The organism is Amycolatopsis alba DSM 44262, from assembly GCF_000384215.1.
GTDB classification, from domain to species: domain Bacteria; phylum Actinomycetota; class Actinomycetes; order Mycobacteriales; family Pseudonocardiaceae; genus Amycolatopsis; species Amycolatopsis alba.
In genome coordinates this window covers 6945314-6999966 of sequence record NZ_KB913032.1, presented here as the reverse complement: position 1 = coordinate 6999966, position 54653 = coordinate 6945314, and the positions used below count along the sequence as shown (strand labels likewise).

Annotated in this window: 55 protein-coding genes (2 of these 55 running past the window's edge); 21 read left to right on the top strand and 34 right to left on the bottom strand. The window is 68.1% G+C overall.

Annotation, left to right across the window (positions count from 1 at the left end):
* A protein-coding gene (locus tag AMYAL_RS46660) for an ArsR/SmtB family transcription factor (RefSeq protein ID WP_051137581.1) crosses the window boundary here: on the top strand, positions 1-346 show its 3' portion. Its footprint begins 20 nt before the window's first position; the window shows 346 of its 366 coding nt (coding positions 21-366); its start codon lies beyond the left edge, outside the window; the stop codon is at positions 344-346.
* A 413-nt stretch (positions 347-759) separates the two neighbouring features.
* Here AMYAL_RS46660 and AMYAL_RS0132990 read toward each other — a convergent pair whose 3' ends face one another.
* Positions 760-1719, bottom strand: a complete 960-nt coding sequence (locus AMYAL_RS0132990; protein ID WP_020635564.1) for a GlxA family transcriptional regulator — start codon at positions 1717-1719, stop codon at positions 760-762.
* Positions 1720-1839: 120 nt separating this feature from the next.
* On the opposite strand from AMYAL_RS0132990, the gene AMYAL_RS0132985 reads away from it, so the two are divergent.
* Together AMYAL_RS0132985 and AMYAL_RS46655 are read left to right on the top strand one after the other, a co-directional pair.
* Positions 1840-2430, top strand: a complete 591-nt coding sequence (locus AMYAL_RS0132985) for an isochorismatase family protein (protein WP_020635563.1) — start codon at positions 1840-1842, stop codon at positions 2428-2430.
* Between the two features lie 84 nt (positions 2431-2514).
* Positions 2515-4662: a DUF6461 domain-containing protein gene (locus AMYAL_RS46655; RefSeq protein WP_020635562.1), complete on the top strand. Its 2148-nt coding sequence runs from the start codon at positions 2515-2517 to the stop codon at positions 4660-4662.
* Here the strand turns inward: AMYAL_RS46655 and AMYAL_RS0132975 are convergent, their stop codons facing one another.
* A complete protein-coding gene (locus tag AMYAL_RS0132975; protein WP_020635561.1) occupies positions 4663-5241 on the bottom strand; it encodes a TetR/AcrR family transcriptional regulator in 579 nt (192 codons plus the stop codon).
* A gap of 96 nt (positions 5242-5337) precedes the next feature.
* Here AMYAL_RS0132975 and AMYAL_RS0132970 point away from each other — a divergent pair, with 96 nt between their 5' ends.
* Positions 5338-6585 carry an NADH:flavin oxidoreductase/NADH oxidase family protein gene (locus tag AMYAL_RS0132970; RefSeq protein ID WP_020635560.1) on the top strand — a complete coding sequence of 416 codons (1248 nt, stop codon included), beginning with the start codon at positions 5338-5340 and terminating at the stop codon, positions 6583-6585.
* Positions 6586-6592: 7 nt separating this feature from the next.
* On the opposite strand, the gene AMYAL_RS0132965 is transcribed toward AMYAL_RS0132970, so the two are convergent.
* Positions 6593-7810, bottom strand: coding sequence for an epoxide hydrolase family protein (locus AMYAL_RS0132965; RefSeq protein ID WP_084702339.1), 1218 nt, complete (start codon positions 7808-7810; stop codon positions 6593-6595).
* Between the two features lie 18 nt (positions 7811-7828).
* On the bottom strand, positions 7829-8275 hold the full coding sequence (locus AMYAL_RS0132960) for a nuclear transport factor 2 family protein (RefSeq protein WP_020635558.1): 447 nt from the start codon (positions 8273-8275) through the stop codon (positions 7829-7831).
* A 237-nt stretch (positions 8276-8512) separates the two neighbouring features.
* Here AMYAL_RS0132960 and AMYAL_RS0132955 point away from each other — a divergent pair, with 237 nt between their 5' ends.
* The gene (locus AMYAL_RS0132955; RefSeq protein ID WP_020635557.1) at positions 8513-9112 is read left to right on the top strand and encodes a TetR/AcrR family transcriptional regulator; all 600 of its coding nucleotides are present in this window, start codon (positions 8513-8515) and stop codon (positions 9110-9112) included.
* Here AMYAL_RS0132955 and AMYAL_RS0132950 read toward each other — a convergent pair.
* Positions 9079-9678, bottom strand: coding sequence for a TetR/AcrR family transcriptional regulator (locus AMYAL_RS0132950; protein WP_020635556.1), 600 nt, complete (start codon positions 9676-9678; stop codon positions 9079-9081). The two genes, AMYAL_RS0132955 and AMYAL_RS0132950, sit on opposite strands and share 34 nt — an antisense overlap.
* Before the next feature lie 223 nt (positions 9679-9901).
* Here AMYAL_RS0132950 and AMYAL_RS0132945 point away from each other — a divergent pair, with 223 nt between their 5' ends.
* The 4 genes from AMYAL_RS0132945 to AMYAL_RS0132930 all read left to right on the top strand — a co-directional run bounded on the left by AMYAL_RS0132945 (position 9902) and on the right by AMYAL_RS0132930 (position 14100).
* Positions 9902-10354 (top strand): (2Fe-2S)-binding protein, encoded by a 453-nt coding sequence (locus tag AMYAL_RS0132945; RefSeq protein WP_020635555.1) that lies wholly within the window; start codon positions 9902-9904, stop codon positions 10352-10354.
* Positions 10341-11300, top strand: a complete 960-nt coding sequence (locus tag AMYAL_RS0132940; RefSeq protein WP_020635554.1) for an FAD binding domain-containing protein — start codon at positions 10341-10343, stop codon at positions 11298-11300. Before AMYAL_RS0132945 ends, AMYAL_RS0132940 begins: the two co-directional genes overlap by 14 nt.
* A complete protein-coding gene (locus AMYAL_RS0132935; RefSeq protein ID WP_020635553.1) occupies positions 11300-13474 on the top strand; it encodes a xanthine dehydrogenase family protein molybdopterin-binding subunit in 2175 nt (724 codons plus the stop codon). The genes AMYAL_RS0132940 and AMYAL_RS0132935 overlap by 1 nt, the downstream gene beginning before the upstream one ends.
* Positions 13475-13800: 326 nt before the next feature.
* A complete protein-coding gene (locus AMYAL_RS0132930; RefSeq protein WP_020635552.1) occupies positions 13801-14100 on the top strand; it encodes a hypothetical protein in 300 nt (99 codons plus the stop codon).
* A gap of 256 nt (positions 14101-14356) precedes the next feature.
* Here the strand turns inward: AMYAL_RS0132930 and AMYAL_RS0132920 are convergent, their stop codons facing one another.
* The gene (locus tag AMYAL_RS0132920) at positions 14357-15367 is read right to left on the bottom strand and encodes a hypothetical protein (RefSeq protein WP_245193200.1); all 1011 of its coding nucleotides are present in this window, start codon (positions 15365-15367) and stop codon (positions 14357-14359) included.
* Positions 15368-15500: 133 nt separating this feature from the next.
* Here AMYAL_RS0132920 and AMYAL_RS0132915 point away from each other — a divergent pair, with 133 nt between their 5' ends.
* Positions 15501-16421 carry an SAM-dependent methyltransferase gene (locus tag AMYAL_RS0132915; protein ID WP_020635549.1) on the top strand — a complete coding sequence of 307 codons (921 nt, stop codon included), beginning with the start codon at positions 15501-15503 and terminating at the stop codon, positions 16419-16421.
* Here AMYAL_RS0132915 and AMYAL_RS0132910 read toward each other — a convergent pair.
* Genes AMYAL_RS0132910 through AMYAL_RS0132900 form a run of 3 tightly spaced genes read right to left on the bottom strand, consistent with a single transcriptional unit; the run spans position 16405 to position 21713 of the window.
* Complete coding sequence (locus AMYAL_RS0132910; protein WP_026467643.1) at positions 16405-19740, bottom strand: molybdopterin-dependent oxidoreductase; 3336 nt, start codon at positions 19738-19740, stop codon at positions 16405-16407. The genes AMYAL_RS0132915 and AMYAL_RS0132910 overlap by 17 nt on opposite strands.
* Positions 19741-19743: 3 nt before the next feature.
* On the bottom strand, positions 19744-20676 hold the full coding sequence (locus AMYAL_RS0132905) for an ornithine cyclodeaminase family protein (protein WP_020635547.1): 933 nt from the start codon (positions 20674-20676) through the stop codon (positions 19744-19746).
* Positions 20677-20696: 20 nt separating this feature from the next.
* Entirely contained in the window at positions 20697-21713 is a 1017-nt protein-coding gene (locus tag AMYAL_RS0132900) for a proline racemase family protein (protein ID WP_020635546.1), read from the bottom strand.
* Positions 21714-21769: 56 nt separating this feature from the next.
* On the opposite strand from AMYAL_RS0132900, the gene AMYAL_RS0132895 reads away from it, so the two are divergent.
* Together AMYAL_RS0132895 and AMYAL_RS0132890 are read left to right on the top strand one after the other, a co-directional pair.
* On the top strand, positions 21770-22441 hold the full coding sequence (locus AMYAL_RS0132895; RefSeq protein ID WP_020635545.1) for a GntR family transcriptional regulator: 672 nt from the start codon (positions 21770-21772) through the stop codon (positions 22439-22441).
* A gap of 133 nt (positions 22442-22574) precedes the next feature.
* Positions 22575-22808, top strand: a complete 234-nt coding sequence (locus tag AMYAL_RS0132890) for a hypothetical protein (protein WP_020635544.1) — start codon at positions 22575-22577, stop codon at positions 22806-22808.
* 76 nt (positions 22809-22884) lie between these two features.
* On the opposite strand, the gene AMYAL_RS46650 is transcribed toward AMYAL_RS0132890, so the two are convergent.
* The 7 genes from AMYAL_RS46650 to AMYAL_RS0132855 form a co-directional block, all read right to left on the bottom strand.
* Positions 22885-23286 (bottom strand): DUF6389 family protein, encoded by a 402-nt coding sequence (locus AMYAL_RS46650; RefSeq protein ID WP_020635543.1) that lies wholly within the window; start codon positions 23284-23286, stop codon positions 22885-22887.
* Between the two features lie 54 nt (positions 23287-23340).
* Complete coding sequence (locus tag AMYAL_RS0132880) at positions 23341-23799, bottom strand: hypothetical protein (RefSeq protein WP_020635542.1); 459 nt, start codon at positions 23797-23799, stop codon at positions 23341-23343.
* A gap of 287 nt (positions 23800-24086) precedes the next feature.
* Positions 24087-24545, bottom strand: coding sequence for a GreA/GreB family elongation factor (locus tag AMYAL_RS0132875; RefSeq protein ID WP_026467642.1), 459 nt, complete (start codon positions 24543-24545; stop codon positions 24087-24089).
* The gene (locus tag AMYAL_RS49975; RefSeq protein WP_020635540.1) at positions 24542-24712 is read right to left on the bottom strand and encodes a hypothetical protein; all 171 of its coding nucleotides are present in this window, start codon (positions 24710-24712) and stop codon (positions 24542-24544) included. The genes AMYAL_RS0132875 and AMYAL_RS49975 overlap by 4 nt, the downstream gene beginning before the upstream one ends.
* Positions 24713-24717: 5 nt before the next feature.
* Positions 24718-25980, bottom strand: a complete 1263-nt coding sequence (locus AMYAL_RS0132865; protein ID WP_020635539.1) for an NAD(P)/FAD-dependent oxidoreductase — start codon at positions 25978-25980, stop codon at positions 24718-24720.
* A 109-nt stretch (positions 25981-26089) separates the two neighbouring features.
* A complete protein-coding gene (locus AMYAL_RS0132860) occupies positions 26090-27628 on the bottom strand; it encodes a PucR family transcriptional regulator (protein WP_020635538.1) in 1539 nt (512 codons plus the stop codon).
* An 8-nt stretch (positions 27629-27636) separates the two neighbouring features.
* Positions 27637-28788 (bottom strand): M1 family aminopeptidase, encoded by a 1152-nt coding sequence (locus tag AMYAL_RS0132855; protein ID WP_245193198.1) that lies wholly within the window; start codon positions 28786-28788, stop codon positions 27637-27639.
* 300 nt (positions 28789-29088) lie between these two features.
* Between AMYAL_RS0132855 and AMYAL_RS0132850 the strand changes: the two genes are divergently transcribed.
* Positions 29089-29604: a hypothetical protein gene (locus AMYAL_RS0132850; RefSeq protein WP_020635536.1), complete on the top strand. Its 516-nt coding sequence runs from the start codon at positions 29089-29091 to the stop codon at positions 29602-29604.
* Between the two features lie 169 nt (positions 29605-29773).
* Here AMYAL_RS0132850 and AMYAL_RS0132845 read toward each other — a convergent pair whose 3' ends face one another.
* Complete coding sequence (locus tag AMYAL_RS0132845) at positions 29774-30703, bottom strand: LLM class F420-dependent oxidoreductase (RefSeq protein ID WP_020635535.1); 930 nt, start codon at positions 30701-30703, stop codon at positions 29774-29776.
* Between the two features lie 25 nt (positions 30704-30728).
* Positions 30729-31487 (bottom strand): SDR family oxidoreductase, encoded by a 759-nt coding sequence (locus AMYAL_RS0132840; protein ID WP_051137580.1) that lies wholly within the window; start codon positions 31485-31487, stop codon positions 30729-30731.
* A 54-nt stretch (positions 31488-31541) separates the two neighbouring features.
* On the opposite strand from AMYAL_RS0132840, the gene AMYAL_RS0132835 reads away from it, so the two are divergent.
* Positions 31542-32015, top strand: a complete 474-nt coding sequence (locus AMYAL_RS0132835) for a MarR family winged helix-turn-helix transcriptional regulator (RefSeq protein ID WP_020635533.1) — start codon at positions 31542-31544, stop codon at positions 32013-32015.
* 70 nt (positions 32016-32085) lie between these two features.
* On the opposite strand, the gene AMYAL_RS0132830 is transcribed toward AMYAL_RS0132835, so the two are convergent.
* Complete coding sequence (locus AMYAL_RS0132830) at positions 32086-32376, bottom strand: hypothetical protein (RefSeq protein WP_020635532.1); 291 nt, start codon at positions 32374-32376, stop codon at positions 32086-32088.
* A 32-nt stretch (positions 32377-32408) separates the two neighbouring features.
* Positions 32409-32675, bottom strand: a complete 267-nt coding sequence (locus AMYAL_RS0132825) for a hypothetical protein (protein ID WP_020635531.1) — start codon at positions 32673-32675, stop codon at positions 32409-32411.
* Positions 32676-32937: 262 nt separating this feature from the next.
* Between AMYAL_RS0132825 and AMYAL_RS0132820 the strand changes: the two genes are divergently transcribed.
* Together AMYAL_RS0132820 and AMYAL_RS0132815 are read left to right on the top strand one after the other, a co-directional pair.
* The gene (locus tag AMYAL_RS0132820) at positions 32938-33420 is read left to right on the top strand and encodes an ImmA/IrrE family metallo-endopeptidase (protein WP_020635530.1); all 483 of its coding nucleotides are present in this window, start codon (positions 32938-32940) and stop codon (positions 33418-33420) included.
* Positions 33417-34496: an MAB_1171c family putative transporter gene (locus AMYAL_RS0132815; protein WP_020635529.1), complete on the top strand. Its 1080-nt coding sequence runs from the start codon at positions 33417-33419 to the stop codon at positions 34494-34496. Before AMYAL_RS0132820 ends, AMYAL_RS0132815 begins: the two co-directional genes overlap by 4 nt.
* A gap of 19 nt (positions 34497-34515) precedes the next feature.
* On the opposite strand, the gene AMYAL_RS0132810 is transcribed toward AMYAL_RS0132815, so the two are convergent.
* Complete coding sequence (locus tag AMYAL_RS0132810) at positions 34516-35094, bottom strand: TetR/AcrR family transcriptional regulator (protein ID WP_020635528.1); 579 nt, start codon at positions 35092-35094, stop codon at positions 34516-34518.
* A gap of 90 nt (positions 35095-35184) precedes the next feature.
* Between AMYAL_RS0132810 and AMYAL_RS0132805 the strand changes: the two genes are divergently transcribed.
* Complete coding sequence (locus tag AMYAL_RS0132805; protein WP_020635527.1) at positions 35185-35634, top strand: anthrone oxygenase family protein; 450 nt, start codon at positions 35185-35187, stop codon at positions 35632-35634.
* An 18-nt stretch (positions 35635-35652) separates the two neighbouring features.
* On the opposite strand, the gene AMYAL_RS0132800 is transcribed toward AMYAL_RS0132805, so the two are convergent.
* The 8 genes from AMYAL_RS0132800 to gadC all read right to left on the bottom strand — a co-directional run bounded on the left by AMYAL_RS0132800 (position 35653) and on the right by gadC (position 46879).
* Positions 35653-37581: an enoyl-CoA hydratase gene (locus tag AMYAL_RS0132800; RefSeq protein ID WP_020635526.1), complete on the bottom strand. Its 1929-nt coding sequence runs from the start codon at positions 37579-37581 to the stop codon at positions 35653-35655.
* Positions 37582-37677: 96 nt separating this feature from the next.
* A complete protein-coding gene (locus tag AMYAL_RS46640) occupies positions 37678-40617 on the bottom strand; it encodes an AfsR/SARP family transcriptional regulator (RefSeq protein WP_167336174.1) in 2940 nt (979 codons plus the stop codon).
* A 73-nt stretch (positions 40618-40690) separates the two neighbouring features.
* Positions 40691-41701: a hypothetical protein gene (locus tag AMYAL_RS0132790; protein WP_020635524.1), complete on the bottom strand. Its 1011-nt coding sequence runs from the start codon at positions 41699-41701 to the stop codon at positions 40691-40693.
* 3 nt (positions 41702-41704) lie between these two features.
* Positions 41705-42070 (bottom strand): hypothetical protein, encoded by a 366-nt coding sequence (locus AMYAL_RS0132785; RefSeq protein ID WP_020635523.1) that lies wholly within the window; start codon positions 42068-42070, stop codon positions 41705-41707.
* Between the two features lie 54 nt (positions 42071-42124).
* Positions 42125-43606 carry an amidase gene (locus AMYAL_RS0132780; RefSeq protein WP_020635522.1) on the bottom strand — a complete coding sequence of 494 codons (1482 nt, stop codon included), beginning with the start codon at positions 43604-43606 and terminating at the stop codon, positions 42125-42127.
* Positions 43607-43671: 65 nt separating this feature from the next.
* Entirely contained in the window at positions 43672-45018 is a 1347-nt protein-coding gene (locus AMYAL_RS0132775) for a dipeptidase (protein WP_039795927.1), read from the bottom strand.
* A 5-nt stretch (positions 45019-45023) separates the two neighbouring features.
* The gene (locus tag AMYAL_RS0132770; protein WP_020635520.1) at positions 45024-45464 is read right to left on the bottom strand and encodes a hypothetical protein; all 441 of its coding nucleotides are present in this window, start codon (positions 45462-45464) and stop codon (positions 45024-45026) included.
* Positions 45461-46879, bottom strand: coding sequence for a glutamate/gamma-aminobutyrate antiporter GadC (gene gadC / locus AMYAL_RS0132765; RefSeq protein ID WP_020635519.1), 1419 nt, complete (start codon positions 46877-46879; stop codon positions 45461-45463). The genes AMYAL_RS0132770 and gadC overlap by 4 nt, the downstream gene beginning before the upstream one ends.
* A 259-nt stretch (positions 46880-47138) precedes the next feature.
* Here gadC and AMYAL_RS0132760 point away from each other — a divergent pair, with 259 nt between their 5' ends.
* Positions 47139-47585, top strand: a complete 447-nt coding sequence (locus AMYAL_RS0132760) for a DUF6069 family protein (RefSeq protein WP_143267846.1) — start codon at positions 47139-47141, stop codon at positions 47583-47585.
* Here AMYAL_RS0132760 and AMYAL_RS46635 read toward each other — a convergent pair.
* From AMYAL_RS46635 to AMYAL_RS0132745, 3 genes are read right to left on the bottom strand one after another with little or no spacing between them, the layout of a single operon-like run.
* On the bottom strand, positions 47538-47951 hold the full coding sequence (locus AMYAL_RS46635; RefSeq protein ID WP_020635517.1) for a YbaB/EbfC family nucleoid-associated protein: 414 nt from the start codon (positions 47949-47951) through the stop codon (positions 47538-47540). The genes AMYAL_RS0132760 and AMYAL_RS46635 overlap by 48 nt on opposite strands.
* The gene (locus AMYAL_RS0132750; protein WP_020635516.1) at positions 47948-49018 is read right to left on the bottom strand and encodes a WXG100-like domain-containing protein; all 1071 of its coding nucleotides are present in this window, start codon (positions 49016-49018) and stop codon (positions 47948-47950) included. The genes AMYAL_RS46635 and AMYAL_RS0132750 overlap by 4 nt, the downstream gene beginning before the upstream one ends.
* Positions 49015-49371, bottom strand: a complete 357-nt coding sequence (locus AMYAL_RS0132745) for a hypothetical protein (protein WP_020635515.1) — start codon at positions 49369-49371, stop codon at positions 49015-49017. The genes AMYAL_RS0132750 and AMYAL_RS0132745 overlap by 4 nt, the downstream gene beginning before the upstream one ends.
* Positions 49372-50213: 842 nt before the next feature.
* Between AMYAL_RS0132745 and AMYAL_RS0132735 the strand changes: the two genes are divergently transcribed.
* Positions 50214-50501, top strand: a complete 288-nt coding sequence (locus tag AMYAL_RS0132735; RefSeq protein WP_020635513.1) for a hypothetical protein — start codon at positions 50214-50216, stop codon at positions 50499-50501.
* Here the strand turns inward: AMYAL_RS0132735 and AMYAL_RS46630 are convergent.
* Both AMYAL_RS46630 and AMYAL_RS0132720 read right to left on the bottom strand, forming a co-directional pair.
* Positions 50498-50962, bottom strand: coding sequence for a hypothetical protein (locus AMYAL_RS46630; protein ID WP_020635512.1), 465 nt, complete (start codon positions 50960-50962; stop codon positions 50498-50500). The two genes, AMYAL_RS0132735 and AMYAL_RS46630, sit on opposite strands and share 4 nt — an antisense overlap.
* Before the next feature lie 444 nt (positions 50963-51406).
* On the bottom strand, positions 51407-52597 hold the full coding sequence (locus AMYAL_RS0132720) for a glycosyltransferase (protein ID WP_026467641.1): 1191 nt from the start codon (positions 52595-52597) through the stop codon (positions 51407-51409).
* A gap of 174 nt (positions 52598-52771) precedes the next feature.
* Here AMYAL_RS0132720 and AMYAL_RS0132715 point away from each other — a divergent pair, with 174 nt between their 5' ends.
* Both AMYAL_RS0132715 and AMYAL_RS0132710 read left to right on the top strand, forming a co-directional pair.
* On the top strand, positions 52772-54118 hold the full coding sequence (locus tag AMYAL_RS0132715; RefSeq protein WP_020635509.1) for an MFS transporter: 1347 nt from the start codon (positions 52772-52774) through the stop codon (positions 54116-54118).
* Positions 54119-54221: 103 nt separating this feature from the next.
* Positions 54222-54653: the 5' portion of a DsbA family oxidoreductase gene (locus AMYAL_RS0132710; protein WP_020635508.1), read on the top strand. Its footprint extends 246 nt past the window's final position; 432 of the gene's 678 nt are visible here — the first part of the coding sequence; the start codon lies at positions 54222-54224; its stop codon lies beyond the right edge, outside the window.

Here is a 54653-nt window from a genome sequence, read left to right as displayed (position 1 = left end):
AGTGAAGGCGGAATTCTTCAAGACGCTGGGCCATCCTGTCCGGATCCGCGTGCTCGAACTCCTCAGCGAGCGGGACCATCACGTCTCGGAACTGCTCGCCGACCTGGGTATCGAGCCCGCCAACCTGTCCCAGCAGCTCGCCGTGCTGCGCCGGGCCAAGCTGGTCGTGCCACGCAAGGACGGCACGACCGTGTCCTACTCGCTGACCAGTCCGTCGGTCGCGGAATTGCTCGCCGTCGCGCGCGGAATTCTCACCAGCGTCATCACCGGCCAGATGGAATTGCTCGACGATCTGCAGAATTCCGCCACTGCTTCCGATGACGCGAATTCGACGGAAACTGGATGAACAGTCATATGGACTGCCGGGGCGCGCGATCGTCGTCAATTTCCTTGCCGACATCGGAGTGATGTTCGGTCAATTCGGAATTTCCGTCGCCGCTCCGAGTCGCCGCCCTCCTCGTTTCCTCGACCAGCGAGTCGAAGATGGGGGTCCCGCACAGCTCCACATGGTCCTCCGTCATGACAGTCGTCGTGCTCGGGCCATCTTGCCCCGGAGCGGTTCCTCGATCCAGTCTCGCCGGGCAATGCACTCGATAGAGCTCACCCTCGTGGGTGAGCTATTCAGCCACGTGAAAATCGAGTGCAGGCCACGGCTCCGCCGTCGTTCTTTCCTGACTCGGGCCGCGGGTTTGCGGAAATGATGCTTCCGTTTTGCGCCTGCCGACAGGAAAAGGATTTCCGGTCAGCTCGGGTGGTGCCTCACGTGACGGTGCCGCCGAACTCGACCCGGTAGCGGGTCGGTGTGGTGCCCAGCGCGGTGGCGAAGTGTTCGCGCAGCCGGGCAGGGGTGCCGAAGCCGGACTGCGCGGCGATCGCGTCGACGCCGAGCGCGGTCGTTTCGAGCAGGTGCCGGGCTCGTGCGAGGCGTTGTGCGACAAGCCAATGGTGAACGGTGGTCCCGGTACGGGCGCGGAAGGAACGGGTGAAGGTACTGCGGCTCATATGTGCCTTGGCGGCGAGCCCGTCGATGCTGTGCGGGACGTCCAACCGGGCCTGTGCCCAGTTCATCACCCCGGTGAGCTGATCCACGTCCGGGGCGGGGACGGGAAGTTCTATGAACTGGGCCTGGCCGCCGGGGCGGTGTGGCGCGGCAACGATCCGGCGGGCGACGCGGTTGGCGACGACCTGACCGGCCGTGCGGGCGAGCAGGTGAAGGCAGGTGTCGATACCGGCGGTCGCGCCCGCGCCGGTCACGACGTCGCCTTCGTCGACGTACAGTTCTTCCGGACGCAGTTCCACGGAGGGGAAGCGCCTCCGGAACGTTTCGACCCACTTCCAATGGGTGGTCGCGGCGCGTCCGTCGAGGATGCCGGCGTCCCCGAGGGCGAAGACTCCCAGGCAGAGCCCGACGACGAGCGCTCCACGTTCGTGCGCGGCACGCAGTGCGGCGGAGACGGGGGAGGGTGTCGGAGTGTCCGGGGCCGACCACCACGGCACGACGACGATTTCGGCGTCCGTGAGCGCGCCGAGACCGGCCGGGACGTCGATCGCGTAGCCGGCGCTCGTGGTCAGGCGGCCCGGCTCCTGGGCGACGACCGTGATCGGCCACGGTTCCATGTCTCCCGCCGGGGATTCCGGCCCCCAAACCAGCGACGGCACGGCGAGGTGGAACGGGCTGATGCCCTCGAACGCCAGGACGGCCACGCTCGGAGTGCTCATGGATCTCTCTTCTCACGGATGTCGGCCGATCTCGACCACGGCTGACCCGAATCCGTATCTCGATATCGAATCGGGTCAGCCATCATGGTAACCGTACCCACGGAAAGCGAAGGAAACACGATGACCAGCACCACTCTCCGCGAAATCAGCACTCTGCCGACGACCCCGGCGGCGCTCTCGGACGCGACGGTGATCCTCGTCGACTACCAGAACACCTACACGCGCGGCGTGATGGAACTCGACGGCTGGAAAGAGGCGCTCGACGAGGCCGCCACCCTGCTGGCCCGCGCGCGGGCCGAGGGCGCGACGGTCATCCATGTCATGCACGACGGCGGCGAGGGCAGCCCGTACGACCTTCAGCAGGACATCGGCCAGATCCACGAACGCGTCGCTCCCGCCGAGGGTGAGCAGATCGTGGTGAAGACCGCGCCGAACTCGTTCGTCGGCACACAGCTGGGGGAACTGGTCGACGCCGCCGGTCACCAGAACGTCGTCGTGGCCGGATTCATGACCCACATGTGCGTCACTTTCACCGCGGAGGGCGCGTTCTTGCGCGGAAACGCCCCGACCGTGGTCGCCGCCGCCTGCGCCACGCGTTCACTCCCGTCGGTCGACGGCCCGGTGGCAGCCGCGGAACAACATCGTGCGGCCCTGGCCACGATCGGCGATCTCTACGCCGTCGTCGTCGCTTCCTCGGCAGACCTCGGCTAGGACTGTTCCCGCCCGGATCTGTCGGTGTGACCCGCTACCGTGCCTCGCGTCGTCGAAACGTGGGAGGGCTGGGTGGAGGGACACATGGAGGTACCGGCGGGGCCGGCGGACGCGCTCGTGCCGGTGCTCACAGAACTGATTCCGTTGCTGCGCAAGAGAATTCCGCAGGATCCCGCGGCGGCGCTCGGCAGGTTGGGTACCCCGGAAACGAAGCCGGACGTGTTCGGTCTCGAGGCCGGCCGGTGGGCGGGGGTGAGCCCAGGTGAGTCACTGGTGGCGAGCCGTCTGCGTTCGCTGGGTGATTCGGTTTCCGAACGGCTGCTCGGCGCACTCGAACTGACCTTGGACGAGCTGGCGGTCGTCATTCCGGACGAGGTCGCGGCGGCGGTTCCTGGGCCGGACGCGACTCCGAAGACCTTCGGCATCGGGATGGCCGGCGGGCAGAACGCCGCGACCGTCGCCGCGGTGCGCCTGCTCGATCAGCTGCGGCCGGGGATCTCCGAGCTGGTCGTCGCGCTGGTCGCGGACCTGGCCGGGTATGAGGCCGTGTCTTCGCTACTGGCGGCCGCGCCGGAGCTCACCGGCGAGAAGGAACTGGCGGCGGAGCACGGAGCGGCGCATCTCGCGTTGGCCGTCGCGGTCGCCTTGCCGGTTCTCCGGCGAGCGGAAGGGCCGCTGGTCGCGGGGACGTCGGCGGCGGTCGTCGGTGTCGCGCTGGGCGCCGTTGCGGCTCTGTTGAGCGAAATTCCGATGCCGCCCGCGTATGCGGACGCGTTGTCGGAGAAACGCCGGGCGGAGTACGTGCTGCCGATTTGGGCGTCGTGTTCGGCAGAGGTGCGCGAGCACCGGTTCACGCTGGCCGAGCGGTCCGTCGTCGGCGAGCCCGACTTCAGCGGGAACGGTCTGGCCGTCGCGGTCCCTGGCGGCGTCGCCGTGCGGACCGGTATCGGCGAAGGTCGGATGGACGTCTCGATGCGGATCCTCGATGGCCCGCCGGACGAGACGAACGTTGACGCGTGGGACGAGGTCGTCGAAATCTCCTGGCAGGCCGAGCGAGGCGACGCCACCTTGGGTGAAGGCAGCTCCTCTCGCTCGAGAACACCGCCGTGGCCGGGCGGTTTCCGGGTCCGCGTGCATGCGATCGGCCGGGACGGCGACGAGCGCGAGCGCTACGAAATCATGCTGTGGCAAGCACTTCCGGGCCCGGACGTGGTGCACAAGCGTGGCGACAGGCTCGGTTACGTCGTCCGCGGCGAGCCTGTCCCCGACATCGAGCCGCCACCGGAAGCCGCCTACCGGTGGATCGACGAGAGCGCGCTCGGCGATGCGGCGACGGTCACGGTGGTCAAGGGCGCTTCTCTCGCCGAGGTGCTCCGCGGCTTTGGCGCGGATCCGGCCGAACCGGAGTCCGCCGAGGAACTCTCGCAGGACTTCGGCCTCGATCCTTGGGTGTCCGTGCTGGCCGTCGAAGGTGGGGTGCTGGCCATCGAGTTCAACGGATACCAGGGTTCGCAGTCTTCGACGCTCAGGCCGTTGTCGCAGGCAGGCCGCGTGGCGAGCTTGTTTTGGAACATCGACGCGATGACCACGCTTTCCTTCGCCGACAACGGGACTGTCTTCGCGTCGTTCGAACTCGGCTGTGCAGAAGAGATCGAGGATCCCGAGGTGAACGAAGCCTTGTCCGGCCTCGATTTCGGCGGCTACCGCGACAAGCTGGAAAAAGGGCTGGTCGCCATCGAGCGGTACTGCGGATACCGGCTGCGACAGGATGACGTCCGGCGGATGAGCGAGGAGAATGTCGCCTATCGCATCCTGCCGCGCCTGCCCGACCTGTACGCGGAGGCACGGAATCCGGACGGTTCGCGGGCTTTTCCAGGGGGAGGCCCCTTGGGCGTCGAAACCGATCGGCTCGCCTTCGTGCCCGAGGAAACCTTGCGGGAACTGGCCTGGCGGGCGGCGTCCGCCGTGGCCGAGCACACCTGCACCGCCGAAGACCCCGTCATCGCCGCCGTACTCGCGCAGCGCCGTCTGAGCCCTGAAGCGGAGTTCTTGGCCAGGCGATCGCAACTGCACGCGGATCGGGAACACGCCTGGTTGTGGCAGGCGATCCACAATGCCACCAACCCGGATCCGCTGGCCGCCGCGATCAACTCGCTTTCGGCGGCGCGGTACGCCTCCGGACAGGCGGGGGAGCAGCTGCTCGAACACGCGAGGCAGGTGGTCCGCCAGTAGTCATCCGCCGACGGACAACAGTGCTCGAACGGCGTCGCGGACGCGGTCGGCGGCGGACTCGGGGGTGGTCGCGTCGAGTTTCCCGTCGAGTTGCAGGAACGCGAGACCGTGGACGACGGCCCATACCGCGGTCGAGAGCGCGTCCGGATCGGCGGATGGGAACACACCGCCGACGATGCTCCTGAGGTAGCCGTTGATGGCCGCGGTCGCGGCGGCCCGCTCTTCGTCGCCGGGATCACAGGGCTCGGTGAACATCACCTTGAACAGCGCTGGGTGCTCGATGGCGAACGAGACGTAGGCGACGGCGATCTCGGTCAGGTCGTCAGGAGTCTCGGGCGCGGGGTGGGCCGCCGCGAGCTTGGTGGCGAGTTCGCGGTAGCCCTCGGCCGCGACCGCCGAAGCAAGCGCGTCACGGTCCGCGAAATGCCGGTACGGGGCCGTTGCCGAGACACCGGCGCGCCGCGCCACCGCCCGCAGCGACAAGCTCGCGTCCCCGGTTTCCTCAAGCAGGTCCCGTGCGGCGCGGATACAGGCATCTCGCAGGTCGCCGTGGTGGTACGACGCGTTCGCTTGCGGCACGGATCACTCTCCCCGATGTTTACAGTGCACACATCATCTGGTTAATGTGAGCACTGCACACATGGTAGCCGAGGGAGACTCGAGAGGAGAAACGGGATGACGAGCACGCTGTTCTCGCCGTTGCGGCTGAGGTCCGGCCTGGAGCTGGGCAACCGGATCGCGAAGGCGGCCATGGAGGAGAACATGGCCGATGGTGGTCAGCTGCCCGGCGAGTCCCTGCTGGAGCTGTACCGGCGTTGGGGTCAAGGTGGGGCCGGGCTGCTGATCACCGGGAACGTGATGGTGCACGCCGAGGCGTTGACCGGTCCCGCCGGTGTGGTGCTGGACGCCGTTGCGCCTTTGGAGCCGTTCGCCGAGTGGGCGAAGGCGGGCAAATCCGGCGGTGCGGCGATGTGGATGCAGATCAACCATCCCGGTCGCCAGGTCCAGGCCGACATGCCCGGCGTTGTCTGGGGTCCGTCCGCGGTCGGCGTCGACCTCGGACGGCACAGCAGCCGTTTCGGCCGCCCCAGTGCGATGACCGCGGAGCAGATTGAGGCCACGGTGGCGAGGTTCGCGGTCACGGCCGCTCGGGCCGAACAGGCAGGATTCGACGGCGTGGAGATCCACGCCGCACACGGCTACCTGCTGTCGCAGTTCCTGTCGCCCCTGGTCAACCGGCGTGACGACCAGTGGGGCGGCTCGCTGCCGAACCGGGCCCGGATGCTGCTGGACGTCGTGCGCGCCGTTCGCGAGGCCGTCTCTTCGTCGTTCGCCGTCGCGGTGAAGCTCAACTCCGCCGATTTCCAGCGCGGCGGCTTCGACGCGGACGATGCTCGCGAGGTGATCGCGATGCTCGAGCCGCTCGGTGTCGATCTGGTCGAGCTTTCCGGCGGCAGCTACGAGAGCCCGGCGATGTCCGGCCGTCCCGCCGACGCGCGCACCCAGGCCCGCGAAGCCTACTTTCTGGACCTGGCCAGGGATCTGGTGAAGACGAGCCCGCTGCCGTTGATGCTGACCGGGGGCATCACCCGCCGCGACACCGCCGAACGAGTCCTCGACGGCGGTGTCGCCTTGGCCGGGATGGGCACCGCGCTCTCCGTCACCCCGGATCTGCCGAACCGCTGGCGGCACGGCGGCGAGGCCGGGCGTGACCTGCGCCCGGTGACGTGGTCGGACAAAGCGCTGGCTTCGGCCGCGAGTATGGCGCAGGTCCGGCACCAGTTGCGCCGCATCGCCCGCGGCCGCCGTCCAGCGCCCGGCACCCACCCGGCCTTGGCGCTGCTCGCCGAGCAGCGTCGGCAGCGGAAGGCGTTGCGCGGCTACCGTTCCTGGCTGTCCACAAGGGAACAAGAGGTGAGCTGACCTACCCTCAACGGAGCGGGCGGAACGTATCGCGCAGGTCGTGGATCCACGCTTCCGGGTTCTCCCACGGACCGAAATGACCGCCCTTCTCGTGGACGTTCACCTGTCGTACGTCTGCGTAGAAGTGGCCTGCCCCTTCCTTGAAGGCGGCGACGCGCCGGTCGCGGTCGTGGGCTCCCGGCGGGGCGGCGTCGCCGAGGTGGAAGGTGAACCCGGTCGGCGCTTCCACCGTCGGGGACCGATCGTGCGACGGCTGCCACGGGTGACGGTTGACGTTCTTGTAGGCGCGGATCGACGAGCCGATGGCTTGGTTGACCCAGTAGATCGTCGCGTTGGTGAGGATGTGGTCGACCGGGTAGGAGTCCTCGAACACCCCGTTCTGGTCGCTCCACTTCTTCCACCGCTTCAGGATCCAGGCGAGCATCCCGATCGGGGAGTCGTTCAGCCCGTGCGTGATCGTCTGGCCGTCGAGCATGTGCACCGCGACATGCGACACGTAGGTGTTCACGAAGTTGACCATGTCGGCACGCTGTTCGGCTGGCAGGTTGTCGATCGGTGCGCCGCCGGTCAGATCCCAGGCGCGGTCGCCATGGAAGATCGTCAGCAGCATTTCGTTGCCGAGGTGGAGACCGTGGAGCGAGTCGGCGTATTTGTGGCCGAGCTGCGCCCCGACCAACGCGCCGTAGTCGGCCGCGCCGACGCCGAAGCGCTGATGGCCGAGTACGTCGGTCATCAGGGTGTGGAACCGGTCGGCCATGCTGACGAAGTTCTCCTTGCCGTTGGTCAGCGGGGTGGAGAACGCGAATCCGGGCAGCGAGGGGACGATGACGTCGAAGGCGTCCGCCGGGTCGCCGCCGTACGCGCCAGGGTCGGCGAGCGGGCGGATCACCTTGCTCCAGTCCCAGAAGGTCCACGGCCAGCCGTGCATGAGCAGCAACGGGATCGGCGCGGGTCCCTTGCCGGGCTCACGGATGAAGTGCACCGGGGTTCCGCCGACGTCGACACGATGGTGTGAGTAGCTGTTCAGCCGCGCTTCGACGGCCCGCCAGTCGAAGCCGTCGGCCCAGTACTCCACGATCGGCTTGAGGTAGGCGGTACTCAGCCCGAAGGCCTCGTCCTCGTTGTCGAGATCGGGGGCGAAGCGGGTCGCCTTCAGCCGCGACCGGAGGTCGTCGAGGACGTCCTGCTCGACGTTGATGACGAACGGTTCGAGAGTGTCGGTCATGGTCATTTCTCCTCGAGGTCAGTAGGTCCAGTCCAGGCGGAGCCTGGTGATGCGGAGTCCGGCGATGAGCCAATGGCCTTCCTGCCTGGTGAAGCGCACCCGGTAGTGGCCGTAGCCGTGCATTCCGGTGGGTTCGCCGGGCGAGTTCGCCGACCTGGCGATGACGTCCTCCATCGCCCAGACGCCGGTGGCCGAATCCTCCGACTCGAAGTCGATTTCGCTGGAGTACAGGTGATGTACCAGCACGGAATCCGGGTGGTTGCGGGATTTGAGCTGTCCCGCGATCTCGTCGCGGCCCGTCATCCGAGCCTGAACCGATCCGTCCACTGCGGAGGCGGTGAACGGCGCGTCGGGGGTGAACAGGGCGGCGAGGTCGTCCCAGCGGTGATGGTCCGCGTTGTAGACGTAGCGAGCCATCACTCGTCGCACGTCCTCTGTCGCCACCAGTCGGGCGAGGTCTTGCATCGGTCTTCCTTCGATAGGCGGAGCTTGCTCGGCCCGGTCGAGAATGCAGAAGACAAAATGGACCGGCAAGTACAGATTTCGACCCTGGCGTTCTGTACTTGCGGGTCCATTTTTCTGCTCCTACCTTGGCGCGGACAGCGAGCCCCGACGCGCCTCCGCAAAGCTGCTGCTGGTCCCGTGATCCCGGCCGCGCGCAGACCCGGTGTAATGTACCGGCAGGTACATTCGGGAGGTCGGATGCTCACGAAGAAGGGCGCCGCGACGCGGCAGCGGATCATCGACGCGGCCGCGGAGGAGATCCGCGAGCGCGGCGTGGGCGCGGCGACCCTCGACGACATCTGCCGTCGCAGCGGAACGGGCAAGAGCCAGCTCTTCCACTACTTCCCGGACGGCAAGGAACAGCTGCTGCTGGCCGTGGCCGAATGGGAAGCGGGCCAGGTGATCGAGGATCAGCAGCCGTACCTCGGGCAACTGACCTCGTGGGACGCGTGGCACCAATGGCGCGATGTGGTGGTCGAGCGATACCGGCGGCAAGGGGTGCACTGCCCGCTCGGGGTGTTGATCACCGAAATCGGCAGGCATACCCCGGCCGCGCAGGCGGTGACCCGGCAACTGCTGGAGCAGTGGCAACACCAGGTCCAGGTGGGCATCGAAGGCATGCGGGAAGCGGGGTGGATCCGCCGTGACGTCGACCCTGTCCGCGCCTCGGCCGCACTGATCGCCGCGATCCAGGGCGGGGTCACGATCCTGATGTCCACCGGATCCGCGGATCACCTCGAGGCGGCGCTGGATCTGTACTTGGACTACTTGCGCGCCGGTGTGCCCGTCCTCGCCTGACCCGTGCCCATCCCGCACCACAACAGGTCGAGGAGGCTTGTCACGTCGCGCCGCCATTCGCCTTTCGGGTCTAGGTACAGGAGGCCGCCCAGGCCGCGCAGGACGGTCTCGGGTTTCAGGTCCGCGCGGACGGTGCCGGCGTCGATGTTGGCCTTCAGCAGTGTGAAGACGGCGCCGACCATCGCCTCGTAAGCTCCCGCGGGCAGTTCCCCGCGTGAGCTGGTCGTGGCGCGCAGGGCGTCGGCCAGGCCGCGTTTGGTCATCATGTAGTGCGCCAGATGGTCGGTCGCCCACGTCCGGAAAGCCTGCTCCGGCGGGTGCTTTTCGAGCAAGGTCGGCACGATGTCGACGAGCTGGCGCACTTCACGCTCGTAGACCGCCAGGATGAGTGCTTCCGGGGTCGGGAAGTGCCGGTACACCGTGCCGACGCCGACTTCGGCCTGCTTCGCGATGGCGTTGAAGGAGACCTCGCCCGACCTGGCCAAGGACTTCGCCGCGGTGGCGAGGATGCGCTCGTGGTTGCGGCGGGTGTCCGCACGCCGGGGATTCACCGATCCCGTCGTCATCGCCCCTCCTGTCCGCCGATCCCGTTCCCCGGTGAATGTAGCCGAGAAACCCAGGAGACCTGGAGCGACTCCAGGGGCGGGCAACGACATTGCGGAGCGGATTGCATTCCGCTAGCTTGAAAATTGGAGCGGATGAATATCCGCTCCAATTCGCGAACAGACTCCCACCACGCAACCTACGCCGTCGGGCCCCCGGCCCGCACGATCGGCGGAAAGAGATCCAGTGGACATCTCTCTCGAAGTCAATGGCAGGACGGAACAGCTGAGTGTCGATCCAGGGGTGACACTGCTGGACACGCTGCGGGAGCGGCTCGACGTCACCGGCCCGAAGAAGGGCTGTGACCGGGGCCAGTGCGGCGCCTGCACGGTGCACGTCGGCGGTCGGCCGGTGCTCTCCTGCCTCACCTTGGCCGCCACCGTGAAACAGCCGGTGACCACGGTCGAAGCCTTGTCCACAGTGGACGGATTGCATCCGGTCCAGCAGGCGTTCGTCGACCAGGACGCCCTTCAGTGCGGATTCTGCACGTCCGGGCAGATCATGTCGGCGGTCGCCGCCGTCGAGCAGGACGTCCAGGACGTCCGCGAGTTCATGTCCGGCAACCTCTGCCGATGCGCGGCCTATCCGAACATCGTCGCGGCGATCGAGCAGGCGAGGCGGGCCGATGCGTCCCTTTGAGCTGCTCGCACCCGAGACCGTCGAGGCCGCCGTCGCCTCGCCCGGCACGTTCCTGGCAGGCGGGACCACGCTCGTCGACCTGATGAAACTCAACGTCCTCACCCCACAGCACGTCCTCGACATCAACGCGGTGCCGTTGCACGGCATCGACACCGCGGATGGGCTGCGGTTCGGCGCGCTGGAGCGGATGAGCGACATCGCCGGACATCCCGGCGTGTATCCGGCGATCTCCCGCGCGCTGCTGCTCAGCGCGTCCCAGCAGATCCGGAACATGGCCAGCATCGGCGGGAACCTGATGCAGCGCACCCGCTGCTCGTACTTCCGGGACGTCGCCATGCCATGCAACCGCCGGGTGCCCGGCAGCGGCTGCCCGGCGATCTCGGGCGCCAACCGGATGCACGCCGTGCTGGGCACGAGCGACGCGTGCGTGGCGACCCACGCCAGTGACGTGGCCGTCGCCCTGGTCGCTCTCGACGCGCGGCTCCGGCTGGTCAGCGAGGCCGGGACCCGCACCGTGGAACTGGGCTCCTTCTACCGTCAGCCCGGCGACACTCCCGAGGTGGAGAACGACCTGCGCCCCGGCGAACTGATCGCCGAGGTCGTCGTGCCACGGCTGGATTGGGCGTCGAACTCCACCTACGTCAAGGTGCGGGACAGGCAGTCCTACGAGTTCGCGCTGTGCTCCGCCGCGGTCGCGCTGCAGGTCGAGGATTCGCGCGTCGTCGACGCGCGGGTCGCGGCCGGCGGCGTCGCGACGGTGCCGTGGCGGCTGCCCGCGGTCGAGGAGGCCTTGCGCGGCGCGCCCGCGACAGTCGCCACCTTCGAAGAGGCCGCGGCGCTGGCCACCGAGGGCGCGCGCCCGTTGTCCGCGAACGGATTCAAACCGTCGTTGCTGCGCCGGACCATCGTCCGCGCGCTGCTGGAACTGACCGAGGGGAGCCGCTGATGACCAGCCGGTTGGACGGGCCGCTGAAGGTCACCGGCCGGGCCGAGTACGGGGCGGACCACAACTTCCCCGGACTGGTCCACGGTTACGTCGTGCTCAGCACGATCGCGCACGGCGAGATCGAGGCGATGGAGGTCACGGCGGCGAAGGGCGCTCCGGGCGTGCTCGCCGTGTACTCGCCGTTCGATCCGCTGGAGCTGCGCACACCTGCGACGGCGTTCTTGGGCGACACCTGGGTTCCTTTGCAGGACAAGGAAGTCGCTTACTACGGCCAGCCGATCGGCTTCGTCGTGGCCGAGACCTACGAACAGGCGCGCGACGCGGCGATGCTGGTCGCGGTCACCTATCGGGCCCGGCCGGCGCTGACTTCGCTGCAGGACGGCCTCGCCTCGGCTGAAGACGCACCGGCATCGAGGGGCGTGCCGGCGTCGCTGGAGGTCCTCGCCCCAGGGGTCGAGTCCATCGAGGACGCCTTGGCCGCGAGTCCGGTGGTCGTCGACGCCACGTATTCCACCGCGACCCAGAACCACGCCGCGATGGAACCGCATTCCGCGGTCGCCGTGTGGGGGCCCGACGGCCTGACGATCCACAGCGGCAATCAGGGATCCGACATTCAGGCGGCCGAGCTCGCCACCGCGCTGGACACGAAGCCGTCCGAAGTGCATGCGGTGAACCCCTTCGTGGGCGGGGCGTTCGGCGGCAAGGGCCGCACGTCCACGCCTGCCTTCCTGGCCGCCGCGGCGGCCAGGGTCCTGGACCGGCCGGTGAAGGCCGCGCTGAGCCGGGAACAGGTCTTCACCGCGACGGCGGGCCGCGCCGCGACCGTGCAGAAGATCTCGCTCGGCGCGGAGCACGACGGCACCCTCAACGCCCTGCGCCACGACTCCTGGTGCAGTACGCCGGCGGATCGGTCGTTCGTCGAGCCGACGTCGCACGGCACCTCGCGCGAGTGGTACGCCACCCGGAACCTGGCCATCAGCCAGAAGATGGTGCCGCTGAACATCCCGCCGACGACGTTCATGCGGGCGCCGGGCGAGGCGCCGGGGTCCTTCGCGCTGGAGAGCGCGATCGACGAGCTCGCGGTGGCGCTGGCCATGGACCCGATCGAGTTGCGCCAGCGGAACAACTCGAACGCGCCGCCCGGCAACGATCTGCAATGGTCGAGCAAACATCTCGACGAATGCTTCCGCGTCGGCGCGGCCCGCTTCGGCTGGGCGGATCGTTCGCCACAGGGGAGGACCGACGGGGACTGGCTGGTGGGCATGGGCACGGCTACCGCCATGTTCCCCGCGCTGCGATTCCCGGCCACGGTCGAGGTCACCCTGCTGCCCGACGACACGGCCGTCGTCGCGACCAGCGGGGCGGACCCTGGAACCGGACTGCTGACCGTACTTTCCTTGGTGGGCGGGGAATCCCTCGACATCTCACCCGATCGTGTGGTTCCGCGGCTCGGTGACTCGACACTGCCGCCCGGTGGCATGTCCGGCGGCTCGACGGCCACCGCGAGCGCGGGATCGGCCATCATGATCGCCGCCGCCAAGGCGATCGACGACCTCGTCAAACTGGCGGCGGCCCCCGGTGCGCCGTTCGCGGGCGAGGACGTCTCCTACGCGGACGGGCGGGTGTTCGCCGAAGGCCGGACGATGACCTTCGGTGAGCTGCTGCGCGCGTTGAACCGCCCGTCGATCTCTGTGACAGGTTCGTCGGCGCCAGGCGAAGAGCTGACGAAGCATTCGTTCAGCTCCTTCGGTGCCCAGTTCTGCGAAGTTCGCGTGCACAAGTGGACGCGCGAGATCCGGGTGTCCCGCATGCTCGGCGTGTTCGACGCAGGCCGGATCATCAACTCGACGGCGGCTCGCAGCCAGATCGTCGGAGGCATGATCTGGGGTGTGTCGGCCGCGCTGCACGAAGGGCTGGAGATCGAGGCCAACGGCCGACTCGCCAACGGTGACTTCGCGAGCTATCTGATTCCGGTGAACGCGGACATCCCCGAGGTCGACGTCCATTTCGTCGAGTACCCGGACACGCTGCACAACCCTGTCGGCGCGAAGGGAATCGGCGAGATCGGCACCGTCGGGATGGCGGCGGCCGTCGCGAACGCCGTCCACAACGCCACCGGCATCCGGGTGCGGCACATCCCGATCCAGATCGAGGATCTCCTGGAGGAGGCTTAAGAACCTCGTGAGTGGCTGCGGGGTTGTGACCGGCTTTGCCACTCACGAGCGACCCCTGTACCGACGCCGTCCGGCGGTGTGCGGGGTTGTGAAAGCCACTTTCGCAACCTTCAACGTTGTGAAAGTGGCTTTCACAACGTCAGCGGGAAGTGGAAAGCGGCGGTGGGCGGCCGGTCCAGCGAGCTCGTGAGTGGCGATTCGTTCGTTTCCTCACGGACGTCCGCCCCTTGCATGACGATCCCCTGACCCGTCTGGTCGGTCGGAGTCCACTGTGGACAACGGGTGGGGTGGATCCTCGGCTGGCCGCTGGACTCGCCTCTGCCCGCTTGGACGAACTCGTGCGGGCGTTGTTCGTACCCGTGTTGCCGGATCGCGAACTGGAGCGTTCCGTGGCGCTGGCGGCGTCGCTGTCCCTGGGCATGATCGCCTGGCAGCTGTGGCGGGAACACGAGACGCCGGACCCGGTCCTCGCCATGACGAGGTTCGCCGACCTGGAGGGCACGGTCCGGTTCACCCGCGACGTGGTGCACGTGAAGCTCCCCTTGGGTCGCCGTCACACGGATCTGTGGCGGGGTGGCGCTCTCGCCGACTCCAGAACGTGGTCTGGCTGGGTGGCCGGACCCTGACCTTCACCGGCGGCTGAGATGAGCGCCCTGGCGGTGGAGCATCTTCGGGTGCGCTTGGCCGAGCTGCACCAGGCGTTGCGTGGTGCGGTCGCTCGTCAGTCCGAGGCCGCGGAATTGCTGACGCGCCCGGATCTGACGTCCTTCTGTGTGACGGACGAACAGGTGGACACCTTGCTGGATCGCGTGGACGCGTTCACCGAGGCGATGACCGAGCCACCGTCCACGCCGCACCGGGATCCGGAGTCCGAACAGCACCTCAGACGTCTGGCCGCGTCGCGCGGTTGGCGATCGCGCCCATGGCGGTGGCACCGAAACGACCGGCCTGTGCGGTGGTCTGGCGCAGTTGCTTGGACTCGTTCGGTCGGAGCTCCGGCGGCGTCGCCTCCGAATGCTGTTCGGCGCCCTTCTTGTCCTTGAGTGCCGCGCCGAACGCCGGCTCGTTCGACTTCTTCAGCTGCGCCTCGGTGACCTGGGCGTCGGTCATCTCCCGGTCGACCTTGGCGGGACCGGCGGACAGGTCGGTGGCCGACGGCGGGAGCTTGTCCGGCGTCGCCTTGGCCGGGTCGGGAGTGCCAGGGGTGCCCGGCGGCCGGTCCGCCGCCATGGGCACGACCTGTTTGACCTCGGCGGCGGAGGTGTCCGGGGGCGCGGCGGTGGTGTCGGCGATCTGCTCCGCCGAGTCCGACTTTCCCTCGCCGACCTTGCCCGCCACCTCGGCTTTGACCTCGGCCGGTTTACCCGAATCGGCGAACTCGTCAGCCTGTTCGAGGTTCTTCGGCGCCTTTTCGGCGATGGCCTTCTCGACGGCCTTGATGAACGCTTCCTTGTCGAAGTCCTTCGGCTTCGCGTCGTTCATCTTCTCGGCGTTGGCCGTCTTGCCCTGCGCCACTTCGTCGTCTTTGGGCGGCACAGACGCGTTCTGCGCCGAGGTCGCCTCCTTCGCCGCCGGGGGACGGGAGCGGGCGACCGTGTGCTTCTTGTGCGCGATGTCCTTCTTCAGCACCGCGAATTTCGGGTCGCTGCCCGGACCTCTGGCCAGCCCCGCGGCCACCGCGCCGTTGCCGACCTTGTCCTGTGCGTCCTTCTGGGACGGGTCCGCCGTCGGCTTCTTGTCGCCTGCCCGCAACGCGGCCAGCGCCGCGGCGTTGGACGGCGGCACACGAGCCGGTTTCCGCTGCGGCGGGCGCTCCTTCACCCCGACCGGTGCCGTGGTCTTGGCCGTCGTCACCGCGGGAAGCTTCGCGCGAGCCCTCGGCGGCGGTGGCATGGGACGGCTCTCCTCCCGCTACGGGAACCTCGAACAGCGTCCCAGCCCGCCGTCACCGAGGCGTCGCGGAAACGTCCTCATCGGCGATAATCGGCACCTCACATCGCGAACACGAAGACGGGGGCCGAGGACGATGTCCACGAGGCAAGACGGAGACAGCTGGGACCTGGCGTCCAGCGTCGGTGCGACCGCCACGATGGCGGCGACGGCCAGGGCGATCGCGACTCGTGCGGATCGTTCGCTGATCGACGATCCGTTCGCCGAGCCGCTCGTCCGGGCGGTGGGCGTCGATCTCCTCACCCGGCTCGCGGCAGGTGAAGTCCCGGCAGGCGAGCTGGTCGAGCAGCTGTGGATCGACGTCGCGAAGATCCGCACCAAGTTCTACGACGAGTTCTTCCTCGACGCGACGAACGCGGGAATCGCGCAGGTCATGATCCTGGCGTCGGGCCTGGATTCCAGGGCGTACCGGCTTCCCTGGCCCGCCGGGACCGTGGTCTACGAGCTCGACCAGCCGCAGGTCATCGAGTTCAAGACGCGCACGCTCGCGGAGCTGGGTGCCGAGCCCACAGCCGACCGGAGAGCGGTCGCGGCCGACCTGCGCGACGACTGGCCCGCCGCGCTGTGTTCCGCCGGTTTCGACCCGGCCCGGCCGACGGCGTGGAGCGCCGAAGGGCTGCTGGGCTACCTCCCGCCCGAGGCCCAGGACAGCCTGTTGGACACCATCACCGAACTCAGCGCACCGGGAAGCCGGATGGCCACCGAAAGCAAGCCCAACCCTCGGCCGGGTGAAGAGGACAGTACGAAGGAACGCCTGGACAGCATCTCCGAACGCTGGCGCGAGCACAGCCTCGACACCGACATGACGAGCCTGCGCTACTTCGGCGAACGCAACGAAGCAGCGCCGTATCTGACCGAACTCGGCTGGGCGTTGAACTCGGCCGGCATCCGCGAGCTGTTCGCTGTCAACGGTCTTCCACCCCTGGAGGACGGCGGCATGCGGTTAGGCGACACGCTCTACGTCAGCGGCACTCTCTCTGCTACGCGTCCAGCGTGACATCGGAGATCGGTACCGACTGGCAGGTCAGGCAGTGGTCGTCGGGGAGGCCGTCCGGCGGCGTGACGAGATGGGCGGTGGTCCCGGCGAGCACGGACACCGCACAGCTCTCGCATTGGCCGAGGCGGCACCCGCTGGGCAGGGAAAGCCCGTTCTTCTTCGCGAACTGCAGGAGCGTCCCGTCGGCCTTGTGCCAGGTGCCTTCGCGACCGGAGCGGGCGAACCGCACTATCGCGGTCGCGTCATCGGCGATGGTCACCGGCGCCGGGGCGGCGTGGAACTTCTCCGCGAAGATGTCCGCGCGGGGCACGCGGCGGGCCAGCAGACCGGAGGTCACTTCCTCGATCATGGATCCGGGCCCGCAAAGGTAGAAGCGTGCCCGTCGATCGATGAGGGAACCGTCGACACTGTCAGCCGACACCCGGCCGTGGACGTCGTGAGTATCGCCAGGCACCGGCTGGCTGTAATGGTTGACGACGCGCACCATGCGGAGGCGTTTCGTCAGGGCGTCGATCCGTTCGCGGAAAGCATGGCTCCCGGAGTTTCGGTTTCCGTAGTGGAGGACGATTTCCGGCGCGTTGTCGGGATCGCTCGCGATCGTCTCCAACAGGCTGAGGAACGGCGTGATCCCGATCCCGGCAGCGATCAGCACCAGCGGCTGCCGATGCCGGGGCGGCAGAGCGAACGAGCCGGACGGCGGCGATACCAGTACCCGCGCGCCCGCATGGAAGAGTTCGTGGACGAGCGGCGAGAACTGTCCGTCCGGCAATCGACGGACGGCGACGCTGTAGGCGGTGCGGCCGAGGTCGCGGGCGGCGGCCGTGAGTGAATAGCTGCGCGTCACCAGCGGTTCGTCGGCCGAGGCCAGGGTGATGTGCTGGCCGGGGCGGAAGTCCGGCAACTCGCCATCGTCCGCCGGGCGCAGGTCGAGCGTCAGGATGTCGTCCGTTTCGAGAGCCGCGCTGTCCACGATGAACTCGCGCTCGGCGATCCACGGCGCCTGCCCGACCGGCCGGACGTCGCAGGCTGTCGAGCGGAGCGCGACAGAGCCACTGATCGGATCCCTGATGTCGTCGCCGATCAGCAGGTTGTAGTTCGCCCCGCCGTCGCCGAGCGGGTCCGAACCCGGCAGCGCGAGGTCGGGCGCAGGTTGCCACCAGCCATATTCGGCGACGACGACGTCCGGGTGCAGCGCCGGGTCGACTCGCGCGCGCATCGTGACCGTCGCCGACAGGGTCGTGATTTCGACCCACTGGCCGGTGACGATGCCGCGGTCGTTCGCGAGTTCGGCGCTGAGGTCGACGGTCGGCTCGGGGTACCGGCGCCGCAGCGACGAGATCCCATGATGCTGGCTGTGGCAGAAGTAGCCGTTCTTCGCGCAGGTCAGGACCAAGGGGTACCGCGTGTCCACCTCCGGCGTGCGAGCGACCGGGACCGGCGACTGGCCGTGCTCGGCGAGGCGTTCGGAATACAGCTCGACCCGTCCGGTCTGGGTGGCGAAACCGGCGACATCGCCGTCGAGGTCTTCGGCGTACTTTCGGTATCCGGACCGCAGCGGGACATCGACACCGCCCGGCTCGTCGCGGAGTCGCTCCGCGGTGAGTTCCAGTGGAGCGAGCTGGTGGTCCCAGGCAGTTTCGATCCGTCCGCCGAAGAACTCGTCGGCCATACCGAGGCGGGCAGCGAGGTCGAAGACGAACTCGGTGTCCGAGCGGGACTCGCCGACCGGTTCGATCATGCGCGGCCGGAGCTGGACCCGTTCCTGCGCCGACGACGTGATCTCGAAACCCGCGCGGAAGGCTTCGTGCTCCCAAGGGGTGTTGACGGGCAGCAGAAGGTCGGCGAAACGGGAAGTCGGATTCTCGAAGAGGTCGAGGTGCACGGAGAAGTCCAGGCTTCGCAACGCCTCCGCGGTCCTCTGTGGATCGGGCTGCGACAAGAGAAGGTTGCCGCCGAAGGAAACCAGCGCCCGGACGCGGTACGGATCGCCGGCGATCGCGGCCTGGCAGAAGTCGCGGGCGTTGATCCAGCCCTGCGACGGTGGTCCGACCGGGAAGTTGTTCAGGCCCAGCGCTTTGGCCCGCTGCCGCGGGTCGAGCTGGTCATGCGAAGTGACGGGACTCGTCGGCTGCTTGGGCAACACGACGTTGCCACCAGGAGCGTCGTAACTGCCGGTGAGGGCGTACAGGGTCGCGATCGCCCGCTCGGTCTGTGTCGCGTTCGCGTGCTGCCCGATCCCGGTCCACGCGGCGTAGGAAACACTCTCCGCGTCGAGGAGTTCTTCGACGAACGCAGCGACGGCGGCGGCATCGATCGTCGTGGCGGCGGCAGTGCGGTCGAGCGGCCAGTCGGCGCACGCTTGCGCATACAGCGCGAATGCCGGGACGCACTCGACGATCCCATCTCGCGTCGGTACCCGCCTCGTCCCGTGCAAGGCGTACTGCGCTGCTTTTGAGGAGTCGACAGGTTCGGCCGCGTCCGTCGGCTCGTTCCAAGCGACGAAACCGACGAGACCAGGTTCGAGATCGGCAGCCCGCAGGAACCGGCCGGTGTCCCGGCGTACCAGGAGCGGCCCGTTCGTCCAGCGTCGGACGAACTGTTCGTCGTGCCCTCGCCGGTCCAGGAGCTGATGGGCGACACCGAGGGCGAGGGCGTCGTCCGTGCCGGGCCGGATCCGCAGCCAGAGGTCCGCCTGCAGTGCGCCGGTGGATCGGCGAGGATCGATGACGACGAGCCGCGCCCCGCGTGCTTTGGCCTCGGCCAGCGCGGCGGACTGCGCGAGCCACGACTTCGCCGGATTGTGACCCCACAGGATCGCCAGGTCGGTTCTCGCGTAGTCAGGCACGGGGAGGGCACTGCCGAAGGTGAAGGCGTGGGCGAAGTCCTTGTGCCAGTTGCAGATCTCGGTGCTGTACAGCGTGTTCGGGCTGCCGTACAGCCGGATGAACCGCTCCACCCAGTCGATCGAGTCGGACATCGGCGTCCCGCTCGGCGACGTCACGGAGAACGCGACGGACTCGGCGCCACTCTCGGCCCGGATGGTTCCGAGCCGGTCGGCGATCTCGGCCATCGCCTCGTCCCAGCCGATCTCCGTCCACTGTGGATCGGCGGCGGATTTCGGCGTCGTCCGCCGCAAGGGCCTGGTCAGCCGCTCGGGGGAGTGGACCAGCTCGGGAGCGGCGCGGCCCTTGGGGCACATCGCGGCACCGGTCGGATGGGCTGGATCCGGGCGGACGCCCGTCATCAGCCCGTTCTCGATGGTGTAAATCGCGCCGCATCGTGAGCGGCACAAAGTGCAGTAACCTCGAATGTCGGCCATGGCTTACTTCGCCTGGTCGAGGAAGGTCTGAGCGAGCAGACTGGCGATCGCCCAGTCCTGCATGGCCACCCCGACGCTCTTGAAGACCGTCCGGCCGGCTCGTTCTCCCGTTCCTTCGGCCAGCGCGTCTCCGAGCTCGACGAGGTCGTCCTCGGTGATGGCTCCGGTCTTGAGCGCGTGAATGATCTCCCCGGCCTCTTCGAGAATCGCTTCTCGCTCGTCGATCACGACGGTCGCTTCGGCGAGCAGCTCGTCGGGGAGTTCGCGCATGGTCGGGCGGAAGGCGCCGATGGCGTTGACGTGGGCGTTCGCGGTCAGCGACGTGGGGGAGAACAGCGGAGTGGTCGATGTCGTCGCGCAGCAGACGATGTCCACACCATGGACCGCCTCGTCGGCGTCAGCGACGGCGAGGACGGTGTCGATCCGCAATTCGGCACCGAGAGCCTTGGCGAGCGCGTCCGCACGGTCAAGGCTGTGGTCGACCACCTTCAGCTCGGCGAGCGGCCGAACGGCGTGCACGGCGCGGACCTGGTCGGCGGCCTGCCCGCCGGCACCGATGAGAGTGCAGGTCCTGGCCTCGGCCGGGGCGAGCAGATCGGTCGCGACGCCGACGATCGCGCCGGTCCGGAGACGGGTCACCTCGGCGGCGTCGGCGACGAGATGGCGCCCGTGGCCGAGCTCGCTCCAGACGACGGTTCCGACGATGGCAGGCACGCGGTCGGTGAAGTTGAGGCTCAATGTCTTGATCATCGCCGAGGCGGTCGGGCGGTGGTGCGTCGACATCACGAGGAACGCGCCGTCACGCAGCGCGGTCCGCGTCGGCATTTCGAACTCTCCGCGTCGCAGCGCGAGAAACCCCTCTCGCACCGCGTCGATCGCGGCGGGCATGGAGACGGCGGAACGGATCTCCTCCGGGCCGACGGTGACGACGTCCATGAAGTCCTCCTGATTTCTTGTCAGCACAGTAGGAAACCCGGTACCAGGTCGTCGTCGGGATCGACGACGAACCGGTGGTCGCCGGTGTGGAACGCTCGCCCCGACACGACCGCGATCACCGCGTCATGTCCCTCGACCTCGGTCGTGCTCGCGACACGGGCGCGCCAGGTTGAGCCGACGATCGACGAATGGACGAGGGTGTGATGGGCCGCCAGCCGTCCGGACGCGTGCAAAGCCGCGACGCGGGACGCGGTTCCCGAACCGCAGGGTGATCTGTCCACCTGGCCATCGGCGAAAACGGTCACGTTGCGCTGGTGGAGGTCACCGTTTTCCTCGACGCCGAGTTCGTCGAAGAAGATCACGCCGTAGATCCCGCTGAGTCTCGGATCGTGCGGGTGCTCGGCGTACGCGCCCGCGTCGAGCTGATTCTTGATCCCTCGGCCCAGATCGATCAGTTCGGGGAGCGAGGCCTTGTCGACGGCGAGATCGAAGTCGGCGGCGGACACGTGGGCGTACATCGCCCCGCCGAACGCGATCACGCAGCGGGCCGTGCCGCGCGACGTCTCCACGACGAGGTCGTCATCCAGGAGATAGCTCGCGACGTTGACGAAATCGACCGAGGTGACCTTGGAATCGACCGTGGCGACGCGTGCGGTCACTCTTCCGGAGGGAACATCGATCACCACGTCGGTGACGCCGCTGGGATCGGCGGGCACCAGACCGGTCCGCACCGCCCAGGTGCCGAGACACATCGTGCCGTGCCCGCACGCGGTGGAGAAGCCGTCCTTGTGCCAGAAGAGAACGCCGAAGTGGGCACCAGGGTCGTCCGGCGCCACGAGGAAACCGCCGTACATGCCCGCGTGCCCGCGCGGTTCGGAACAGAGCAGCCGGCGGAGTCCGTCGAGCTCGGGGTCGGCCATGGCCGCGACACGCTTCTCCGCGACCGTCGGGGCGTCCGGTTCCGCCAGTTCGGTGACGATCCTGAACGGTTCGCCGCCGCAGTGGTAGTCCACCGCGAGGTACTCATCGCTCGTCATGCCGACCTCCCGCCGAGTAGTATGTGACATTGTACAGCCGTGGTGGAGGGATTTCGATGACTGAAGACGAGTTCAAAGGACTTCCCAAGGTCAGCGGCCGCCGCAACCTGCGGGACGAGGTCATCGAGACCCTGCGCGGTGCCGTGATCTCAGGCGGGATGCGTCCCGGCGTCGTCTACTCCGCGCCCACGCTGGCGGAGCGGTTCGGCGTGTCCGCGACGCCGGTGCGCGAGGCGATGCTCGATCTGGTCAAGGAAGGTCTGATGGAGACAGTGCGGAACAAGGGCTTCCGCGTCACCGAACCCACCGAGCACGAACTCGACAACTTCACCGAACTGCGCGCCCTGATCGAGGTGCCCACCGTGCGCCGGATCGCCGAGTCCGGTGTCGACGAGGACGCGTTGAGGCGTCTTCGCGAACTCGCGGGTGCCGTGGAGCGGGCGGCTGCCGCGAACGACCTCATCGGGCACGTCACCGTCGACATGGAGTTCCACCTCGCGCTGCTCGGCCTGGCCGGTAACGAGCACCTCGTCGAAGTCGTCAGGTCACTGCGGGCCCGATCGCGGATCTACGGCCTCAAGGTGCTGGCCGATCGCGGGCACCTGATTCCCTCGTCGCGCGAGCATTCCGAACTCGTCGATCTGATCGAAGCCCAGGACGCGGATGGCGTCGAGGATTTGATGCGCCGCCACATCGGACACGTTCGCGGTATTTGGGCCGCCGGGTGACGGTACTGCCTGTTCGATCATGCCCCCTTGGTCGTACAGGCAGGGGTTGATTCGGCCTTTTCGGCCGCGGGTAGTGATCTTGTGAGGACGGACCGGAAGCCCGGCCGCCCCATTCGAAAGAGGGAGATCACTCATGAAAATGCGGAAACTCGCGGCCGCAGCGGCTGTCGGTTTCACCACCGTCGGCGCGTCTCTGCTCATCAGCGGTACGGCGTTCGCCGGACATCTGGAGTACAAAGGGCCATACAGCACGCCTGACGAATGTGTCCACGCCCTGCGTGCGCTGCCGCCGGATCCCACTGTGGACGGTGCCGAGTGCATCCCCATGAACGGCGCGCACTACATCGAAATCTCGCATACGAACTGACTCTGTTCGGGCTTCGTGCGTGGTGGCAAGTCCGTGAAGGCCTCCTTGAGGGACTCTGAGTCCCTCAAGGAGGCCTTCACGGACAGCCCGCCACCTCCATGGGAACCGGCGGCGGAGTGTCGAACGCCTGCGCCCAGACGGCCTCGATCCAGCCGGTGACCACGTCGACGAGGACGTCCGCCGAGACGCCCTGCGGGAGGGACGGCACATCCGGCTCCCAGCCTGTTTCGCCGTGAACGACACCGAAGAGATGACGGTCCGCGTCGATGGGTTTGTTGAGGACGAAGGAATCCGGACCTTCGAACCGGGCCCACACGTCGAAAGTTCCCTCGCCGTCCTGGTCGGGGAACACCTCGATCTGCACGCTTTCGACGCCGTCGCCGATGGCTTTGACGATCGTCCTCAGCCGAGCGATGACGTCCTCGGAATGCGCGTCGAGGACATGGCGAAGTCGGCGGCTGTACTCGTTCTGGTCCACACGGGACAATCTAGCCTGTCACCACCGCGGCTCGCCGGTGCGAACCCGGCTCACTCAGGTGCGGGTGGCGCGGTGTTCGGTGGTGGCGCTGACGGAACCGGCGTCGGTCTGGACGTGGACGAAGCTGTCGCCGTGGGGGTCGAGGTACATGTCGAAATGCAGGGTGCCGCCGATGGTGAAGGTCCCGGAGCAGTCCGACGCGACGGTGTAGATGCCGGTGAAGGCGTTGTGGGAGCTGGGGGTGTCGTTGAAGTTCGTGCTGGAAATCCCTCGGAGGTTGCCGGCGCCGTCGAACTGCTCGGAACCGGCGAAGGCGAGCGGGACCGTCCCGGTGCCGCTGACCGACCAGCCGTCACCCGCGAACAGATAGGTGCCTTTGAGAGTGGACAGGCCGCAGGGTGGCGCGGCCGCCGTGCTCGCGCCGGCGGAACTGACGAGGATGCCCGTGGTTCCCGCCAGGACAGCGGCGGCCAGGATCATGGAACGACGTGTGAAACGGATACGATTCGACATGAACTCTCCCCAATTCACCGAGAACCTTTGTGGATGATTTTTCGGTCCTGAGTGTCGGCCGATGCTATTGATGGTTCTCGTCGAGAGTCGTCGTGTGCAGAGTCCAAAGTCTTCTGAATCGACAATTCGTTTACAAGGGTTTCAAATGGTGGATATGTTCGATAATTTCCGTGATCGGAGATGACTTCGACGTGTATGCCGAACCTGCCGGATTTATCGTGTGGACGGTGATCTCCGCTGCCGAGTCGACCGTGATCGACGCCCCGACGCGGCGGCGTGCGCCGTGTTCAGGAAGCGGCTCCCCGGTGCCGCCCGTAAGGCTCTGCCCCGACAAGGGTGACTCGGACCGCGCCGCCGCTCGGCACGCGATACTCCCGCCGGTCACCGGGCTTCGCGCCGTGCAGTGCGCGACCGATCGGAGAATCAGGGGAGTAGACCTCCAGATCGCCTTGGCCCGCCTCGTCGCGCGTGCCGAGCAGGAAGGTCTCGGTGTCGCCGTCGTCGTACTCGACGGTGAGCACCATGCCGGGCTCGGCGATCCCGTCGTCCGGGGGATCCTGCCCGACGACGGCTCCGCGCAGCACATCCTCGATCTGCCGAATCCGGGCCTGCCGGTGGGTGTGGAGCGCGATTTCGTCGTCGCCGTCCCGCTCGCCGGCGGTGGAGCGCCGCAACGCGGCGAGCTCCCGCACCAGGCGCGCGTGAGTTTCCGGGGTCAGCCAAGGGCTTGACGAGACGGTTGTCATGGTGATGATCGCCTTTCGATGGGCCGCTGCCGAAAGGCGCCCGCGTCGGTGGCGAATCCGATGGCGGCCTTCAACAGGAGGTCTTTCTCGGTACGCAGCAGGGCGTTCTCGGCGCGAAGCCGGTCCACTTCGGACTGCGTGGTCTCTTCTTCCGGTGGCATCGTCATCCGAATCAGCGGAGGGGATCGAAAGGCCGAAGGGCCTCGGGCTGCTTGCCGGTGGTGATGTGCTCGGCCAGGAGCCGTCCGGTGACCGGTCCGTGGGTCAGTCCCCACATCCCGTGCCCGCCCGCGACGTAGAGACCAGGGGTGCTCGTCGCGCCGATCACGTGCCGCCCGTCGGTGCTGACGGGGCGGGAGCCGACCCATTCGTCGGTGCGCCGGTCCCAGTCCAGGCCGGTGAGGAACGGCCGTGCCGAGCCGATGATCGCGGCGATCCGGGCCGGATCCAGTGGTGCGTCCGGTTTCCGGAACTCCATCGTCCCGGCAACGCGGAGGCCGTCCCGGTACGGCGTGCACGCCACGCGGATGTCCGGCAGGTAAAGCGGTCCTGGCACCGGGAGGTCGGTCGGCACGGTGAAGGAGTAGCCACGTCCGGCGCGGACGGGGACCTTGACGCCCCACCTTCGGCCCAGATCTCCCAGCCAGGCTCCGGTCGCGAGCACGACCGCGTTGGCGTTCACCGTCTGGCCCGTCGTCGAGCGCACGCTCAGCGCGTGGCGGTGCGCGCGCAGGGACGCGACCTCGAACCGGTGACGGATCGTCCCGCCGCGGCTGACCACCGCCCGTGCCAGCGATTCGACGAACCGGCCAGGGTCCACGTAACGCTGCCCGTCGATCCGGACACCGGCGCCCAGCCTCGCCGTCGCCTGAGGGAACCTCTCCGCGAGCTCGGCCGCGGTGAGCCGGGTGTAGGAGATGTCCTGCCCGGTCTCGCCGATGCGCCGCAGTTCCGTGATCAGCCCCGCGGCGTGTCCGGCGGTCTCGAACGCCGCCGTGATCGGCGCTTCGATGGTGGGCGCGTCCACGCCGTTCGCGGTGAGGACGTCGAAGGCTTCGAGGCACTCTTCGTTCAGCGGCGCGTTCGCTTCGACAGCACGAGTCCACGAACGACCGGTGCAGTTCGCGGCGAACCGGGCGAGGAACGACCAGAGCCGCGGGTCGGGGGACGGCGGCACGTGCAGCGGGGCCTGCCGGTCCAGCAGCGTCCGCAGTCCATAGCGCAGGATGCCGGGTTCGTTGAGCGGGATCGCGAGGCCAGGAGAGAGCCAGCCCGCGTTGCCCCACGAGGCGCCCGCCGCGATGCCCTCACGGTCCACCACCGTGACGCCGACCCCGCGTTCCTGCAGGAACCACGCGGTCGACAGGCCGACCACGCCTGCCCCGATCACGATCGCCGAACGCGGGACGCCGTCGATCCGGTCGAGATCGCCCATGAATTCCTCCGCTGAACAAGTGGTGCTGTCGCGGTCAGGATGGCTCGAAATCGGGCGGCGGCGATTGTTCGGATCCGACAATCAGGGCGAGCGGTTTTGGCGGGACCGGTCAAGAGGTGGGATCGGAGACGGCCAGTTCGATGATCATCGCCAGTCGTTTCGCGGGCTGGTCGAGCCGGAGTTCGGTCACGTCGGCCATCTTCTTCAGCCGGTAGCGGATCGTGTTGGGATGCACGCCCAGCTGCTCGGCGGCCTCGGTGAGATCCCCTTGCGCCTCGAGCCACGCGCGCAGCGTCGCGACGTAGCTGGTGGCGTTCGCGCTGTCATGCCGCCGCAATTCGGTGATCGGACCTCGGGCCGGCGCCCGTCCGGACGCCGCGGCTGCTCGAAGCCGCTGCACCAGGATGTCGTCCCAGGCCTCGTCGTAGGCGATCGCGGCCTCCGTGGCAGGCCGCACGTCGTGCAGCGCGAGACATTCGTCGGCCTCCCGCCTGCTGGCAGGCAGCTCCGCAGACACCGCGCCCGACCCGATCCCGGCCAGCATCGTCACCTGACGGGGCAGCGCCTCGCGGATCGAACCGACCCACGCCCTGGCCGCCGCGACATCGTCCCCCGGCAGGACCGTGTAGACGGTGTTGCTGAACAACGTGCTGCGGCCCGGACGTGACCAGCCGAAACCGGTGGTCGCGCGCTCGAACGCGAGCAGGAGCGCGGCATGGCGTTCGTCGCCGATATGGGCCTGCAGCGCGATCACCCGGAACCGGCCGGGAGGCAGGCCGAGCCTGCTGAGCACGGCCGCCGCGTCCGGGGTGCCCTCCAGCAGCCGGATCACCAGATCGGATTCGACCTGCCGTTCCAGATCCGCGCTCGCACGGGAACGCAGCAGATGCAGGCCGACCGTGCGCGAACTGTCCCGCAGCACCGCTCGCCGGACGTCGGTCAGCGGCTGGTCGGACTCGACCCAGATCGAGCCCAGCGCCTCCCGGCCCGCGCGGACCGCGACCACCATGCGCCCGGTCAGCCCGTGTTCGGGATCGGCCTCGACGAACAACGGCTCGTCGGACTCGGCGAGGTGCCCGAACACGCCCCGCCGCTCGAACAGTTCGCGGACCGGCTCCGGAACGCGTCTGCCGAGGATCGTCTCCAGCCGCGCTCGGTCGGCCTGGTGCTGACGGCTGGAGTAGGCCAGGACCCGCGAGAGCCGGTCCTCGATGGTCACCGCGCTGCCGAGCGCGTCCGCCAGACTGTCGGCCAGCGCGAACAGGTCCGTCGGCCCGCGCCCCGACTCGGTCTCGCGGCCTTCCAGGACGAGCCCGTAGACCACTCCGGCGAGCTGGCCCCAGGACACGTCCGGCTCCACCAGCAGCACCGCGACACCGCCGCTCTCCGCACGCTCTGTCGCCTCCCTGTCGAGCGGGGACGATCCGCGGACCAGGACGACCGACGCGTGCGCCGCCGCGGCCAGTTCGACGGCCGTGACGATCGAGTCCGTCCCGACGGCGAGGAAGACGTCCCCGCGCAGGTCGCGTGGATCGGCGGCGTCGTGCATCACCACGTCGCGCAACGCGACCTCACGCGAGACCGGGCAGCAGCACAGCCGTGCCCCGTATCCACCGAGGACGTTCACGAGCCGGTCCAGCGTCACCATGAGCTAGTTCATTCTCCTGTCCGATCGGCAGCCCAGGCGCTGAGGTCGTGGCCGCTTGTTTCCGACCAGCATGCCGCCAACTCGGCGCGCCCCGCGTTCCGGTGGGCGAATCGGTCGAAGAACAGACGCAGACCACGGAGGACGCCTTCACGGCCGATGGTGTTTTCGAGTTGCCTGATCAGTTCGGCGTCGGGGGCGTAGGCGTTGTCCGGTGATTCGGCAGTGGCCCAAGGATCGCTTCCTGCGGCGAGTTCGGGGATCGCCGTCCTGGAAAGGTAAGTCGCGCAGGCTTCGACGAGCCAGGCGTCGTCGCCGCAGTCGACCAGACCGCCGATCCAGGCATGGGCGACTTCGTGGCTGATGACGGTGGCGGCATAGCGAGGGCCACGCGTGGCGACGAAGTCGAACACTTTGTCGTTCACCAGGATCAGGCCGGGGGCGGAGAACGCCAGTGAGGGAAGGTCGCGGACGAAGACGACCTCGCATTTCTCGTACGGGTAAGCCACCTCGAGGTGGTGCTCGTAGAAGGCGATGGACCGGGCCATCAGATCCGCGATGTCCTTTCCTCTGTCCAGACCGGCTGCGCGGTATCTCCGGGCGTACACCGCCAGCGGCACTCCGGACGGGATGGTGGTCCGGCACAGGGACGCCCATGGACCGGCCGCGCCGACGACCAGGTACGGGGCGATCGGTTCTGCGGTGCCGTTGACCAGCCGGGTCCATTCCTGGGGCGCTGTCAGGGTCAGCTTGACCCTGGCACGCAGGCCGGGGTCGTCGAAGCAGCAGAAAACACGGGGAGAGGCGTGGGGGAAGTTCATCCCGTACGTATAGGTCGTCCCGTCGGGATCGGTGCTCCGCCTGAGACCACGGCCTTCCGCCGCGTACGGGAAAAGGGCCTCGGCTTCGAGGACATGGGAAACCGTATCGAGTCCGCTGAGCGTCAGCCTGGCACCGTCCCACACCTCCGCGACAGTGAGTACGTGGCCGTTCAAGACGACCTTTTCCACTGAATGCGCCGAGAGATCCGCGAACGTGGCCTTTTGCTCACAAGCGAACCGGACCACGGTGCGGGACCGGAAGAACTCGGCCACCGGATCGAGTTCCAGTCCGATGTCGTAGGACTCCACGACCAGAACCGAAGCGCGCTCACCCACAGGCATCCCTTTCGTCTCGACTCACAGTCTTGAGGAATCCTTGAGAAGGGGCAGAGAGAAGGCTGAGGTTGCCGCCGCATTCTTGGCTCATCGCACCGCATCGGGCGGCGCCGATACGACAAGGACCTCGATATGGCGAACCACTCGACCTCCACCGGCCGTCGCCGCTCCGCCTGGCGCCCGCTCGCCCTCGCCGCCGTGGTCGGTGGCGTGGCGGTGGCGATGGGCGGGGGGCCACGGTAGAACGCACGTTCGACAGGTGCAACTCCGCGAACCGAGAGCTAAATTTGACGGACGATAGGTGACATGATTACATGGAACATCGCCTTCACGGTGACACTCGACCAGGAGATCTCCGACGACGTCGCCCAGGCAGTGGCGCAGCGAACGGCAAATGACGGTTTCGAACCGATCATGGTCACAGTGCATGGCACGCGCTTGGGGCTCCGTGTCCTCACCGAAGCCTATTTTCCGAATCTCGCGCTTCTACGAAGCCGTATCAGCGGCGCGCTTAGCGAAGTCGGCTTCGCCCCAAGGCAGTGGGAAGCCGTCGAAGCGCTCACAGCAGACGAATCCGAGCGTCGGCTTTCCTCCGTCAGCGCGCCCACGCTCGTGACCGTGGCCGAGTTCGCCGAGTTGTGCGGCGTCGCAGCCCAACGGATCCACGACCTTGAGACCGAGCGAGGGAAAGCCGAGACGGCGGGGCGGAAGCACGACTTCCCCAAGCCGCTCGCGAAGGGTGTGTGGTTGAAACTCGCGGCCGAGCGGTACGCACAGACACGCAAGCGCACCCCCGGCCCGCCCCGGCGCGATCCGAAGTAACCGCCCGGCTGTCGGACAGGAGAACGCCCCGCCTCGAACCGAGTGGCGGGGCGTTCTGCGGGGACTGCTCCGGTGTTTCAGAGGACCACGTCTGAGGCGGTGGAGGTGGGGGTACGCGTCGGTCGCCTCGCGGATTGACGGGCATACTGCTCACGGTGCCCGATCGCGTTCACACTCCGGCGGCGCGCGCCAGCTCGTATACCTCGGCGGCGACGTCCGTCAATTCTTGGCCGTCGCGCATGCCCTTCTGCAGATCGACGAGAATCTCGTCGAAGCCGATTCCGGCGTGCGGAACCAGATCTTCGACAATCTGCTTGGCATTGCCTTGGAAGAGAGCACGATCGCGGCCCTCGTACGGCCGGGAAGTGTATTCGGCGTTCGCGCGCAGCACCGTCTGGATCGGCCTGGTGCGACCGCGTTCGGCCGCCAGTTCCTGGAGCCGGCGCCACTGGGCGGCGGTCCGTTCGGCTCCGACGGCCAGTGGCAGCCAGCCGTCGGCGTGGTCGACGAGCCTTCGCTGCGCTCGTGCGTTGCCTGCGGCGAGCAGGATCGGAAGCGGTCCGGCGGGTTTGGGGCCGACCACGGCCGACGCGATCCGGGTGATCTCGCCGTCGTAGGTCACCGGGTCCGGCCCCCACACCGCCTTGCAGACGTCGATCACCTCGTCCAGCACCTTGCCGCGTTCCTCGAAAGACCGAACGCCCGCGGCCGCGTACTCGGCGAGGGACCACCCCGAGCCAAGGCCGGCGACCACCCGGCCACCGCTCGCCGCGTCCAGCGTGGCAAGCGCCCTGGCGAGCTGGAAGGGCCCGTGCAGTGGCGCCACCAGTACGGACGTGCCCAGCCGGACCCGTTCGGTTGCCGATGCCGCCAGGGACAGCGTGACCAAGGGCTCGGCGACGGAACGGTAGCCGTCGGGCCAGGGCATCCCCGGAATGTCGAACAGGCCTTGGGTCGCGGGCTCGGGAAAGAGGGCCCGTTCATAAGCCCACAGGCTCTGATACCCGATGTGCTCGGCGGCGCGTGCCACTTCGGGCACGTCCTTGCCGATGTCGTACTGATGATTCTGGGGCAGGCCGAGGCCGAGTGCGGTGGTCATGGTTCACGTTCTCCTCGGTGGTCGTCTATCGCTGTCCGGCCGGGCGGATGACAAGTTCGTTGACGTCGACGTCCGGCGGTTGGCTCATGGCGTAGGAAATGGCGGCTGCGATCGCGTCCGCGGAGATGGGCGCTTCCCGGAAGGCACGCATCGTCTCGCGGACGTCCGGCTCGGTGATCGAGTCGACGATTTCGGACTCCACGATCCCCGGAGAGATCGTGGTGACGCGGATGCTCGGATCGACTTCCAGCCGCAGGCCCTCGGTGATGGCCCACGCGGCGTACTTGGTAGCGCAATAGACGGCGCCCATGGGCATGACCTCGTGGGCGCCGACCGAAGCGACGGTGACGAAATGGCCTGCGCCGAGACGTTGGAAATGGGGCAATGCCGCGGCTATACCGTGCAACAGGCCACGAATGTTGACGTCGATCGTGCGATTCCAGTCGCCGGTCAACAGTGAATCCAGTCGCGACAGAAGGCCGACTCCGGCGTTGTTGACGAGCACGTCGATCCGGCCGTGTTTCTCCACGGCCTTGTCGACGAACGCGGTGACATCGTCCGGATCGGTGACGTCGAGTCGATGCGGGTCCGCGCTGCCGCCGACCTCCCGGATCGTTTCCGCCAGCGCGGCGAGCCGATCGGTGCGGCGGGCACCGAGGACGACGTGGTGTCCCTCGTCGGCGAGCCGCAGTGCGGTGGCATGTCCGATGCCGCTGCTCGCACCGGTTATGAGAACCACTTTCTTTTCAGGCACGAAGGTCAACCCCCTTAGGTGACGCGTCATCTACCTGAGGGCGACAGTACATGACATGTCACGTACTGGTGTTAGACTCATCGGGTGGCGCTGAAAGACGACACCCCATGGCTGAACGCCGACGAGCAACGCATGTGGCGGCACTGGATGGGCCTCAATGCGGAACTGCTCGCAACGCTCAACCGCGAGATGCAAGGCGACGCAGGGTTGTCCAACCCGGACTACCAGGTGCTCGCCGTGCTGAGCGAGTCCGATGAAGGACGTATCCGCGTATCCGACCTGGCGGCGCGGCTGCAATGGGAGCGCAGCCGGGTGTCACACCATGTCGCGCGGATGGAGAAACGGGAGTTGGTGTCCCGGCTCGAATGTCCGGACGACGGCCGAGGTGCCTTTGTGCGCATCACCGAGACGGGCCAGACGGCCATCGAGCGCGCCGCGCCCGGTCACGTCCGCTCCGTGCGGCGGCTGGTTTTCGATGCGCTCACCGCGGACGAGGTGGCGCAGCTCGACGAAATCTTCCACCGGCTACGTGCTCGCGTGGGATTGTCGACCGAATGAGACTCCGGAAGTCCGTGAAGGCCCCCTTCACTGCGTCTAGCGCAGTGAAGGGGGCCTTCACGGACGTTACCTACTTCGTGCAGTGGATTCCGGCTTCACCCCGGTACATCACGAAGCTGATCTTCACCGAGTAGAGGTGGATGGTCACGCACTGGTCAGGTGTGTACCCGTACGCCGCCGCATGGTCGTACGCCTGCTGCAGCGCCGTCCGCTTGGCCGACGCCGATGTCTTCTCGATGGTCGTCCCGAGGAACGCTTGGGTCTCCTGAACGGTCGTTTGGGCGTACGCCGCCGTCGGCGCGAGCGCCATGAGTCCGGCGAGGACCGCGGCCCCCGTGCCGCGGGCGATCATTCTCTTCATACTTCCCTCTCCCTGGTTTGTCGTGACCGGCATCAGCGCTGGCAGTAGAGCCAGACTGTCGCGCTGTAGTAGCCCATCTGCGACCGAGGATCGGCGCTGCGGACGTAGCACTGCGAGTCCAGCCAGCCGGTGTTCCGCGCGAAGGTGCGGGCGACCTTTTCCGCTGACGCGATGGCGTCCGACGGATACGGGCCGATACCGGAGCCGTAGAAGTTTCCGATCTCCACGGCGGAAGCAGGCGACGCCGACAGGGTCACCGCGGCCACCGCCAGCGCGGCCGTGGTCAGCAATTTCTTCATCAGAACTCCCCCTTCGGAGCATCAGCCAGGATTGACTGACGCTCATTGGTCATTCATCTCAGCTAACGTGCAAGACGCTAGGGGAGCGCGCCTGCGGATGTCAACCTGAGTGAACAGGTATCCTGTGCTCATTCATTTCAGCTAACGGAGGTGGTGTTGATCGAAGCGCTCTTGCCGAAGAGGTCGAGTTGCTGGGAGCGTTGCGCGACGTCGTCGAGGTGATCAGGCGGCGCGAGTCCAAGCTCGACCAGGGGGAGTAGGCATGCTGGGCAGGAAGAGTGCGCTCTGGCACAGATGCGAGCGCATCGCGTCGGCCGTGCGACTACCGGATCCGTTCGAGGTCACCACGTTGTTCGGCGAGGTCGCGGCGATGCGGGGGCGGCCCATCGAACTGGTGGCGCTCGAGGCGCGGCCAGGGGCGCCGTGCGGAGTGCTCGCGGCCACCGATCGAGCGGACTACGTCTTCTACACACGGGATACGTCCCCGTTGCACCAGTTGCACATCCTGCTGCACGAACTCGGTCATCTGCTGTGCGGGCACGTCGAAGGCGAGGTGCGGGCGGAGACAATCGCCGCGGTGGTCACGCCCACCCTGTCGGTGGATCTGGTTCGCCGGGTCCTCGGCCGCACGACATACGCGCAGGAGCAGGAGAAGGAGGCCGAGCTCGTCGCGTCGTTGCTGATGCGCCGCGCCGCGAGCGCCGTGCCCGGATCCGATCGGCTGCGTCACGTCCTCGGCTCATGATCAGCTACGTGTCCGCCGCGCTGCTGGCGCTGATCGGCCTCACCCGCCTGATGACGGTCCGCACCGGACCGAAGCACCTGGTCACGTTCTTCCTCAGTATGGCGGCCGGCCTCGCCGTCTCCGCCGAGGCCACGGTCCGGTTGCTCGGCGACGACCTGCTCCCGCGGCTGGTCACCAACGCGCTGCAACTGCTCGCGATGCGCGCGCTGGTGCAACTGGTCCGCAGTACCCGGTCCCCGGAGAAGCCGACGGCGCTGTGGCCGATCGTGCTGTGCTGGGCTCTGATGGTGTTGTGCTACCTGGATTTCGCCCCGCATCGGTTCGAAGCGGGCACGCCAGGGTTTCAGTGGCGCTGGAGCATCGTGACCTATCAGATCGTCCTCACGACGTACGCGATCTCGTGCCTGGTGATGTTCACGCGCACTCTGGCCCGCAGTGCTGCGGGCCGTCCACGGGGGACATTCCGGACAGGTCTGCGAATCCTCGTCTGCGCTGCCTTCGCGACCATCGGCTGGGTGCTGTTCTCCGGGCTTCCCTCGCTGTGGCTGGAGATCACCGACCTCGCGGACTTGGACTTCATGCCACGCGCCCGCCTTCTCGGCCTCTGCGCGATGGTGCTGTGGGTCCTCGGCGGACTCTTCACCACCTGGGACGGCGCTCTCCGGCTGGTGCGGGCGTGGCGAGGGATCCGGGCGGTGACACCACTGTGGAAGGAGCTCGTCGCCGCGCACCCGCAGATCGCCCTGCCCGTACGTCACGACATCGAGTTCACGCTGTACCGCAGGGTGATCGAGATTCGCGACGGTCTCCTGGCCTTGCGGGCACACGTCCCGCCGCACCTCGGGGACTGGCTGCGCACCCCGGTCGACGAGCCCACGCGCGCCGCGGCCGAACTCGCGGCGGCCCTGGTCATGCGTGAGGCAGGCCGGAGCTGGCCGCTCCATCCGGCCGGACCGGAAGAGGCGCACCCCAGCATGCGGGACGAGAGCGCCTGGCTGAGTGCGGTGTCGTCCGCGTTCACACACTCCCTCGTCGTGCGGGAAGTGCGGGAACGCGCGATGGCGGACGTCGGGTGACGCGGGCGCGGACGGCGGGTCAGATCACGGGGAGCCGGTCCACCAGTAGTTTCACCCTTTGCTCGGCTTCCCCCGGCAGCAGCCGTCCCGCTCGGGTCAGGGTGGCCAGCCCGTGCAGGGACGCCCAGAACACCTCGGTGAACAGTCCGGGGTGGACACCGTCCCCGGCGACCTCGCCGAGGCATTCCAGCAGGGCGGCGAAAGCGTCCTTCAGCGGTGCCGGAGTGTCCTCGTGCGCGAATGTCAGACCGCCATCGAGCTGGAACATGGCGTCGTAGACCGCCAGGTTGCGCTCGGCGAAGTCGAGGTAGGCGCGGGCGAGGGCGGTGACCCTGGCACGCGGATCGTCCACGGCCGAGGTCGCGGCCCGTAGCGCCGCAGCCATCTCGGAGGCCCCTTCGAGTGCGACGGCGCCGATGATCTCGCGCTTGCCGCGGAAATGACTGTAGAGGACCGGCTGGCTGTATTCGATGCGCTCGGCGAGCCGGCGAGTGGTGACCGCGTCCCAGCCCTGCTGCTCGGCGAGTTCGCGGGCCGTCGCCACGATGAGGCGCTCGCGGTCAGCTTGTTCACGCTGTTTGCGTTCGTGTACCGACATGAGTCGATCCTAGCACTGCTAGACAAGCAAGCGGCAGTAGTACTAGCGTTGCCACAACAGCTAGCAACACTAGATTCGAGGAAGGTCAACATGCTCAGCGCACTCGAGGTCTGCACCGTGGTGGTCGTCGGCCTGATGGTGGGGGTGGAGTTCTCCGTCGCCTTCGTCATCAACCCCATCCTCAGCGGACTCCCGGACGACAGCAATCAGCTCGGCCGCGCCCACGGGGGCCGGATGCTCGGCGCGATCATGCCGTTCTGGTACATCGGCTCGCTCGTCCTGAGCGCGGCCTGGGCCATCGTCGGCTGGCACGACCCCGGTACCGGACTCGTGGTCGTCGCCGCCGCGCTGTTGATCGTCAGCGTGATCATGTCGCTTCTGCTGCTCGTCCCGATCAACAACCAGGGCAAGACGTGGACCCCCGAGAACCGCCCTGAGGACTGGAAAGAGCAGATGAACCGCTGGGACCGTTTCCACTACGTCCGCGTCGCCGTCATCATCGCCGCGTTCGCGCTGCTGGCCACCGCCCTCGCCTTGTAGTCACACTCCGGCCCCGGTTCAGCGGCCGGTCCAGTCCGGCTTCTCCCTGGCCAGGAACGAGCGCACGCCGAGGGCGAAGTCGTCGCTGCCGAACACAGCGGAGACCACGTCCTCGTCCGGCACCAGCAAGCGTCGCCGCATCCGGCGGACGATTTCCTTGGCGGCCCACTGGGTCAGTGGCGCACCTCGCCGGAGATCGCTGAGAACTCGATCGACGGCCCGATCGAGTTCCTCCGGTGGCACCAGTTCGGTGAGCAGCCCCGCGCGTTCGGCGGTGGCGGCGTCCAGGAGACGTCCGCGCAGCAGCAGATCCAGCGTGGCTCCAGGGCCGACGTGTCCCATCAGCAGCGAGATCGTGTTGGCGGACAAGCAGTTCCCGAGCGTCCTGGCGATCGGCACGCCGAAGCGGGCACTGGTGTCCGCGACCCGCAGATCACATGCCGCCGCGAGCGCCAGTCCGCCACCTGTGCAGGCGCCACGGACTACGGCCACCGTCGGTTTCCGGACGGCTTCCAGCCTGTCGACCACCCGCGCGATCGACGCCTCGTAGTCGACCCCGTCCTGTCCGGTCTCGAACTCGGCGAACTGCCGGATGTCCGTGCCCGCGACGAACGCCTTGTCCCCGCTGCCCCGGAGTACGAGGATCCGGACGGCCGGGTCGGCGTCGGCCTGTTCGCAGGCCGCGTAGAGCGCTTCGTACATGGCGAAGGTGAGCGCGTTGCGGGAATCGGGCCGGTTGAACGTCACGGTCAGCATGTCGTCTTCGAGTTCGACGAGCAGATCGTCTCCGGGGGCGGCGACGGGCTTCGGCGCGAACTCGGCGAGCACTTTTTCGGTGTGCTCGCCGAAATCCGGTCCGGTGGTGTCCCGGCGCGTGGGTGTGCGGGAGAACCGCATGGGCGAGCCGAGTTGGCGCACCCGCCCGGCGGTGGGATGCCCGGTGTCCCAGAAGAAACCACGCTCGGTCAGATGCTCGTCGGTGAAGACGGCGGCGTGGTCCGAGATCGGCGCGCACGGCACCCCGGCCGCGACCAGCGTCGTGACCAGGTCGGCGGTGGTGCGCTCCCGTGTGGTGCGCTCGATGTCCGGGATCAGTTCACCGCGCAGTTCGAGCCGCGAGGTGCTGCTTTCGTAGCGTGGATCGTCGTACAGGTCCTCCCGGCCGAGCGCCTTGGTGAAGGCGGCCCAAGTGTTCGGCGTGATCGCGCCGACGGTGATCCAGCCGTCGGCCGTCTCGACAGCTTGGTACGGCGCCTGCGACTGATGCGCGGTGCCGTGTCGTTCACCCGGCTCGCCGGTGGCGAAGTAGCGGCCTGCCTCCCAGACCGCCAGCGAGACCCCGGACTCCAGCAGGGAAACATCCACGTGCTGGCCCTCGCCGGTGCGGTCGCGGTGACGCAGCGCCGCGGTGGCGGCCAGTGCCACGTACAGCCCGCAGGTCAGATCGCAGATCGGCACGCCGACCTTCGCCGGTCCGGCCCCCGGATCGCCGGTCACCGACATCAGCCCGGACCGGGCCTGCGCCATGATGTCCAGCCCTGGCTGGTCGGCCAGCGGACCGTCCTGCCCCCAGCCCGAAGCCGATGCGTAAACCAGCCTGGGATTCCGGGCCAGCAGCTCGTCCGGGCCGAGACCGAGGCGTCGCATCGCACCGGGGCGCAGGTTCTCCACCACCACGTCCGCGGCGGCGGCCAGCCGGAGGAACGCCGACCGGCCGTCCTCGGACTTCAGATCCAGCTCGACGGCTTCCTTGTTCCGGTTGAGGCGCAGGAAGGTGCTGCTCACCCCGCCGACGAACGGGCCGGTGGCGCGGACCGGGTCGCGTGCCTCGCGCGACTCGACCTTGATCACCCTGGCGCCGAGATCGGCCAGCTGCGCCGTGGCGAACGGCGCCGCCAGGAAAACGCCGACCTCGATCACCGTGACACCGTCGAGCGAGCCTGTCATCGTGCCTCCCCGCTGGGATATTCATCCGCATAGCGGAATATGGCTATCGCTATACGAATTTTAGCCGGGTTCTCCGGTGGTGGCAGGATTCGTGGATCACGGCCGGATCGCCAGGAGCAGGCGTGATCGCTCCCAGGCGTCGTCGGCCTTCGAGGGTTCGCCCATCGCCTGGTAGGAATCGCCCAGCTCGCGGAAGAGTTCGGGCACCAGGGCCACGCTGGCTGGCCGGTCCCGGCGCACGGTCGCCACGAGCACCGCCAGCGCGCGCTCGAACTCGAAGCTGGGGAAGACGAACCGGACCAGTGAGCCGACCGCCATCGAACCGGTCGGCTCGCGACGGCGGTCCTTCGACAACCGCAGGGCCTCGTCGAGCAGGGATTGGGCCCGCTCGTCACCTTGGCGGGTGTAGCCGCAGGCGAGGTAGACGAGCGTCATGGCCTGGGTCGCCCGGTGCCCGAGCCCACGGAACAGCGCCAGCGCCCGTTCGAACGCGGAGACCGCGTCGTCGGTCTTGTCCTGGGTGCTGAGCACCGAACCTTCGAGCAGCCAGGCGAACGCCTCACTCGGCTCGTCCCCGAGCCGCCGGGCCAGTTCCCTCGACCGGCGCAAACATGGCGCGACCTCGTCGAGCCGGCCGGCGTCGCGGTGGATGAGTGCCATCAGGATCGACGCGCTCACCGTGCTCACCCACGCTTCGCCGCGCGCGGCCTCGTCCACCTCCCGCAGGCATTCCAGCGCTTCGTCCCATCGCTGTGCGAGGCGGAGGGCCGCGCCGCGCAGCCGCAGTGCGTCCGCCTGGCCCCGGCGGTCGCCGAGTCCGGCGAAAAGCCGCTGCGCCTCGGCCGCGTGCTCGTGTGCCGCTCGGTGGTCCACCGGGAGGATGTGCAGGGCGAGTCCGCGCAGCATCACCGCCTCGCCGAGTCGGTCGCCCGCAGCGGTGCTCGCCCGCAGCGCGGGCCGGTTGGTCTCGGCCCATTCGTCGCGCAGGTTCCTGATCGCGAGGTACCCGGCGGCGACCTGGGCCGCTTCCCAGGCGGGCGCCGGGCAAGCGGCTTCGGCGGCATCCTGCACCAGCACGAGCAGGGACGCGCGTTCGGCATCGAACCACGCGATCGGATCGGCGAGCAGCTCACGGGTGCAGCCCTCGGTCAGCTCGGGCCGGGGCACGGGCCCGCCGATCAGGTCCAGCACCTGGCAGGGGAGTCGCCGGTCCGCCTCGCCTGCGAGCGCGAGCCAGCAGCCGATCGCCCGGCGCAGGGATTCCGCGCGGACCGCCTCGTCGTCCTCCGCGAACGCGCATTCCCTGGCGAACAACCGGGTGAGGTCGTGGAACCGGTACCGCGCCCATCCCGTCGCGTCCACATAGGACACTTCGATCAGATGGACGTCGACAAGGGCTTCGAGCAGTTCCTCCGCCTCCTCCGCGGATACCCCGAGCATCGCCGCACCCGCCCACGAGGCGAAGTCGGGCACCCCGAGCAGCGCGAAGGTCCGGAACGCGTGGCGCAGCCGCGGGGTCAGCCCCTGGTAGCTCAGCCGCAGACTGGCTCGCACGGCCAGATCGCCCGCCACGAGCTCGTCCAGGCGCCGTCGTTCGTCGGAGAGCCGCCGGACGAGCTGCGAAACGGTCAGGCGTGGCCGGGCGACGAGCTTGGCCGCCGCCACGCGGACGGCCAGCGGCAAGTGGCCGCACAGCCCGGCCAGTTCCGCGGCTGCTTCCGGTTCGTCGCCGATCCTGGCGGCCCCGGCCACCTTGCCCAGCAGCCCGACCGCCTGCGCGGGGGTGAGCACGTCCAGCCGGAGGTGGCGGGTGCCTTCCAGGCCCAGCAACGAAGTCCTGCTGGTCACCAGCACGGCCACCGAACGTGTTCCCGGCAGCAGGGGACGCACTTGCGCTTCGCCCGCCGCGTCATCCAGCAGCATGACGACGCGGCGGTCCGCGAGCAGGCTGCGGAACAGCGCCGAACGTTCCTCCAGCCCGTCCGGCAGGCGACCGCTCGGCACCCCGAGCGCGGAGAGCAGTCCGACCAGCGCTCGCCCCGGCTCCAGTGGTCCGGGTCGGGCGCCGCCGAGGTTGACGTAGAGCTGCCCGTCCGGGAACTCCGCCGCCAGCTCGTGCGCCACTCGCAGCGCCAGCGCGGTCTTGCCCACTCCGCCCTGCCCCGCCAGTGCGGAGATCGACCCGGCGCGGGCGTGCGCGATGAGCCGGGTGACCTCCGAGTCCCGTCCGGTGAACTCCGCGACGGCCAGTGGCAGCTGCGCGGGTTTCACCGCGCGCTGGGGGAGGTGAGCGGCTCCGGCAGTGGGCGGGTCCAGTGCCGGATCGGCGCGCAGGATGTCCTGGTGAAGCTTCCGGAGCTCGCGCGAGGGTTCGAGTCCGCTGTGCTGCCCCAAATCGGCCCGCAGGCGGCGATAGGCCGAGAGGGCGTCGTCCGGGCGGCCGTCGCGGTAGAGCGCGAGCATCAGCTGCGCGGCCAGCCGTTGCTGATGCGGATGCTGCCTGGCCAGCGCGGTCAGCTCGGGCAGCGCCTTGGCGTGCCCGCCGAGCCGCAGGGTCACATCGGCGTGGTCGAGCCGCGCGGTGAGCCATTCCTGTTCGAGCGACGGCACGAGCCGGTGGCGGATCAGATCCGAGTCGACGTCGGCCAGCGGGCCGCCCCGCCACAGCCGCAGCGCGTCGGCGAGGATCACCTCCGCCCGGACGTCCTGGCCATCGCCGAGCGCGGCCGCCCTCGCCACCTCACTCCGGAACCGGTGCAGGTCGACAGCGCCGGGATCGACTTCGAGCAGATATCCCTGGCCGCGCCGGGTGATGGCCGCGTCACCCGCGAGCACCCGGCGGAGCTTCGAGACGGTGACCTGGATCGAGTTCGCCTGCCCGCGCGGCGGCCGCTCGCCCCACAGCGCTTCGGCGACCCGGTCGGTCGGCACGACCCGGCCCGCGTCGAGAGCGAGCAGACCGAGTACGCACCGCAGCCGGGCCGCGCCGAGCGGGACCTGACGGCCGTCCTTGACGACTTCCACCGGACCCAGCACACCGAGTTCCATATCGGTGTCGACTGTGTCTGGCGTCGGTTAGTTCCTCTTGCCACGAAACACTTTGCAGTCGCTACCCCGCCAGGCGCCGGGAGACGGCGCTACCAGGGTCCATGGGCGCGATGCCGTCGGTGACGCCACGGGAGTGCTGCGCTTCCTGGAACTTCTGGATCAACGCGTCGGGCACTTCGGCGGTCCGGAAGGTCGCCGGATCGAAGCTCCCGCCAGGGAGCAGGTTCACCGACGGGGGCATCTTGTCTCCCGCGGCCAGTTCGGTGAGCTGCCGCACCGTGGCCGCGAGTTCCTCGTTGGCGTGTTCCAGATTCAGGCGCATCTTGGTGACCTTCTCCATCAGCGACTGGGAGATCTCCAACGGCGAGTCACCCGCCAGTTGCGCCGAACCGGCGGCCATCTGCTCGAATCCCACGCTCAGCATCCCGCCGGCGGCGCCTGCGGCCCCGCTGGCGCCCACGGCGGTGAGGGTGAACCCCGCGAGACCCGTGGCGGCCAGGCCGAGCAGTCCTGTGGCGGCTCCGCCCAACCCTGCCGCCAGGACTTTCAACAGCACGTTACCGTGCGCCTGTTTGGAGGCCGCGTACTGCTTGACCGACTCCTCGAAAGCTTCGGCCAGCTTCTTCAGGTCCTCCTTCGCCGTGACGGCGATGTCATGCGCGGCCACTGCGGCGGCTTCGAGCCTGCTGAGATTGCTGACCCTGATCCCGATCGCGCTCTTGGCCAAGGTGATGGCCGATTTGGCGGCGGAGGCACCGGTCCCGTACCAGTTTTCCAGCTTCGCGATCGCCAGGTCGTACTCGGCGGCATAGTCGTTGCCCAGCCGGTGCCACGTGCGGTGCAGGGTCTCGACGAGGTCTTCGAGTTGCTTGAGGTCGGTGTCCGACACATCCCGGAAGAGCGACGTCACCGTTTCCCGCGCGTCGGGATCGATGCGCAGGTGCGGCTGCCCCGCGGCCGAATGTTCCAGGAGCTTGAGCTGCTCGACGATCGTCTCGAGTGCGTCATGCAGGTCCGGGCTGATCTCGTCGGGATTGAACGGAGGATCGATCAGGTCGTCGAAGAAGCCCATCACTCAGCCCCGCCATTGGTCGGCGGCGCCGTACAGCCCGGCCACTTGATTCAGCGCCTCGGAGAGTCCGAGAGTGTGCTCTCCCAGGGTCCTGAGCTGGCCCTCCAGCATCAGGCGGTACTCGTCGTAGGCGCGAGCGACGTTCGCGAAGCCGAGCTCGCGGCCGAAGGCGTTATCCGGCGCTTCGAGCTTTGGTGAGGTGTAGTTCCCCTTACCGTCCGATCGCGGGATGACGCTCGCCGGCGCCGGGATGTCCGTTATGTCGACCATCCCGGCGCCGGCGCAGGCGCCCATGACGAGGTCGCCCGCCTCGGCCAGTCCTTTGGCCGCCACCTGCAGTTCTGCCAGGTCCACTTCCAGATCAGGCATGGTGTCCCTTCCCCCTGGGATCGATCGGTCGCCCAGGAGGTTAGGAAAGAGTCCTTACCTGTGGCTGATCCGCGGCTGACCGGAACCCGGCCGCGGCGCCTGGAAGCCGCCGATCCTCTGTTCGAGGAGTTCGGCCAGCCGCAGCGGGGTGCGGTCCTCGAACATCGGACCGATGAGCTGCACTCCCACCGGCAGACCTTCGGGGGACCTGCCCGCCGGGATGGCGGTGGCCGGCAGTCCGGGCATGGTGGCCAGACCGGCCCAGGCGAGCTGGTCGAAGTACGGGTACTCGACGCCGTCGATGTCGAGCCGGCGTTCCATCGGATTGGGGTCGTGGTCGTGCGGGAACGCGGGAGTGGGCGTGATCGGGCAGACCACGGCATCGAACTCGGCGAAGAACTGCCGCCAGCCGTGACGGTGGAACTCGCGACGGCTGTTCGCCTCGACCCACTCGTGATGGCTGAACACCATGGCGCGCAGCCGCGTCGAGTCGAGGCTCTGGTCCTCCGCGCTCAGTCCGGCCACGCGGGTCCGCAGCTGATCGAGCGAGTCGACGGGAAAACGCGCGACAGCGCCCGAAATCAGCAACTGCATGTACAGGGTCGAGGCTTCGGTCAGATCGGGCAGCAGCGGAGTGTGCCGTTCGACGCGGGCGCCGGCGTCGGCGAGCGCGTCGGCCACCCGGTTCACGCCCGCCCGCACGGCGGATCCGGTCGGAATGAGCGGATGCTCCTCGATGACCAGGACCCGGAAGTCGCCGAGCCGCTCGTGGCGTGCGGGCGGCAGCGTCAACTTGTGTGCCTTGCCGAACGTCAGCGGGTCCGGTCCGGCCATGACGTCGAGCAGGAGCGTGAGGTCACGGGCCGTGCGTGCCATCGGACCGACGACGGCGAGGTCCGGGTCGACCGGCAACGCCGGCGCGGGCGGCGCGACCATACCGCGGGGCGCCGCCAGCCCGAGCGTCGGCTTGTGCGCGTAGATGCCGCAGAAATGCGCGGGGGTGCGCAGCGAACCGGCGAGGTCGGAGCCGATGGACAGCGCGCCGAATCCGGCCGCCAGCGCCGCCGCCGACCCGCCGGAGGACCCGCCCGAGGTGCGCTCGTGGTCCCACGGATTGGCGGTGGTGCCGTAGATCTCGTTGAAGCTCTGGATGTCTTGCAGCCCCAAGGGCACATTGGTCTTGCCGAGCACCACCGCCCCCGCGTCCTTGAGCCGCGACACCTGCACCGCGTCCTCGGCGGGCAGGTGGTCCCGGTACTGCGGCATGCCCCAGGTCGTGGGCAGCCCGACCATGTTGTAGGACTCTTTCACCGTTACCGGGATGCCGAGCAGCGGCCGGTCCTCGCCGCGGGCACGGGCCTCGTCGGCACCGCGCGCGGCGGCCCGCGCACGGCCGAAGTCCGGCACGCAGATCGCGTTGATCGCCTTGTCGTCCCGTTCGATACGGGCGATCGCCTCGTCGGTCAGTTCCACCGAGGTCACTTCACCGGCGCGCAAGGCGGCCGCCATCTCTTCGGCCGTCTGAAAAATCTCCATGAATCGACGCTAGCGGCCTCCTCGGCCAGTCATAAAATGCCAATTCGCGCAACGGGACGGGGGTCTCACTGTCGCCGGGCGCCGTAGTCCCGCAGGAACAGTGCTTCGGTCAGCGCCATGGCCGAGATTTCTTGCGGTGCGACGCTTTCGTTGGGCGCGTGGATGCGCGCTTGTGGTTCCTCGACGCCGATGAGCAGGATTTCGGCGTCGGGGTACGTCTCGGCGAAGACCGTGCACAGCGGGATCGAGCCGCCTTGTCCGAGCCTGCTCATCGGTCGGCCGTACGCGGTCTGCATGGCGTCGGCCATCGCCCGGTGGGCTGGGCCGTCGGTGGCGGCGCGGAAGGGACGGCCGCACGCCTCGATCTCCGTCGACAGGTGCACGCCCCTGGGTGTCACGGCGGCCAGGTGCCTGGTCAACGCGGTCGCCGCTTCGTGCGGCTCGACGCCGGGCGGGATCCGCAGATTCAGCCGAGCCCTGGCGTGTGGCGTGATGGCGGAGGCGGACCCGACGACCGGAGGGCAGTCGATCCCGAGGATCGTCAACGTCGAACGCGCCCACAGCATGTCCGCGACTCCGGCACCGCCGAGCAGCGCCGCGCCGGGGGAGAGCCCGGCGTCCTCGCGGAACTGCGCTTCCGGGTACGGGGCTCCGGGCCAGAGACCGTCGTTGGGCAACCCCCGGACGGTGGTGTTGCCCTCGTCGTCGCGGAGGGTGGCGAGCACGGACACCAGTACGGCCAGCGCGTCCGGGGCGGGTCCGCCGAACATGCCGGAGTGCAGTGCGGACGGCAGCGCGTCGACGGTGACGATCATGTTGACCATGCCGCGCAGGCTGACCGTGACGGCGGGCCGTCCGACCGCGACGTTCCCGGTGTCGCACACCAGGATCGTGTCGGACCGCAGGAGGTCGGCGTTTTCGGGGACGAAGGCCTCCAAGCCGCCGGTCCCTTGTTCTTCGGAGCCTTCGACGACCAGTTTGAGGTTGACGGGCAGGTCGTCGCCGAGTGCGCGCAGGGCGGTGAGGTGCATGAGGATGTTGCCCTTGCAGTCGGCGGCGCCGCGCCCGTACCAGCGTCCGTCCACTTCGGTCAGCTCGAACGGTGGTGTGTGCCATGCGTCGTCCTTCAACGGCGGCTGGACGTCGTAGTGCGCGTAGAGCAGAACTGTCGGGGCGTCTTCGTTGCCGCACGGCCGGGATCCGACGACGGCCTGGCTGCCGTCCGGGGTGTCGGCGAGCCGGGTGTCGGTGAACCCGGCTTCGGTGAAGGCATCCGCCACCCAAGTGGCCGCGCGATGGCACTCCGCGGGCGGGAATTGCCGTGGGTCGGCGACGGACGGTATCGAGACGAGCTCCGCGAGTTCTTCGCGTGCCTGCGGCATCAGTTCGTTCACCCGGTCACGGATCTCCATCCCCATCACCCTCCTGTCACGCTGGTGAAGCCTTGCTGTTCCAAGTACTGCTGGAAGCCCTCGAGTTTCTCGGGGCAGTAGACCTCGATGACGAGCGTCTGCCCGCGCACCAAGGTGCTCACCGGGAGCACCGGGCGCGTGCCGGGTCCGCCGCCGGAGATTCCGCCCTCGCTCGTCGCGCGGGCGAACGCCGCGTTCGGGTCGGCGCAGATCGAGCCGCCGTCCGTGCCGAGCAGCCGGACGAGCTGGTCCCGCGACGGCGTGCGGGCACCTTCCTGGACCAGCCGCGTCACGAGCAGGTCGGCCTTCGTCTCGGCTTCCGTCGTCGAATGTGCGGAGCGGAACAGCAGGTATCCGGCGAGCAGCAGCACGCCCAGCGCGATACCCACCACGAGGTACACGGTCTTCCGCTGCCTGCGGCTCGATCGTTCGTCCACAGTGGTCACGACGCACTCGCCTCCGATTGCTCCGGCAGCCGCCATGACGGTTTACGCAGGCGGTAGAACAGGAACGGCACGAGCAGACCGAGGCCGAGCGCGCCGCCGGCGACGACCCCGAGGTACACCCACGGGTTGCCGGAACCGAACTGGGACGGCGGGACGAACCCCACCAGCAGTGCTGCCAGCGACGCGCAGAACCCGACCCCGCACAGACCGACCAGCATCGGTGCGCGGTAGCCGCGCGGGTGATCGGGGAACTTGCGCCGCAACCGCACCGCGGCGACGAACATCAGCAGGTACATGATCAGATACACCTGGGTGGTGATCACCGAGAAGATCCAGTACGCGCTCGAAACGTCCGGGATGAACGCGTAGAGCAGGGCGATGAGTGTCGTGATCCCGCCCTGGACGACGAGGATGTTCTGCTGTACGCCCTGTTTGTTGAGCCGCTGCAGGAAAGGCGGCAGGTAGCCCTCTTGCCGGGAGATCAGCAACAGCCCCTTCGACGGACCCGCGAGCCAGGTCAGCATCCCGCCGAGCGACGCCAGGACGAGCATGATGCCGATCAGCGGTGTCAGCCACTGGATCCCGAAGTTGGCGAAGACGGCGTCGAAGGCCTGCATCACCCCGGCGGTGAGCGACAGCTGGTCGGCCGGGATGACCCAGCTGATCGCCAGCGCGGGCAGGATGAAGATGAGCAGTACGAGTCCCATCGCCAGGAACATCGCCCGCGGGAACTCCTTGCCCGGCTTGCGGAGCGAGGACACGTGCACCGCGTTCATCTCCATGCCCGAATAGGACAGGAAGTTGTTCACGATCAGCACGAGGCTGGCGAGTCCGGCCCACGCGGGAAGCAGGTCACCCGCCGACATCGGCGCCGCGGACGGGTGTCCCTGCCCGAGGAACACGAGACCGAGGACCACCAGGAGCACTCCGGGGATGAGCGTTCCGATGACCAGTCCGCCACCGGCGAGCCCGGCCACGCCCTTCGTGCCGCGAGAAGAGATCCAGACCCCTGACCAATACGTCACGACGATGACAGCGGCCGTCCACAAACCACTGTCGGCCAGGCTCGGATCGAAGACGTACGCGAGCGTGCTCGCGACGTATCCGAGCAGGCTCGGGTAGTAGAAGATCGTCATCGCGAACTGGCACCAGACGGCCAGGAAGCCCATCGGTTTGGAGATCCCGAGCGCCACCCAGTTGAAGACCCCGCCGGACCAGCCAGAGGCCAGCTCGGCCGAGACGAGCGAGGTCGGCAGCAGGAACACGATCGCCGGTACGACGTAAAGGAAAACGGCCGCGAGCCCGTACACGGCCATCGTCGGGGACGGGCGCAGGCTCGCGACCGAGCTGGTCGTCATGAGCGCGAGCGCGATCCAGGAGATCCACGCGGCGGGTGGCACCGCGCGGGCGCTCACGATGCTCTCCTGGCTGGTTCGGACAGTGGTCTGGTCATGGTCGTCGGCCTCCTCGAACTCACCTCGGCGTGTGCTCGATCGTGGTCCGCGCGGGGTCCGGCCGGGTCACCCGTTGCGGGCGAGACCACCCGGCTCCGCTGCACCGTGACGACCTGGCCGTACTGCCCGGCCTCACCCGGATCGGGGGAGTACGGCCGCGATCCGCTGTGCTTCCTTGGCCGTGACGCCTTTCGGTCAGCGGGAGAGCATGGAGGGGATCATGGGCGAAGACGTGCGGCACCAGTTCGTGGTGAGCAGACTCTGGGCGGGCGGCGGAGCGACGGCCTTGGTCGCGGCCTTGGCGGCGATCGTGGTCATCCTCGTCGCGACCGGACTGTTCGGTGTGCCCGTGCTGGTCCCGACCGGGGAGGGCGCGTGGGGCGGTATCGGCGCCGCGGCCTACGCGGTGAGCGCCGCGGTCGCCGCGCTGGCCGCGACCGGGTTGCTGCATCTCCTCTTGCTCGGGACACCGCGCGCCAGGTCGTTCTTCGTCTCGATCATGCTGCTCCTCACGGCGATCACCGTGATCATCCCGATGAGCATCGACGTCGATCAGGGCGCCAGGTTCGCGACGGCCGCCGGGAACCTGTTCCTGGGCGTGGTGATCACCGGCACGTTGTCAGGTGTCCTCCGTTCGGCGATCCGGGCTGGCAGGCTGGTCCGCTGACAGCGCTTGATTCATCGGAACCAGGAACGGGTCGAGATCGAGGTCGGTGGTCGAGAAGGTGGCGTCGGCCGGGAGAAACCGGCGGAGACGGGCGAAGACCAGATGCCGTGCGTTCGCGGCCGCCTGACGGGTCGCGTCGAGGATCGCCTCCGCCAGCGCCGTGGACGCCGGGCTGCGGTAGACCCTCGGATCAATGGCCAGATCCACCAGTTCGCCACGGCTGGTCACCGTCGCGATGATCAGCCCGTCCGGGGACTCGGCCGAGACACGCAGATCGGCGGTTTCGTTCCGGACCGTTTCGATTCCGGTCACCAGTTCCTCGTAGGTGTCGCGCATGCCGCCGAGTTCGAGGTCGCGTCGGTTCACGAGGGATATCCCTTCATGCTGACCACGTTTCCGTCCTGATCGAGTACGACGGTCGTCTTCGCGGTCCACCGGATTCTCAGGTCGTAGGGATCGGCGAGGCCGTGTGTCTTCTTCTCGGCTTCGTTGCTCTTGTCGATGTCCGTCGTGTAGATCGGGTTGGGATCGATCTCGTCGTTCCAGACGTAGCGGCTGTCCAGGGTGACCTCGTAGTTGCCGTCCGGGCGGGAAGTCACCTTGGTAGTGCCGTCGAACTGGAAATCGTCCGCGTCCGTGCCGTGCAAGTACTGGTAGCCGACCATGCTTTCGCCGTTTTCGAACGTGGCGTGGAAGCGTTGCGAGAAGTCGTCGCTCGCGCCTTCGCCGTTGCGGTACCCCTCCAGCGCGGTGCGGGCCTCGGTCAGCGTCGGCCCCAGAAGCTGTTCACGCAGGCGCTGGTTGGCCATCATGTAGTCCGTCCACTTGGGATCGTTGTCGATCGTCAAGTCGGGACCCGCGGTCAGGTAGCGGGCGAGGATCTCCCGGCCTGCCCAGTCGTTGTCCCAGTCCTGACCGAGGAACGGTGGATTGCCGACACCCAACGTGGATTTCCCGCCGAACAGTGACTCCTGCTCGATGTGGTGCAATCTGTCGTTGATCGCCGAAGCGACTTTCTCGACGATGAGAAACCGAGCGACTGTCTTGAACGCGCTCGGTAGCTTGCCCGCCAGCCGGTAGGGCCACCGGTTCGCGTCGATGATTTTGTGGATGTACTCCTTCACCGACTTGATGTCGTTCGCGAACTCGCCGCTGATGCTGCCGAGGCGGTACATCTCCGGTGCCACGATGACGGTCGCGAAGTCCACGTTCCCGCGGAGCTTGGCCGCCATCACCTGTCCTGCTTCGTCGCGCCATCCCGTCCCCACGGCGGGCAGGTCGTGATCGACCCGGCTCGCCCACCCCGCCACGCCCGCGCCGTTCAGCCAGTTGCGGGACAACTCCGCCACCAGGTCTTCATTCGTGTCCGGCCAGAAAGTTCGCGGTTTCACCGCCGGCCACAGCCCGTGGGTGTCGCCGGGTTCCTGGATCACCGGGGGAAGCCGTTCGCGGCGGCCTGGTCGGCGGCCGCGTACACCTGAACGGCGGCCAAGCCCCCGTTCCCGGAGGAACCGAAGTCCGCGATGGCCTGTGACGCGCCGTTGCGGGTCACCGCGGCGCCGGGATCGTGGCTCTTCGGATCGAAGTCCGTCGGCTTCTCGGTGCCCCCGTCGTACCGTGTGCGAAAAGCCCGCGCCAGTCTGTCCTGGCCGATTCCGGGCTCATTGGCCGTTATCGCGCGCTGGATGTTCTGCCAGTCTTCGGACATCGCGTTCGCCAGAGCGACGATGCCTTGCATGATCGGCTCGATCACGTCGATGTCCATGTCGGCCCGGTCGGGCGCCATCGCTCAACTCCTCCGCAGCAGACCTGATTCCACGAGCGACTGTGGCGGCAAGAAGAGAGCCGTGCTTCCCGATGTCCGCTTCCGGACAGGCTGTCCTGTCTCGGAAACGCCGAAACCCGGTGAAGGGACACGATCGTGTCCCTTCACCGGGTCGCAAACACGGAGGGGCCGCCCCGCGCCAACAGGCCGGCCCCGGCAAACCCTGTGCCTAGAGCGTCAGACCAGCCATCCGAGCACGTGGGCCAGGTGCGCGAGCAGACCCGAGATCAGGTCGTGGCCGTGGTGCACGTGCTGGGTGAACATCTGCATTGAGGGGCTCCTTGTTCGGATTTCGTGTTCTGTTGTGCTCTCGCGAGGAGCGATCGCAGATTTTCACCGCGTTGGCGCCCTGTCAAAAAACGATTTCCCGAACCTCCGGCGAGTCATGAATCTTCCTACGATAAACACGTAAGTCTTTCGGGTTTTGCGTCAGGGGTGGGTTTCGCGGGCGCTGACACTGTGGGTAGCAAGCTTGAGTCGGGTCAATGTGGACGCCGGGCGTCCACTACGGCAAGTGGGCGCGGGCATTACCCGAACCGGTGATCCACTTGCCACGAATGGTGAGTCGGCGAGAATCACCGATACGGGTGACGGACCCGGCTTTTCGGCGAGACATCGGGTTTCCGGCCGGACAGGCGCGATCACTCATGGTCAGGCGGCCTTCACCGAACGGTGGCGCAGGAGTGCGACGGGTCAACCTGTGCGGTAGGGACGTCGTCCTCGAGCCGGACGCTTCCCAGGCGTTTCGAAGGCTATCGTTCCGTGTGCGCCCACCGACCTCGTTGAGAAAGCTCGCTCCCGCGGTGGGCGACGGAGTGCTCGCCGTCTTCATGATCGGGTTCACGGTCGAAGCAGGCTTCGCCATCGATCTACCGGGGTTCCGGCCTTTCGACACGGTTGGCGTCCTGCTGAGCGTGCTGGTCGGGGTCTTCGTGCTGCTGCTGGCCGGGTGGGCCGCGTACCATGCCCTCGGAGAGACGGACAAGGCCACCGCAGCGTGGCATCAGATGGTGGATCTGCTCCACGCCAAAGGACGCATCGAGGAAGCAGGCCGTATCCAACGTCACCTCGTCGAACCCGGCCGTGCCTAGCCGAATTCTTCCGACTGGCCGCGAACAGGGCGGGCAATCCTCCCCTTGAGCAGACCCAGGTTCGCCAGCGGGATGTAGTGGCCGATCCGCGGATGGTCCAGCGTCACACCGAAGACCCCGGACTCGCCGAACGCGGCAAGGTAGTCGATCGCGGCAGGCATCGGCACGCCGAACAGCGGCACCGCGTCACCCTCCGGGATGGCCAGGCCGAGAGCGTGGGCGGCTTCGTTCGCCCGCGAAGCGCTGCTGTAAAGGCAGATCATCGGCCCTTGATCGGCGGCCACCGCGTAGGGACGGGGGCGGTCGGCCGGGCCGCGCGCGATGAAGAACCAGTGTTCCAAGCGGGTCACCTGCCGCCACAGTGCGATCTGCGCCGCCGTGTCTCCCGCGGGCGCTGCTTTGACCGCCTCGTCGAGACGGTCCAGTTCGGCGACCAGCTCGGGGCTGTTGTCTCCCGCCATTATCCGGTTCTCTCTCGCGTCTGAGCTCAGCTGTCGACGCCACCTTGGTGGCTGCGCCCGGACTCCGAAAGGGCCGAAGAGACCACACCGAGCGGAGGTCGATCCGTCGGTTTCGGCCGGTCGGAGGGGAGGTGGCTGTTAGGGTCCGGGCCCATGCGGGTGTGGTGTTGCGGTCTGGTCGTGGGCGTGGGTGTGCTGCTCGGCGCGTGCGCCGCGGGCGGGTCGAGGACCGGCCAGGTGGTGCCGGCGACGACTGCGGAAGTTCCGAAGACGGTGGCGACCGGCCCTCTGCAGACGTCCACGCCGTCGCCGCCGGAGACCCCGGCTACCACCACGACCCAGCTGACACCGGAGACGACGCGGACCACGACTCATCGCTCCACGACGACCGCGAAGCGCCCGACGACCCCACGCCGCACTCCCACCCGCAGACGCTGACAGGTACTACCCTCCGTCGCCGCCTCGCGCGGGCGTGTGGTTCGCGTATTCAGCCAGCTGGTCCAGGACCGAGGCGGGGTCCGGCATCGCCGCGATCCGCGCGGCGAGGGACACGGCGGAATCGCGGTAGGACGGGTCGGTGAGCACCGTGCGGACGGCGTCGCGGATCCCGCTTCGGGTGGGGGAGCCGGGATCCGCGAGTACACCGGCTCCCGCGCCGGCGACCTGGGCGGCCATGTCGAACTGGTCGGTGGCCAGCGGCGAGACCACCAGCGGTACGCCGTGCGCGAGTGAACCCAATACGGTGCCCGAGCCCGCGTGACAGACGACAGCGTCGACATGGGGCAATATTTGTTGCTGCGGAAGGAAGTTCTCGATCCGCACCTCGGCGGGCTGTGCGCCGAACCGATCCCGGTCGCCGTCACGCCCGATCGTCGCGATGACGTCGACTCCCTCGCCATACAACGCGGAGAGCATGGTCTCCAGCACCCCTGGCCTGGTGTTGTGCGAAGTCCCCGCCGTGACGTAGACGGTCTTGCCGTGCCGCAGTCCTTCGAGGACAGGAGGGCGGTTTCCAGGGGCGGGAAGAATTCCTTCCGGGCGGATCGGCAGGCTGACCGGGTGATCCCAGGTGGTTTCCTTTGGCCGCAACACTTCCGGCCAGATGTCCAGATATGGAACGGTTTCGTGCTCGGGGAACCGGTCGAGACCGAAGCGCCGCACGATCGGATCGAGCGCCTGCCAGCCGCCCGCCATGATCGCGGCGGGTTTCGGCGGTCCGATGCCGTGCACCACGTACGGCAAACCGGCGATCGCCGCCGCGGCGGGCGCGGCGAACTCGGCGGCACCCGCGACCACCAGATCGGGCCGGTGCTCTCGGATCGCGGCCAGCATCCCGTCCACTCGCGACCCGGCCCCGGTTTCGGCCATCACGGTGACCACGTACGCCAGCTTTTCGTCCGGCGACATCACGGCGAGTTCGGCGGGCGAATACCTGCCCCAGGCCTGACGGGCGGCCGCTTCGTCGCCCTGTCCGTCCACGCCGATCGTCGGCAGGCCGGACGCCCGCGCATGCTCGACCGCGCCCGACCCGGTCGCGAACACGACGTCATGTCCGCGATCCCGCGCCGCCACAGCCAACGGCAGTAAGGGGGCGATGCGGCTGTAACCCGCTCCGGCGGAGAAGAACAAGCGCATCACCGAAGGCTACTGCTGGACCCGAACCGACCACGAGGTCGAACACTGAGCATGCATGGTCCCAGGCTGATTGCGGGCGCCAGGGTAAGTGGCTATCTTCACGGGTGTCCGATGGTTGACTACCGGTGTCCGACTATCGGACATCGACCGGCAGTTGTTCCGAGGAGAGTGGACATGCCCGACCTGCCCGTTCCGGACGAGGTGGCCGTTGCGAACCCCAGGGCCGGGGTGAGCCGTTCGGTGTTCCGGCGTGTGCTGGCGGGCAGTACCGCCGGGGCGGTGCTGGAGTGGTACGACTTCGCCCTGTACGGCATCCTCGCCGCGACCGTGCTCGGGCCGCTGTTCTTCCCCGGCGGTAACGGCGTCGCGCAGTTGCTGCTGGCCTTGGCCACCCAGGGACTGGGGTTCGTCGCGCGGCCGATCGGTGGCATCGTCTTCGGGCATCTCGGTGACCGCCTCGGCCGTAAACCTGTGCTGGTCGTGACGTTCCTGCTGCTCGGTCTGTCCACTTCGGCCATCGGGTTGCTGCCGACGTACGCACAGGCGGGTATCGGGGCGACGATCTCGCTCGTCGTCCTGCGCCTGGTCCAGGGCTTCGCGCTCGGTGGCGAGTTCGGTGCCGCCGTGCTGATGGTCGGCGAGTACGGAAGCCCGCGCCGCCGGGGGTTCTGGTCCGCCTGGCCGCAGGCGGGGGCCCCGCTCGGCACGGTACTGGCGACCGGGGTCGTGGGGTTGCTGACGATCGCACTGCCCGGTGGGCAGTTCGAGCACTGGGGCTGGCGCATCGGGTTCCTGCTCGCCGTTCCTTTGCTGGTCATCGGTTTCTGGATCCGCCGCCGCATCGACGAATCGCCCGTGTTCCAGCAGGCGCGTTCACGCGCCGACTCCGCCGCGGCCGAACGGCCGCGGTCGAGCATCCTGGAAACGCTCGCTCATCCGGGACCGGTGCTGCGCGGTCTCGGCGTGCGTCTGGGCGAGAACGTCGCGTTCTACGTCTACACCGTCTTCGTGGTGGCTTATGCCACGACTTCGTTCGGATACACCAAATCCGACGTCTTGCTCGCGGTGACCGTCGGATCCCTGCTGCAGTTCGCGGGCATGCTGGCGGGCGGCCACTGGTCCGATGTGGTCGGGCGGCGGATCGCGATGCTGGTTCCGGCCGCGGGACTGGCGGTCTGGGCGCCGTTGTTCTTCCTGATGGTCCAATCGGACAGCCTGCCGCTGCTCTACGTCGGCGTGGGCGTCGGCGCGGCGCTGCACGGCCTCCTCGCCGGTCCGGAGGCGGCCTGGATCGCGGAACTCTTCCCGACCGAGCGCCGCTTCGCCGGAGCGTCCCTGGTCTTCCAGGGCTCGTCGATCATCGCCGGCGCACCGGCGCCCCTCATCGCCGTCTGGCTCGTCAAGAACCAGGGGACCACCGCCGTCGTGCTGTACCTGGTCGCCACCATCGCGGTCACCCTCGTCGCCTTGCTGTTCAGCGCCGAAACCAAGGGGACCGACTTCGGCGCCGAGCAGGTTTAGCCACCGGGCTCCAGACGGATGCCTACGCACTTGAAAGTGCCTTTTGTAAGCCCTCCCTTACTCACTCATGATGGTGTTACGCACTACCAGTGAGGTGAGAAAGATGGTCGAACGGGAAACGCCGCCCAAGAGGGTCGTCGTCGAGATGTGGTCTGACCTGGGTTGCCCATGGTGTTACCTCGCCAAGTCCCGGCTCCGGACCGCGATCGAGCAGAGACCGGACGCGGATCGGTTCGAGGTCGTGATGCGGTCCTTCGAGCTGAACCCGGCCGCGCCGAAGCGACCGGAGACGGTCGAGGAAGCCTTCATTCGCTCCCACGGCGGAACCGCCGCCCACTTCATGGCGGCAGAGCGCCGGATTCAGGCGATCGCCCGCGAGGAAGGCCTCGAGTTCACGCTGGACCGTCTCAGCGCCAACACCTTCGATCTGCACCGCGTGGTGCAGTACGCCAACGCCGAGGGGCTGGGGTTCGAGTTCTTCTCGGCTGTTCAGGACGGCTTCTTCGTCGGCGCCCTCAACCCTTACGCCCCTGAA

What these genes read in the sequence shown, in the direction of transcription:
- AMYAL_RS0132990 (WP_020635564.1), bottom strand. Translation starts at nt 1,719, where the DNA reads ATGAGCACTCCGAGCGTGGCCGTCCTGGCGTTCGAGGGCATCAGCCCG.
- AMYAL_RS0132985 (WP_020635563.1), top strand. Translation starts at nt 1,840, where the DNA reads ATGACCAGCACCACTCTCCGCGAAATCAGCACTCTGCCGACGACCCCG.
- AMYAL_RS46655 (WP_020635562.1), top strand. Translation starts at nt 2,515, where the DNA reads ATGGAGGTACCGGCGGGGCCGGCGGACGCGCTCGTGCCGGTGCTCACA.
- AMYAL_RS0132970 (WP_020635560.1), top strand. Translation starts at nt 5,338, where the DNA reads ATGACGAGCACGCTGTTCTCGCCGTTGCGGCTGAGGTCCGGCCTGGAG.
- AMYAL_RS0132965 (WP_084702339.1), bottom strand. Translation starts at nt 7,810, where the DNA reads ATGACCGACACTCTCGAACCGTTCGTCATCAACGTCGAGCAGGACGTC.
- AMYAL_RS0132960 (WP_020635558.1), bottom strand. Translation starts at nt 8,275, where the DNA reads ATGCAAGACCTCGCCCGACTGGTGGCGACAGAGGACGTGCGACGAGTG.
- AMYAL_RS0132955 (WP_020635557.1), top strand. Translation starts at nt 8,513, where the DNA reads ATGCTCACGAAGAAGGGCGCCGCGACGCGGCAGCGGATCATCGACGCG.
- AMYAL_RS0132950 (WP_020635556.1), bottom strand. Translation starts at nt 9,678, where the DNA reads ATGACGACGGGATCGGTGAATCCCCGGCGTGCGGACACCCGCCGCAAC.
- AMYAL_RS0132940 (WP_020635554.1), top strand. Translation starts at nt 10,341, where the DNA reads ATGCGTCCCTTTGAGCTGCTCGCACCCGAGACCGTCGAGGCCGCCGTC.
- AMYAL_RS0132935 (WP_020635553.1), top strand. Translation starts at nt 11,300, where the DNA reads ATGACCAGCCGGTTGGACGGGCCGCTGAAGGTCACCGGCCGGGCCGAG.
- AMYAL_RS0132920 (WP_245193200.1), bottom strand. Translation starts at nt 15,367, where the DNA reads ATGCCACCGCCGCCGAGGGCTCGCGCGAAGCTTCCCGCGGTGACGACG.
- AMYAL_RS0132915 (WP_020635549.1), top strand. Translation starts at nt 15,501, where the DNA reads ATGTCCACGAGGCAAGACGGAGACAGCTGGGACCTGGCGTCCAGCGTC.
- AMYAL_RS0132910 (WP_026467643.1), bottom strand. Translation starts at nt 19,740, where the DNA reads ATGGCCGACATTCGAGGTTACTGCACTTTGTGCCGCTCACGATGCGGC.
- AMYAL_RS0132905 (WP_020635547.1), bottom strand. Translation starts at nt 20,676, where the DNA reads ATGGACGTCGTCACCGTCGGCCCGGAGGAGATCCGTTCCGCCGTCTCC.
- AMYAL_RS0132900 (WP_020635546.1), bottom strand. Translation starts at nt 21,713, where the DNA reads ATGACGAGCGATGAGTACCTCGCGGTGGACTACCACTGCGGCGGCGAA.
- AMYAL_RS0132895 (WP_020635545.1), top strand. Translation starts at nt 21,770, where the DNA reads ATGACTGAAGACGAGTTCAAAGGACTTCCCAAGGTCAGCGGCCGCCGC.
- AMYAL_RS0132890 (WP_020635544.1), top strand. Translation starts at nt 22,575, where the DNA reads ATGAAAATGCGGAAACTCGCGGCCGCAGCGGCTGTCGGTTTCACCACC.
- AMYAL_RS0132880 (WP_020635542.1), bottom strand. Translation starts at nt 23,799, where the DNA reads ATGTCGAATCGTATCCGTTTCACACGTCGTTCCATGATCCTGGCCGCC.
- AMYAL_RS0132875 (WP_026467642.1), bottom strand. Translation starts at nt 24,545, where the DNA reads ATGACAACCGTCTCGTCAAGCCCTTGGCTGACCCCGGAAACTCACGCG.
- AMYAL_RS49975 (WP_020635540.1), bottom strand. Translation starts at nt 24,712, where the DNA reads ATGACGATGCCACCGGAAGAAGAGACCACGCAGTCCGAAGTGGACCGG.
- AMYAL_RS0132865 (WP_020635539.1), bottom strand. Translation starts at nt 25,980, where the DNA reads ATGGGCGATCTCGACCGGATCGACGGCGTCCCGCGTTCGGCGATCGTG.
- AMYAL_RS0132860 (WP_020635538.1), bottom strand. Translation starts at nt 27,628, where the DNA reads ATGGTGACGCTGGACCGGCTCGTGAACGTCCTCGGTGGATACGGGGCA.
- AMYAL_RS0132855 (WP_245193198.1), bottom strand. Translation starts at nt 28,788, where the DNA reads ATGCCTGTGGGTGAGCGCGCTTCGGTTCTGGTCGTGGAGTCCTACGAC.
- AMYAL_RS0132850 (WP_020635536.1), top strand. Translation starts at nt 29,089, where the DNA reads ATGATTACATGGAACATCGCCTTCACGGTGACACTCGACCAGGAGATC.
- AMYAL_RS0132845 (WP_020635535.1), bottom strand. Translation starts at nt 30,703, where the DNA reads ATGACCACCGCACTCGGCCTCGGCCTGCCCCAGAATCATCAGTACGAC.
- AMYAL_RS0132840 (WP_051137580.1), bottom strand. Translation starts at nt 31,487, where the DNA reads ATGACGCGTCACCTAAGGGGGTTGACCTTCGTGCCTGAAAAGAAAGTG.
- AMYAL_RS0132830 (WP_020635532.1), bottom strand. Translation starts at nt 32,376, where the DNA reads ATGAAGAGAATGATCGCCCGCGGCACGGGGGCCGCGGTCCTCGCCGGA.
- AMYAL_RS0132825 (WP_020635531.1), bottom strand. Translation starts at nt 32,675, where the DNA reads ATGAAGAAATTGCTGACCACGGCCGCGCTGGCGGTGGCCGCGGTGACC.
- AMYAL_RS0132820 (WP_020635530.1), top strand. Translation starts at nt 32,938, where the DNA reads ATGCTGGGCAGGAAGAGTGCGCTCTGGCACAGATGCGAGCGCATCGCG.
- AMYAL_RS0132815 (WP_020635529.1), top strand. Translation starts at nt 33,417, where the DNA reads ATGATCAGCTACGTGTCCGCCGCGCTGCTGGCGCTGATCGGCCTCACC.
- AMYAL_RS0132810 (WP_020635528.1), bottom strand. Translation starts at nt 35,094, where the DNA reads ATGTCGGTACACGAACGCAAACAGCGTGAACAAGCTGACCGCGAGCGC.
- AMYAL_RS0132805 (WP_020635527.1), top strand. Translation starts at nt 35,185, where the DNA reads ATGCTCAGCGCACTCGAGGTCTGCACCGTGGTGGTCGTCGGCCTGATG.
- AMYAL_RS0132800 (WP_020635526.1), bottom strand. Translation starts at nt 37,581, where the DNA reads ATGACAGGCTCGCTCGACGGTGTCACGGTGATCGAGGTCGGCGTTTTC.
- AMYAL_RS0132790 (WP_020635524.1), bottom strand. Translation starts at nt 41,701, where the DNA reads ATGGGCTTCTTCGACGACCTGATCGATCCTCCGTTCAATCCCGACGAG.
- AMYAL_RS0132785 (WP_020635523.1), bottom strand. Translation starts at nt 42,070, where the DNA reads ATGCCTGATCTGGAAGTGGACCTGGCAGAACTGCAGGTGGCGGCCAAA.
- AMYAL_RS0132780 (WP_020635522.1), bottom strand. Translation starts at nt 43,606, where the DNA reads ATGGAGATTTTTCAGACGGCCGAAGAGATGGCGGCCGCCTTGCGCGCC.
- AMYAL_RS0132775 (WP_039795927.1), bottom strand. Translation starts at nt 45,018, where the DNA reads ATGGAGATCCGTGACCGGGTGAACGAACTGATGCCGCAGGCACGCGAA.
- AMYAL_RS0132760 (WP_143267846.1), top strand. Translation starts at nt 47,139, where the DNA reads ATGGGCGAAGACGTGCGGCACCAGTTCGTGGTGAGCAGACTCTGGGCG.
- AMYAL_RS0132745 (WP_020635515.1), bottom strand. Translation starts at nt 49,371, where the DNA reads ATGGCGCCCGACCGGGCCGACATGGACATCGACGTGATCGAGCCGATC.
- AMYAL_RS46630 (WP_020635512.1), bottom strand. Translation starts at nt 50,962, where the DNA reads ATGGCGGGAGACAACAGCCCCGAGCTGGTCGCCGAACTGGACCGTCTC.
- AMYAL_RS0132720 (WP_026467641.1), bottom strand. Translation starts at nt 52,597, where the DNA reads ATGCGCTTGTTCTTCTCCGCCGGAGCGGGTTACAGCCGCATCGCCCCC.
- AMYAL_RS0132715 (WP_020635509.1), top strand. Translation starts at nt 52,772, where the DNA reads ATGCCCGACCTGCCCGTTCCGGACGAGGTGGCCGTTGCGAACCCCAGG.